Raw genomic sequence first — 57,671 nt, forward strand, 5'->3', positions numbered from 1 at the left:
CAATTTGAAATGCGTACCCCTGTAGGAGTGAGCCTGCTCGCGATAGCGCAATTCAATTGCGCGCAAATCCCGCTGACTCACTTCAGCGCCGAATCCAACCCTATCCGCCCCATATGCCCCGCCTTCAACGAGCCGAAATACAACCACTGCCCGTACTCGCGCACGGTAGTGATCGGCGAGTAATTGCCATCGCTCGCATCCTGCAGATTGGCGATCACCTTGCCGTCCAGATCCAGACCGAGGACAAACCCACGCTTCTCCACAGGCTTGGGCAAGACCGTCAATGCCCGCACGATCATCTTGCGCAAAAACGGATGTTCAGCCGTGCCGTCGAGCAAGGCATTGCGCGGCGCATACAGGGCTACCCAGAAGCGATTGCTGCCATTGAACGAGAGGTTGTCGGGCAGCCCTGGCAAGTTGTCGATGAACACGTCGTGGGTGCCAGCCTTCGGCCCGCTCAGCCAATAGCGGCTGATGCGGTAGGCGCCGGTTTCGTTGACCAGCACATAGGCCTCGTCCGGGCCAAGAGTGACGCCGTTGGCGAATTGCAGTTTGTCGAGCAGCACGCTGGTCTTGCCGGTCTGAAAGTCGTAGCGCAGCAAGCGTCCGTCGGCGCCGTGCTCGATGATGGCCTCGCCGTCCTGGCCGTAGCCCCAACGACTGGAGGCATCACTGAAGTAAGCGTAGTGGCCTGACTTGTCGACCGCTACATCATCAGTGAATCCAAATGGCACACCGTTGGCCTCGGTGGTCAAGGGAATCATTTGTCCCTGCGCATCCAGCGACAGCAAACCCTTGACCGCATCGGCAATCACCAGCATGCCGTTCGGATGCCGGGCCAGGCCCAACGGGCGGCCACCGGTGTCGGCGAGCACCTTGCGCTGCGTGCCGTCGAGGCTGCTGCGAATCAGCCTGCCGTCATGTAATCCGGTGATGAGGAAGTCGTCCTCCAGCAACAAGGCTTCGGGGCCTTCGATGTCGCTTGGCCCGACCTTCGCCACACCTTTGAGGCGCTTGTTGTCCGCGTAGATACCGTCTTTCAGCGAGGGCGCCGGTGGCGGTGTCCAGGCCACCGGTTCGACTTTGGTTGGCAGCAAAAGCAAGAAGGCGATGACGAGAACGATCAGCAGGCCCGGCAGATGACGTAATTTCACGCGCTGGCCCTCGCCGCGCCGATGAACTGTGCGGCCGTGTCGCGCAGGGCGAGCATGGACGCCGCAGACTCGCGTTCGATGCGCCGCTTGAGCAACAGGCGATTGGCGAGGCGCATGAGCAAGCCGTCAAAGCGATATTCCAGCGTACGCACGAAGCGCGTGCCGCCAGCCTCCGCCGAGCACTCGTAAGTCAGCCGCAAGGACAAGCCCTGATCGCTTTGCGCGCGGGCGCACCAGCGCCGTCCCGGCAGATATTCCGTCACTTCCCAGCGCAAATGGCCGGCACGTCCGCCGGCATGAATGTCCTCTTCGAAGCGCGCACCGGCATGCAGCGGACCTTGCGGACCGTCAATCTTCAATGAGGAGGGATGCCAGTCCGGCCAGTGACTGACGCTGGCGGCATAGGCCAGCACGGCGACCGGTTCGCCGGCGATGTCGATCTCGTGCTGCATGCGCGTCATGGGCATTTTCGAATATCTCAAAGGGGCGGGTTCCGGCTCGCGATACAGCGTGCCGAACAGGTAGTCCAGCAAGGGCAGAACGATGTTGAAATTGCGTTCCTGCATGCGCTCGCGGCGATGATGCAATTCATGCAGACGGCGCATCTGGCGGATCCACGGCAAACGGCTCAACGGATTTTGCGGCGGCAGATGTTCGCAGGCATGGAACACTTCGTAGAGCAGATACCCAAGCACCATGCACCCGGCGAACAGCCCGGCGACATTGGCGTTGACCTGCGCGAGCAGCCACCACAGGGGCAGGGTGATGAGCAGCGTATGAATGACGATCAGCCAGGCCGGAAACAGAATCACCCGCCAGTCTCGCGCACTGTCGTAGGTCATATGGCCGGGGGTGAAAAAGCTGTGATGGTCGCCGGCATGCCGGGCGTAGAACATCTTTGCGAACGCTTTTTTCTGATGACCGAGATGGCGATGGACCATGTACACGCCGAAATTGAACAGCAGCAGGGTCAACGGCACGGTCAGCCATTCCAGCCAGCTCACCGAATGCACCGTGCGCCAGAACGCAGCGATAGCGAGAATGCCGAACAGCAGCACGAACATGCCGTGCAGCCATGGGTTGTACAAAGGGTGAATGGCCGCACGGTAGCGGCTGCGAAATGTCTCGGTGGTCTGCCTCAACGCTTTCACCTGCGGGTATTGTCGTTATACCCGGCAGAGTAGCCGATCCGCTGATGTCTGCAGGGCCAACCTTGAGGTCACAAGCGCCATGCTCCGGACTGCGCCTGCGGTGTCAGCTCAAAGGGTTCCAGCGCTGCGACCAGTCGTCATCGGTACGGATCACTTCGCGGAGCAGATCGAAGGCCTGCTGCAGCACCGCCGAGTCGCGATCACGCGAATACACCAGGTAGGTCGGGTAGCCGAATTCCGGCGCTTTGGTGACGGCTTCCAGCGCCCCGGTTTCCAGATACGTGCGCACGACCCGGGTGCGGAAATAGCCGCTGCCGCCATGTTCGAGGATGTATTGCAGGGCCAGCGGGCCGAGGTTGAAGCTCAGCGCCGCTTTGGCTTTTTCCGGCAGCGCGGCGTCATGTTGACGGCGGAAGTCAGGGCCCCAGTCGATGTAGACGTAAGGATCAGGGCGCTCGGGCGCGCGCACCAGAATCAGCTTTTCTTCCAGCACTTGTTCGACCTGTAGCCCGGGCCAGTATTCCGGCTGATAAACCAGCGCGGCATCGAGCACGCCGAGTTCGAGCTGACGCAGCAGGTTTTCGCCATCGCGGATTTCCATGCGCAACGCATGTCCGGGGATTTTCTCGCGCAGCTCCGCCGCCCAGCTAAGCATCAGCGGATTGCACAGGCTGACCTCGCCACCGATGTGCAGAACGTTGTGATAACCCTCGGGCAGCGGCAAGTCGCGGCGCGCGGCTTCCCAGGTCTGCACCAGTTGATTGGCGTAGATCACGAACGCTTCGCCATTGGCCGTCAACTTCGCCCCGGCGCGATTGCGCACGAACAGCGTACTGCCCAACTGGCTTTCGAGTTTCTGCACCCGCGCGGTGATCGCCGTTTGCGTGACGAACAGCTTCTGCGCGGCGGCGGCGAGACTGCCGTGACGAACGATTTCGAGGAAAGTGCGGGCGAGGTCGATGTCCATGGGGCGGGGCCGGTGTCTGGGGTGGGGCGCATTGTAAGTCAAAAGCCCCTCACCCTGGCCCTCACCCTGGGGGAGGGCCAGGGTGAGGGGAAAGCAGACACCACAAGATCAACTGGCCAACTCGGTGCGCTCAAGCAAGCCCACTCGCGCCCAATCCTCTATGAGGCGCGCCGGCGTGCCACACACCCTGCGCTTGTAGACGAAGTGGCTGCACTTTTCGGCAAAGCGATTGCGGTCATGCAGCATGTCCTCCTGCATTTGCTCCAGCTCCGCGTCTCGGCATCGACGGATCAGTGCCTGATCGATCCGCAACTTGCGTTCGCGCACCGCCGCATAAGCGGGATCACTCAATACGCTATTCGCTCGTTGCAGCAGCCACAGGGAAAACTCGTCCGGACAGCGCGGGCCGATCTCCTGAACCATGCCCAGTTGCCAGGCTTGCACCGCACTGATCGGCAGGCAGGCCTGGGTCAATTGCTCGGGGATCGTCGGGCCGACGGCGCGGGGCAGGCTGTAGGTCCAGTATTCCGAGCCATACAGACCCATGCTTTTGTAGTGCGGATTGAGCACGATATCGGCGCGGGCAAACACGATGTCCGCCGCCAGCGCCAGCATCACGCCGCCCGCGCCGGCGCTGCCGGTCACGCCGCTGACCACCAGTTGCCGCGCGCTGAGCAGTTCCGCGCAGACATCGTCGATTGCCTGAATGTTGGCCCAGGCTTCGGCGCCGGGATCCTGCGCGGCTTGAATCACGTTCAGGTGCACGCCGTTGGAAAAACTGCCCCGGCCGCCCCTGATCAGCAGCACTTGCGTATCCCGGGCCTTGGCCCAACGCAGTGCCGCGACCAGGCGCTGGCATTGCTCGGTGCTCATCGCGCCGTTGTAGAACTCGAACGTCAGTTCCCCGACATGCCCGGACTCACGGTAACGAATCGGCTGATACGCTTCGTCGCTGAACGGCTGTGTGGCGATCGACCAGCTCAGCACTGGCACATGGTTGAGTTGTCCGGCCAGCACATGCCGGGCCGGTTGCTTGAAGGTTTCCTCGCTGGGTTGAGGTTTGCGTCGCAGCGCGCCGATCCACAGGCTCTGGTCGCCGGCAGCGATCAACACCGCGTCGTCATGCACCGCAAGAATCTCGCCGGGCGTGCCTCTTCGCGAGTCAAGGTGAGCGTCATACAGGTAATACTGCCCGCCAGCCAGACTTGCCAGCACGCCCGGTTGCCCGTCTGCTGCGTCGATACAGCGCTTGATGAAGCGCGCGCAATCGTGCCAGCTGAAGCTGCGATCAGCCTGTTTCATGTTCGGTTGCAGGCGCCCGCGCACGCTGGGATCGGCGTAATCCAGTTCGACCGGCCGCAACCCTTCGACGAATTTTTCCACCACCTCGCGGATGCACACCAGCGCCGCATCGCTGACGCGGCCGTTGTACAACTCGGATTTGCGCATACCCGCGGGCAGGTTGAATTCGCAGGTGGCCCACACCGGCCCGGCGTCCATTTCTTCGACCGCCTGCAGCGCGGTGACACCCCAGATCGGCAGTTCGTTGCTGATCGCCCAATCCAGTGCGCTGGCGCCGCGGTCGCCAACGATGCCGGGATGAATGATCACCACCGGACGCCGGGCATCGGCCCAAAGTGCCTGTGGCACACGGTCCTTGAGAAACGGGCAGATCACCAGGTCGGCGCCGCTGTGCTCGACCTGTTCACACACCGAAGCCGGGTCGGTAAACAGCACCACGCTGGGCAAGTGCCCAGCGTGACGCAGTTCCAGCCAGGCCCGTTGCGTCAGGCCGTTGAACGCTGACGCCAGCAGAATGATCTTGAGCGATTGCATGGGATTCTTCCTTGAGTGAGTCGGCCGCAGGCTCCCGGTGAGCCTTCCCTGGCTTTCGATGGAGCGGGAAGCGTACGCAGTGCTTGCACGTCCACAGGTGACCGAGGTCAACGTTGTGTCAGGCAAGGCGAGAATTCACGCGCTGAAATTTCCGTTCAGGTCCTACGGAAACAGGAGTGTTTCGATCAGATACGTGGATATTTCTGACGACTTTTTCAGGTTGGTCGTCGGACGCTGGGGCTATAGCATCAGTCCTGACATTGAAGTCATCGAGCGCACAGATCGCTCCGGACCCGGACAAAGGATGGAACATGCGAATCCCACTGATTGAAAGCCATACGCCTGCTTATTCCCCTCGCCATTACTGGCGCGACGATCGCGCCAGATGCCCCTCGGAGGACGTCGCCATGCCGACTGCCAAAGCGCCCCGGCTCACCGGCTTGAAGAAGCTCGAGGGCAAGCCTCTGGAGTTGCTGTTGCGTGGACAGGACTCCGGCGACGACCCGATGCTCGTCCTGCGCTGCACAAGCGAAGGATTCGAGCTGCTCGATGTGGTCAACATGATTGCCTCCTCCGAGCTGTACCAGCAGGGCGAGATGGTCAAACGCATCACCGGCAGATCCGTGAGAACTGTGCGACGTCTGCTCAAGGAAGGCGCGCCGGTGCGTCTGGACACGCCGCAGAGCATCCTCGCCTGGCAATATGCCGCGGCACTGGAACTGGCCACCGAAGTGTTCGGGCGTCAGGCCAAGGCCGAATCCTGGCTGGAGCAACGCGCAACGTACTTCTACGGCTATGTGCCACTCGATCTGGTTGGACATGCGTTGGGGTTCAGGATGGTGGAGGAGTATCTGAACCAGATCAAATACGGGGTTTATCAATGAATCCCTTGCCCTGGGATGATCGCTGGTACGCCTGGCGGCTGGATCGCGCGGTGTACAGCGAAACCTGGGACAGCGGTCTGGGTTCGAAACGGGACGGCGGCCGCTGGAATACGCCTGGACGGCGAGTCGTGTACGCGTCAGTCGATCCATCCAAGGCGATTCTCGAGGTGGCCGCCCATGGCAGTTTCGACGCGCTTGATCAGGAACCCTATGTGTTGACCTGTTTTGAAATCGTTCACCAAGCCAGCGTGAGAATCGTGCAGCCGGAGGATGTGCCCAATCCGCACTGGCTCACCCCGATGAAAACCTCGCCCAACCAGCGAAAGTTTGCCGATGCACTGTTGGCTGAACACCCTTTTGTATTGGTGCCTTCGGTGGCAACGAGGCACTCGTGGAATTTGCTGGTGAGTTGCGATCTGGCGGAGGGTCAGTTCAGGATGGTTTCGCAAGAGCGGTTCGGGCTGGATACGCGGTTGTTGCAGGAGGTTTGATCGTATCTCCGCGAGCGGAGGACGAAGCCGAGCCCTGCGCTGATTCCCCTTGCATGAACGACAAATCCCGCCACAAGGGCGGGATTTGTTTGAACCCAGCAGCTTCTTACGAAGGGAACAGCTCGGACAGTTTCATCGACAGCATCATGTCGCCTTCAACGCGCAGCTTGCCGCCCATGAACGCCTGCATGCCGTCGGTTTCGCCGCTGACGATACCTTTCAGGGTTTCGCTGTCCAGCACCAGCGTGCAGTTGGCGTCCGGGTTTTCACCTTCCTGGATGTCGCAGGTGCCGTCTTTGACGATCAGTGCGTATTGCTTGTCTTCGTCGGTGATGTTGAAACCGAAGACCAGGTCCAGACCGGCAGCGGCTGCTGGGTTGAACTTGGCTTGCATTGCTTTTACGGCATCAGCTACGGAGGTCATGGTTCGATCCTTTCTTGGTCATGGGAGCTGGGTGGTTACAGCCAGGGTCACAGTAAGCCGGACTCAGCGAAAAGTGATGAGTTCCGGGGCCTTCAGCAGTTGCAGGTGTGCGTGACTGTTGAAGGAAGCCAGAGCCACCTCGCGACCGCGAAACTTCAGCTGGTTGAGCGAGGTGTTGACGATTTGCCAGTTCAGTTCAAAGGCCTGTCGGGCAGGCATTTGTGTAATCAGGTGGAGCAGGGCGGTGATGGTGCCGCCGGAAGTGAACACGGCGATTTTCTGGTTTTTTTCCGCCAGATCGAGAATACGGTGCAGACCGGCCTGAACGCGCTCGACGAAACCCAGCCAGCTTTCCAGCCCCGGGGTGTCATGAGTGCCCGCGAGCCAGCGTTCGACGATCAAAGCAAAGATGCGCTGGAACTCACCGCGGTTCTGCGCGGCATTGCGCAGGATGTCGAGCGCTTCCGGCTCTTCCGGCAGCATCGCCGGGAGCAGGGCGCGGATGACCGCATCGGCATCGAATTCGTTGAAGGCGGAATCGGTTTCAAGAACGGGAACCGGCAGGCCTCTGGCACTGAATTGTTCCAGTGCACTGGTGGCGGTGTGCTGTTGACGACGCAGGTCACCGGCAAGGCAGCGGTCGAAGTTGATGCCCAGATCGGCAAGGTGCTGGCCGAGGATTTCTGCCTGACGCACGCCGGTCGGTGACAGGACGTCGTAATCGTCTGCACCAAAGGAGGCCTGGCCATGTCGTATCAAGTAGATGCTGCCCACGTCCGCGTCATCCCGGTACGTTGAAGGTCAGGCGAGGTTATGAGGATGGCGGAGAGCTGTCAATGAAAAAACATACGCTTGTTTGAAATGCCCGTTACAGGCGTGTTGCCAGAGGTTTCACGGCTGGCCGACGAGCCGGCGCATGGGTATGCTGGAGCCATTCCGCGTGTGTTTCACTTTCACGCATTGCATTGAGGAGTCTCTGTGGATTTTTTCACCGAATACGCCAGCTTCCTGGCCAAGACTGTCACCCTGGTGGTCGCCATTCTGGTGGTGCTCGCCAGTTTCGCCGCGTTGCGCAGCAAGGGACGGCGCAAATCGGCGGGCCAGTTGCAAGTCAGCAAACTCAACGATTTCTACAAAGGTCTGCGTGAGCGCCTGGAGCAGACCCTGCTCGACAAGGATCAGCTCAAGGCATTGCGCAAGGGCCAAGCGAAAACCGAAAAAACCGCGAAGAAGCAGAAGACCCAGCCAGAGCCGAAGTCCCGGGTATTCGTGCTCGACTTCGACGGCGATATCAAGGCTTCGGCCACCGAGAGCCTGCGTCACGAGATCACCGCGCTGTTGACGCTGGCCACGCCGAAGGACGAAGTGGTTCTGCGCCTGGAAAGCGGCGGCGGCATGGTGCACAGCTACGGTCTGGCGTCGTCACAACTGGCCCGAATCCGCGATGCGGGTGTGCCATTGACCGTTTGCATCGACAAGGTCGCGGCCAGCGGCGGCTACATGATGGCGTGCATCGGCGACAAGATCATCAGCGCTCCGTTCGCGATACTCGGTTCCATCGGTGTGGTCGCGCAGTTGCCTAACGTCAACCGCCTGCTGAAGAAGCATGACATCGATTTCGAAGTGCTGACTGCCGGTGAATACAAGCGCACCCTGACGGTGTTTGGCGAAAACACCGAAAAGGGCCGTGAGAAATTTCAGGAAGACCTCGACATTACCCATCAGCTGTTCAAGAACTTCGTCGCCCGCTATCGCCCGCAACTGGCAATCGATGAAGTGGCCACCGGCGAAATCTGGCTAGGGATCGCTGCCCTGGAAAACCAGCTGGTGGACGAACTGAAGACCAGCGATGAATATCTGGCGCAGAAAGCCAGACAGGCCGAGGTTTACCATCTGCACTACGCCGAGCGCAAAAGCCTGCAGGAACGCATCGGCATGGCTGCCAGCGGTTCGGTGGATCGTGTGCTGTTGAGCTGGTGGAGCCGCCTCACCCAGCAACGCTTCTGGTAAACAAGCAGGCATAAAAAAACGCCGGTCAATGACCGGCGTTTTTGTGTCCGCAGTAAACCCGCAGGCTTAGCGCCGACGAAACAACGGCAGCGGCTCGTCACTGGCGGCCTGGTAGGTCACCGAGAAGTCCTTGAGACCTTCCAGCGCTTCGTACGGATCTTTGTCCGCACGAATGGCAAAGGCATCAAAGCCGCAGCGGTGCATGTAAAACAGCTGGTCGCGCAGCACGTCACCAATTGCCCGCAGTTCGCCTTTGAAACCGTAACGGTCGCGCAGCAGACGGGCATTGGAGTAACTGCGGCCATCGGTGAACGCCGGGAAATTCAGCGCGATCACTTGAAACTCACTGACGTCTTCACCGATTTCTTCGGCTTCCTCGTCGGCATCCAGCCACACGCCCAGACCGCCATCACGGGCCTTGAGCATGCGGCTGTGTTCGCGCCACAACTGCAGAGGAACGATCAGATCGTCGCAGTTGCTGATCTCGTCGATGTTGAAATCCTTGGGCAGCAAGTGCCAGGTTTCGTCGACGACTTCGTTGTTCTTAATGATTCGCTGCATAGACGCGTTCCTTGAAGAGGTCGATGCCAATACGCTGGTAGGTGTCGATGAAGCGCTCGTCTTCGGTGCGTTGCTCAACGTACACGTCGATCAGCTTGGAGATCACGTCCGGCATGGCTTCCTGAGCGAAGGACGGGCCGAGGATCTTGCCCAGGCTCGCATCCCGGCTGGCGCTGCCGCCGAGGGAGACCTGATAGAACTCTTCGCCTTTCTTGTCCACGCCGAGGATGCCGATGTGGCCCACGTGGTGGTGACCGCAGGCGTTCATGCAGCCGGAGATGTTCAGGTCCAGCTCACCGATATCGAACAGGTAGTCCAGATCGTCGAAGCGACGCTGGATCGATTCGGCAATCGGGATCGACTTGGCGTTGGCCAGCGAGCAGAAGTCACCGCCCGGGCAGCAGATGATGTCGGTCAGCAGGCCGATGTTCGGCGTGGCGAAACCGCCTTCACGCAACTCGCCCCACAGGGTGAACAACTGACTCTGCTCGACGTCGGCAAGAATGATGTTCTGCTCGTGGGAGGTGCGCAGCTGACCGAAGCTGTAGCGGTCGGCCAGATCGGCGACGGCGTCGAGCTGTTTGTCGGTGATGTCGCCCGGGGCAACACCGGTCGGCTTCAGCGACAGCGTCACAGCGACATAGCCAGGCTTCTTGTGCGCCAGGGTGTTGCGGCTGCGCCAGCGGGCGAAACCCGGCTCTTTGTCCAGATCGGCCAGTTGCGCGGTCTGGTTATCGAGGGTCTTGTAGTCCGGATCGACGAAGTGCTTCGCAACGCGATGCAGTTCGGCTTCGGTCAGCGTGGTCTGGCCACCGCGCAGGTGCTCCATTTCCGCATCGACTTTCTGCGCGAACACTTCTGGAGTCAGCGCTTTGACGAGGATCTTGATCCGCGCCTTGTATTTGTTGTCACGACGGCCATAGCGGTTGTACACACGCAGAATGGCGTCGAGGTAGCTCAACAGGTCCTGCCATGGCAGGAATTCGTTGATGAATGCGCCTACCACCGGCGTACGACCGAGGCCACCGCCAACCAGCACGCGGAAGCCCAACTCGCCAGCAGCGTTATGGACAGGTTCCAGACCGATATCGTGGACTTCAATGGCAGCACGGTCACTGGTCGAACCGTTGACGGCGATCTTGAACTTGCGCGGCAGGTAGGCGAATTCCGGGTGGAACGTGGTCCACTGACGAACGATCTCGCACCATGGGCGTGGATCGATCACTTCATCGGCGGCGACGCCGGCAAACTGATCGGTGGTGACGTTGCGCAGGCAGTTGCCGCTGGTCTGAATAGCGTGCATCTGCACAGTCGCGAGTTCGGCGAGAATGTCCGGGATGTCTTCCACGGCCGGCCAGTTGAACTGCACGTTCTGCCGCGTACTGATGTGGGCGTAGCCCTTGTCGTAGTCGCGGGCAATCCTGGCCATCATGCGCACCTGGCGCGAAGTCAGTTGGCCGTAAGGCACCGCCACCCGCAACATCGGAGCGAAGCGCTGGATGTACAGGCCATTCTGCAGGCGCAGGGGGCGGAATTCTTCTTCGCTCAGCTCACCTGCCAGATAGCGTCGGGTCTGATCACGGAACTGCTTGACGCGGTCCTCGATGATCCGCTGATCGTACTCGTCGTATACGTACATATAAGTCCTGTTCTCAGGCTTGGGCTACTCGGAAAACGCTGCGTTTTCGCTTGCTGGAGTCCGATGATGCCTCTGCAATTCTGCGCGCACGGCCGCGCACTCCTGACGGAGCCGGGGCAATATACCCGTTTGCAGTTATGCGCAAAAGTGATGTTTGAGTATATGGAAAGAACCAAATCGCCTAACACGCATCACTGTCAACTAATCCACATTTGTCGTGCGGACAATCATCGTCTTAACTGTGATCGAGTCTTTGTGCAATCACCGATAAAACCGACAAGAGGCGATGCAATGAGCAACCCGATCAAAGCCAGAAAAAGCGACAGCAGTGTCGACGCATGGGCCATTCTGTTCCTGATCATTCTCGTAGTAGGGACAGCGGTCTTCTGGGTCAGCCACCAGTAAGCCAGGTTCCGGGCCTTTTCCTGGGCCCGGCCCCCTGCGCATCCGCATGAAGCCATGTAGCCAACGCCTCAGCGTGCCGGTTCACACGCCGGCCAGATGCAGCACCAGTTTGACGATGGCAAACAGCGTCAACCCGAACAGCGCCGTGAACAGAATGCCCAACATCACGAAATGACTGGGTTTGCCATGGGTAAAGTCTCGTTCCCTGTTTTTGCCGCTTTGTACGCCGAACGCCGCTGCCATGACGCTTTGCAACATTTGCCAAAAGGTCGGCGGTTTGTTGTCGACTGGATCGTCCATAAATCCCTCCGCTGAAAGTTGTGCCTCTCAAGCATAGTCAAATAGCGCTCGGCTGTTCGCAGACACGTCGTTACAACTGCCGCCTCTGCCTATATCCCTGTACCGCTGAAGCCACCCATACAAGTGATGTGCTGTCGCTCCATTTACAGGAGCGATGTATGTTTCCCGATTTTCTTATTCCTCAAGCCACGGACAAGCCCGCACCACCGCCTGCTACCGAGAGCCTGCACGGGCCTTTTCTGGAGGCTGCGGTGCCGCCATGGCTGATCGATGCTTCTGCTCTGAGAAAGGCCGAGTTCAAACAGGCCAGGACCGTCCTGCCGAACTGGTACAGCACCATGGAACCGGCACACCGTCGTGTTTTGCATGAAAGCTACGGCCACAGTTTCAGCACGCAGACGCGATTGGACCAGACCATGGCAGCGTTCAAGGACATTGATGCGTTCGCCCGGCCCATCCTGATGCAGGCGCTGAAAAGCCGTTTTCAGGTCGAGGTTGATGTCGACAAAACCCTGTTATGCCTCCGGCGCCCCATACGCGCCGGTCTCCTCGGCGAGGAAATCGGAACTTACGAATCCTTGACGCTCCCTTTGCTGCAGGCGGCGCTGCACAACTTCGAAAGTGACGAATGTCGGTACGGGGCGTTTCACCGCAGCTCCGGGTTCGCAATCCAGAACCCTGCCACGGAGGTCTACACGGCTGTGCCAGTAAATGTGTCGGTCAGAAACTTTCTCGGCCTGTGCCGTGAACTGGATATCGGTGCGAAGTATCAGGCCTATCTCGATTCTTTTTTCCATCCCGAAAACCCCAAGGCCGAGGCGAGGTTGCGCCGGCGGTTCATTGCCAGCCAGAAAACAGCCATGCGTGCGGCGGCTGATCGGGCTTTGTTGACCAGGGACATTCTGCCGGAAGACCACGCGATGATCATTTCGGTCATCAGAGGCGAGCGACATCCCAGAATCGGTCGCAATCAGGTCTGGTTTCAGGACCTGAGCCTGATGAGGCACAGGTTGGTGGGGTGTGTTGCGTTCAAGATCGCCGAAAGGAATCGCCCCACCGAGGCAGTGATTCTTTATGTGCCGAATGATCCGGTACATCCGCTGAAGCGCTATACCGGCACGCAAATGCAGAGCACCTTCAAGCGGCTGCTGACCGCTCGTGTTCCAGGGCAGTCGGCAGACATCGAACCGACGCCTTACCAGCGGTTTCTGAGCCAGTTCTTGCCCTACGAAAAACGTCCTTACTACTTCAGCCAGTTCGTGAAGGTTGCCGACTCTGCGTCCGACTGGCTGACGTCGCCCTGGCGCAAAATACTGGAAGCCACACTGACCGCAATCGAGATATGGAAAACCTCGCCCAAATACGCGAAGAGAGTGCCGGAGCCCGATCCCTACATTGCCGCCGCGTTGATGCCCCACGTGCAGGCTTTTCCCTGGGCAGCCAATTCTGACCTGTGGACTTACCTCTATGAAAAGCACCGCGAGAAGGTCTTCGCTGATGCCCGCTGCCACGCGGTTCCAACCGCCGACGTGGACGCCAGTGCACGAAACGCCAAACTGTCAGGCCTGCTGCAATTCGGCCTGCTGGCGCTGAATGTGGCGTCGATGTTTGTGCCGGTGCTGGGCGAGATCATGCTGGTGGTGATGGCCGGCCAGTTGTTGTTCGAAACCATCGAGGGCGTGGTCGAATGGAGCGAGGGTGACAGGCACGCCGCCAAGGCGCACTTCGTGGATGTAGCGGAGAACCTCGCGCAGATTGCAGTCATGGCGGCAGTCGGCGCGGGTTTCAAACGGCTGACGGCGGTAAAGGCGGAGCCGCTGATCGAGCAACTGCATCCCGTGACTCTGCCCACTGGCGAAACCCGTCTGTGGAAGCCCGGCTTCAGTGGCTATGAACAGCACCTCACGTTGAGTGGATCAGTGCGGCCGAATGCACAGGGGCAGTACCGGATCGACGGCAAAATCTGTTTCCGCCATGGCGGCAGGTTCTACGAACAGACACTCGATGAGTCAACCGCTCAATGGCGTCTCAAACATCCCAGCGATGCCGACGCTTATCAGCCAGTCCTGAGTCATAACGGTCAGGGCGCCTGGCGGCTGGCGCTGGAGCAGCCGATGGACTGGGAGCGACTGACCCTGCTGCGGCGCATGGGGCATATCACCGACGACTTCAGCGATGAATCCCTGTTGATGCTCGCCGATATCAGCGCCGTCAGTGACAACGCCTTGCGCAAAATGCACATGGATCATCTACCGCCACCTCCTGAATTGCACGACGCGATGCGCCTGTTTCGCGCCGATAGGGGAGCCAGGCAAACGATCGAGCAACTGCGCGGAGCGAGGCCCATTGATGAGGGGTATCTGTACGCACTGCCTCTGGTCACCGAAATGCCGCAGTGGCCGGCCGATCGGATACTGGAGTTTTTCCTCGGTGCCGAGGGCGAAGGATCGTCGATTCGGTACGGTGCGCAGACGTCACTGCCCGGGTTTGATCGCAAACCGGTCATCCGTATCAGCCGTGCGCAGGTACTGAACGGAGAAATGCCTGCACGAATTCTGGCAGCGCTGCAGGAAAAAGAAGTACGCCAGCTCCTGGGCCCGGCCGACGCGCAGTTTCGTCCAGCGAGGCCAGACGCATTCAGTCGCAGGCTCGCCGATTATGCCCATACACGACAGTCGGCCATTTTCGACAGCCTTTACCGAGGCAGCGAACCGCTGGGCATACGTGGGCGCATGCTGCAGCGTGAATGTCCCGGACTCAGCGATGCGGCCGCAGAGGATGTGCTCGATCATGCAACGGCGGCGGAACTGGCTCGAATGGACGCTGCCGGACGCTCCCCGTTGAAAATGCTCGAAGAGGCTCGCTGGCATGCTCGCCAGGGACGCCAGGTTCGCGCATTCGCCGGTTTGCACAGCGAGAACCTGGCTTCGGCAGACAGCCGAAGGCTGGCACTGTTTGCGCTGGAACAGTTGCCAGGATGGCCGCAGACATTACGCCTGGAAATTCGCGAGGGCAGCACAACCGGCGCGCTGCTCGACAGCATCGGTGGGCCTGCGGCACCGGTGAAACGCTATCTGGTGAAGAACGGGCCTGCTTATCAGGCCTTCGGTGATCACGCAGAAGCGCTCAACAGGTTATCGAATGCAGAGGACAGCTTCTATCATTCGCTCCTGCACGCGCTGCCCGATGACATACGCTTGGCCATTGACTTGCCGGAAGGAAGCCCTGGCAGCGAACTGCAACATAAAATCATCGGCTCGGCCCATGCGCATCGACGCCAAGCTGCGCACGTTCTGGCGCCGCAAGCCAAAGCGTTCAAACCACCGGTGCGGGTGAGCGCGAGGCTCAAGGGCTATTACGCCAGTGGCCGTGGACCAAACCTTTCGCCATCCCTGGAGTCACGGGTGGCGCATCTCTATCCGCAGGCGCGGCAGGCCGAGGCGTTCCTCACCCAGCAACGCGGCAGAAGTAATGCGCAGATCTTCAGCGAACTGGAGTCCCGGCGGGAAGACTGGGAAAGACTCGATACCACCCTGGAGCAATGGCAGGCTGGCCCGACCGGGAGCCAGGCCGCGCTGCACCGGGCGCAAGTTGCTCAGGCACTCAGGAATGCCTGGCGCAATGGCCCGCTGGCCGGGCAAGAAGTCGAAGCCGGGCGTCTCTCGCTGGTGTGCGATACGCCGTTGCCTGCGCTCTCCACACACTTTGCCCATATCAATGAACTGTCCCTGACGGGACTGGGCATAACGGATGCCAATGCGGACAGTTTTCTGTCGGCCTTCCCGAATGTCACGGATTTGTCGATCGGCGAACTGGGGCAACCTGCCGTTGGCCCCATGTCTGGGACCGGCGCGCTGACGACCCTGCCGGAGGCGGTCGGCCGAATGCCCGGACTGACCCGTCTGCGTTTTTCCACCGATGCGGCGTTACTGGCGCCAAGCTTTTCTCAACGGCTCAGCTCGCTTGCCAGGCTGGAAGCGCTGCGCATCGATTACTCAGGAGTCGATTCAACCACTCTGCATGAACTTGACCTGACGCCATTGACCCGCCTGCGCAGCCTGCGCATTGACGCGCCCCGTGCCTTGTGGCGATGGCCCGCGTACGTTGAGCGCCTTGCGCATCTTGAGCGTCTGGATCTGACGCATACGTTGATAGAGACGCTGCCCGAATCGCTGTATCACGATCAAGAGCAGCTTTGGGCCGGGCTGGCGCTCGACTGGTCGAGGGTGACCCCGGCGACCTTCCGGCGCGCTTACGAATACGTCAGCCAATATTCCGGCCCACTGGGCCACCTGCTCGATCTGCATCAGATGGTCGGCGAGTTCTGCCGCGCCGAACTCGACACGATGGCGCCAATGCCGAATTTCACTGACCCGTTATCCGCAGCGTTCAACGCGGCCTGGGGGACACCGCAGGCCAGAGTTACCGCCATCGAACAGCTTCGGGCGGAGCATGAAGCCATTTTCGCGGCGTTCTACACACCCTCCCTGCGGCATGGAACACGTTATGCGACCCTCCGGCGCCAGTGGTCCACGGGGCCTAACGCCGACGTCGTCAGTGCGCTCAAAACCAACTGGTATGGCACGGTTCGCCAACGGTACGGCCTGACCGCCAACGTGGCGACATTTGAATTGCCGGTGACCCGATCAGGCCACGCCATATCGCCGGCTACAGACTTGATCACCGAGTTGCCGCCACTGCCGGCAGGCAGTTTCTCCCACGTGCGTACGGTGCGCCTGGGAAGGCTGGACGTCCCCATCGAACAGGCTCGGCACTTTCTCCGCGCGTTCAGTCATGTCGAATCACTTGAATTCAGCGGTAATACCTTCACCGAGCTGCCCTTTGCGCCGGATGAGCTGTCAGCGCTGATGCATCTGGATGCAGCGGGCAACAGGATCGAGGTTACGCCTGTCGTGCAGCGGCAGATCGACGGATTGCAGCGTCTCAGAAGGTTGAATTTGAGTAACAACCCGCTGGGCAACATCGATGTCAGCCTGTTGAGCCGATTGCGTGCCCTGAGCCTGAGATCGACGCAGTTGCGAACCTGGCCCGCCGGTGCCGAAAACCTGCCTCGGTTGACCTGGCTCGACCTGCGAGACAACCGGGTCTCGTCACTGCCCCCGTCGGTGTTGACCCATCCCGACGCGCTGATGAGAGCCAACCTGACCGGTAACGTATTCAGTCCTGAGGGTGAAGCAAGCCTGCACGCGGCGCTGCGGCGTATCGAGCAGGAACGGTGGCTGGGGCAGGGCACACTGGCGCGATTCGGCGCAGAACCGGTACCGGAGGCTTTCCCTCCTGCGGAAACAGGCTGGTCGTTTATCGAGCTGATGCTCTCGCTTCCGGAAGCTGCGACGGTGCTTCAAGGGCAAACGGGGCCGTCGACGCAGTTGCAACGACTGACTCGCCTCATGCCGGTCGAGCAAGCGCGGCTTCACTTGCAGAATCTGCGGGCGTCGGGGGCGAGCGATGCGCAGGTCGAAGCACGGATCACCGAATGGCAGCACCTTGGCGAGGCATTGGTCCGTCGGGCGAATGATTGGCTGTACACCCGCGAAGTGCGCACGGACACCTACAGGACCAATGCGCGAGACCGATCGGTCGCGGCGAGGCGCCTCTTCGAAGCCTGGCTGGACGGGCTCACAGAGCCTGTCGACAGGGCCCGGCTGGATCTGGATTTCCAAGGCCTGCAAACCGGTGATTTGCCGGAACTGGCAGTGCCGATTCCTGCAGTCAGAACGCTGGATCTGAGCCGCGTGGGCATGACCACGCGGGGCTCGGACGGGTTTCTCGCGGCTTTTCCCCATGTCGAAACCTTGTACATCAGTGGCAATCCCTTGGGGTCGGTGCCTGCGCCGGTACTGCGAATGCAGCATCTGCAACATCTGGAGATGCAGTATTGCGATCTCGCGGACGCGACGGACCTTTACCCGTTGCTGGCCCGTGCGCCTCTTCGCAGGCTGGATGTCGGCTACAACGAACTTCGTGTCTTCAACCCGCCCGACTTTGGCGCTGTCCAGACCCTGGACTTGCGTTACAACCACCTGACTGCATGGCCTGGCCGTGTATTCGACGCGCCGCAGTTGCATAGCTTGAACCTGAGCGGCAATGAGCTCACACGCATTCCCGGGGAATTGTTCAGCGGCGAGCACGAGCGTCTGATCCGGGGGACTGATCTCTCCGAAAATCGACGCTTGTCCCTTTCTGCTTTGCAGGACATGCGCCGCTATGCGCGTGAGCAGTCGGCGTCGCACGTGCTGGGAATGTCACGCCGAAACATTGAAACGATGATCGACACACACCTTTTCGGCGATCTGTTCGGTGGCGCAGAACCGGTCGGCATTCCCGAAGACGACGTCGGCAATGTGGACCTGGACGATCCTGAGGCCGCTGTCCTCCCTATCGAAGAGGTCCTGGATCCGCTCAACGATGTGGCCCCGAGATCAAGAGATCCGTGGCTCCAGCGCAGCGACGTGACGCTCGCGGCTCGCAGGGCGGACATCTGGGAGCAACTGGCGCAAGAGCCCGATCACCAGCGTTTTTTTCAGTTGCTGCGTTTGTTGCGCGACACGGAGGACTTCCGGCTGGTACCGGCCGACCTGACGCGCAGAATGTGGGATGTCATGCAAGCAGCCACCGAGAGCAGCGAACTGCGCCAGTTGCTGTTTCTCGGCGCTGAAAGCCATGGCACGTGCCCGGACGGGCGGATTCTGACATTCAGCGACATGGAAGTGCGGGTGTCGGTGTATCGGGCACTGCACGACATCCCGGTGCATCGGATGGCGCTAAAGGGCCGGGCGTTATTGCGTCTGTCCCGGCAATTGTTTCGTCTGGACAGGATCGAGACGCTGGCTGACGCCGCAGGGCGGGGCAGGGATCGTGCCGAGGTGCGCCTGAAATATCGTATCGGTCTGACCGGTGGCTGGGGCGATGGGGTGGATCTGCCCGGGCAGCCGGCCTACATGCTCTATGACGAACCCCTCAGCGGTGAACTGCTGACTCAGACCCGGGCCTCGATCCTCGAGGCGGAGCGGACCGATGCACTGCCACTGAGCATGATCGCCCGCGATTACTGGATCACCTATCTGGAGGAACGCCTCCCGCTGGAGATGCAGGCGATTGACTCCGCAGTTGATCAGCAACGCCAGGAACGCTGGAGTGCGTTGGATGATCGGCTCTCCCGGGGTGAAATCGATGCGCGAGAGTACGATCGGGAACTGGTCGATCTGGGCAAGGCCATGGAACGGCTGCTCACCCAGAAACGTCTCGAGCTGACACGTCGGGAGATCGTCGATCTGCAGAGCTTTGCCGATGAGGCCGAAGAGGGTGATCGAGTCACGCCGACACCGGGACCTTCGAGCCGCCCTTGACGGGCGCGGCCTGGCGTTGAAGATTGCGCCGTGAGTGATATACATCAGGTTACTCACGGCCGCACCGGCAATACCCGGATACCGCAGATCCGCTGACGGGACATGTTCTGCTGATCGCTCCATCAAACCAGGAGTGATCATGGTCACTATCCCATCCAGCCCAGAGACGCCGCACGCTGCGCCGCTCGCACGAGTTGTCGCTGGCAGCCAGCCGACAAAGCTCAATACAACGCAAAGCCTGCACCGGGATTTTCTCGAAAAGTCCATCCCGCCGTGGCTGTCCAGTGCTTCGTCGCAACGGCGCGAAGCGCTCAAAAACCTTCCGACTGCGCTGCCAGCGTGGTACCTCGACGCGACGCCGGAACAACGCAAGACGCTGGCCGACAGCATGAAGGCCAGTGTTGTCGCCCAGAACGATCTAGATAGAACCATGGCGACCCTTCAGGACGTCGAGACATTTGCCAGGCCATTGCTGCTCAAAGCGCTCAAGGATCGGCATCAATTACAAACCGATGTCGACAAGACGTTCCTGTGCCTGCGGCGTCCCGTCGAACTGGGCATTGAAAAGATCGAGCTGGCGTCCTTCGAGGTCCTCAAGCTGTCGATGCTGGAAGCCGCGCTGCACAACTTCGAAGCTGACGAATGCAAGCAGGGCGCTTATCACCCGACATCGGGTTTCGTGGTAGCCACCTCCACCCCAGATACATTCGAGCACGTGAGCATCGGCCTGACGGTGACGCAGTTCCTGACGCTTTGCCGAGAGCTGGATGTCGGCAAGCAGTATCAGAGCTATTTGACGACATTCTTCCACCCGGCCGATGCGGTGGCAGAGGCGGTGCTCAGCGAGCGCTTCATTGCCAGCCAAAAGGCGACGATGCGCGCCGCAGCCGATCAGGCGCTGTTGCAAAAAGACATTGAGCCGGCGGATCACGCAATGATTGTGTCGGTGATCAACGGCAACATGCACCCGTGGATGGGCGATAAACAGGTCTGGTTCAGTGACCTGGGCGTGATGAAAAAAAGGCTCACCGGGTGCGTGGTGTTTGTCATTTGCCAGAAGTACCGCTACGGCGACGAGCTGATTCTTTACATCCCTCACGATCCGGAGCACCCGCTCAAGCGCTACACCGTCCAGCAGATGCGCGATGAGTTCAAGCGCTTGCTCACCGCCCGCGATCCCGTCCAAGAGCCCGGCGCAGAACCGACCGCGTACCAGCGCTTTCTCAGCGAGTTTCTGCCGTATGACCAGCGTGCCTATTATTTCAGCCAGTTCAGACAAAAGGCGGCCGGTTCCCCGAGCGATGCCTGGGCAATATGGCGCTCGCCATGGCTGGCTGTGGCGCAGGTGCTGGCGGGCGGTTCGGTGTTCACCCGGATCCGTGAACTGCCACCCGAGCGTGAGATCAGGTGGGATCCTGTGCCTGATCCCTACATTGCGCCATCGATGTTCGGTCGCAGCGGACGGGGGATTTGGGCGCCCAATGAGGATCTCTGGCAATACCTTTACACCCAGAGCCGCGCCAAGGTATTGGCCGACGCACGCAGCCATGCCGTGCCATCGGCGGATGTCGATGCGAAGGCCCGGGACGCCAAGCTCGCTCATCTGCTGCAGATCGGCATGCTCGGCCTGAACCTGGTCTCGATGTTCGTGCCGGTGCTGGGCGAGGTCATGATGGTGGTGATGGCCGGGCAATTGCTGAATGAAACCCTGGAAGGCGCGATTGAATGGAGTGAGGGCGATCGTCGGGCGGCGAAGGATCACCTGATCGATGTCGCGGAGAATCTGGCGCAGATTGCGTTGATGGCGGGGGTGGGGGCCGGGGTGCAGAAAATCTCCAGTGCCAGAGCCGTGCCGGTCATCGAGCGGCTGCAGCCTGTAACACTGCCCGACGGCGAAGCTCGTCTGTGGAGAGCCGACCTGAGAGCCTACGAGTCCGCTGTCACGCTGCCAGACAGCCCCGGCCCGAATCCTGCCGGCCAGCATGTGCTGGAAGGTCAGACCTTCATCCGCCAGGGCGGTAAGGTCTACGAGCAGTTTTACGATGAGTCGATCAGCAAATGGCGCATCAAGCACCCGACCGATGCCCGCGCCTGGCAGCCAGTGCTCGAGAGCAACGGACGCGGTGCCTGGCGGCATACGCTGGAGAGGCCGCGGGACTGGGATCGTCTGACCCTGCTGCGGCGCATCGGCCACGAAACCGAAGCCTTCACCGACGCGCAGTTGATCAAGGCTGCCGATATCAGCGGTGTCAGCGACGCCGCTCTGCGCAAGATGCACGTCGATTCTGCGCTGCCTCCACCGGAACTGACCCAGGCCATGCGCGTGATGCAGGCGGATAGCAACGCGGCACTGGTAGTCGAACAGTTGCGCGGGACAAAACCGATCGACGAACTGTATCTCTATGCGTTGCCGCTGATCACCGAAATGCCGCGCTGGCCGGCGAACCGGGTGCTGGAAGTATTCGACGGCGAGCAACTGTCCGGCAAGTCGGTCAGGTACGGTTTCGCACGGCGCTTTCGCGACGTCGGCGTCAAGGCACCGATTCAGATATCGCGGGCCGATATTCTCAGCGGTGGCCTGCCAGCACATATCCTCGCGGCGCTGGACGAGTCGGAAGTCACCCGGCTCCTGGGCGAGCAAGGCGCACGCGTGCGCGATGCGCGGCCGGCAGAGTTCGGCAAGCAGATCGCCGACTACGCCGACACTCGTCAGCCGGCAATCTACGACAGCCTCTACAAGGGAACCGACTCCATCGATTCGCGGATTGCGCGTTTGCAGAAGGCCTGCCCTGGACTCAGCGAACCCGCGGCACAAACGGTGCTGGCCCATGGACGCCCCGATGATCTCGAGCGACTGGACTCAGGCCATCGAGTGCCGCTACGCCTGCTGGAAGAGGCACGCTGGTACGCCCGCCAAAGCCGACAAGTTGCGGCCTATGCCGGCCTGCGCAGTGAAAACGTCGCTTCGGCGGACAGCCGGCGCTTGGCATTGCACACGCTGGAGCAGCTGCCGGGTTGGACGGACAGCGTTCGCATTGAAGTTCGCGAGGGCCATGACGCCGGCCTGCTGCTGGACAGCATCGGCAGTGAAACAGCCAGCGAGAAGAAATACCTGATCAAGAAAGGCGCTCAGTTTCAGGCGTTCGACGAACTCGGTCTTGCACTCAACAGCCTGCCGCGCAACGGCGACAACTTTTACTCATCGATCATGCATGCCTTGCCTGATGAAGTGCGCCGCAGCCTCGGTGTGCCCGAGGTGGGGCAGTCGGCCCGGTTACAGCAAAAGATCATCGATCATGCCGATCGGCATCAGGCAGATGCGCCTGCGCTGCTCGCGCCTCAGGTCAAATGGATCAAGCCGCCCGTGCGTGTGAACACTACGTTGATCGGTTACCCCGCGAGCGGACGCGGCGCCGGGTTGCAAATGAACCTGACCGATCATGTGTGCGATGTCTATCCGCAGCTTACCTACGAACAGGCTAACGGTTTCATTCTCGAGCAGTACCGGACGGGTAAAGACGACAACGCGATTTTCCAGCTGTTGCAATCACGCCGCGAAGAATGGCAGCAGTTGAACAGGACGCTGGATGAATGGGCAGGCACATCCACGGCGGCGCCTTGGGAACGTTCTGCAACGGATCACAAGTTTCGCGCCGCGCAAGCGTTGAAAACCTGCTGGCGCAACGCCTTGTCCACCGGAGTTTCAGGTGCCGATGAACTTTCGATACTCACTTATGACCCGCTGCCAGAGCTGACGGCAGACTTCGCCCATGTGCGTAAACTTTCGATTGGCGGCAATGGCATCACCGACGCCAATGCGGACGCCTTTCTGGCGCGATTTGCCAACGTGCAAAAGCTGTCGCTGGGGGAGCGTGGCAGTCTGTTTGGCGCCTACATGGCGCATGAGCAGGCACTGACAACCTTGCCTCTAACTGTGACCCGGATGTCTGCACTGAGGAAACTCAAGTTCAGGACGGCAGCCACGGTGATGGCCTCCGACCTGTCGAGCAGACTGAGTACGCTGACCGCCCTTGAGGAGCTTCATCTTGCTTTCCTCGACGGCGGGAGCCATGCCGCTGGCCTGGATCTGACGCCCCTCAAACGCCTGAAGAAACTCCGGATCGAAGCGTCGGGCCTGACGCAATGGCCGGCCTATGTGCAGCAACTGCCTGAACTGGAACGACTGGACCTGACGCAGACCGCCATCGCTTCCATTCCCCAATCGCTCTATGTCGGACACGAAAGACTCTGGGCAGGTTTGTCGCTGGACTGGTCCATGTTCTCCCATGAAGCGTTCAAACCCGCTTACGACTATGTGAAAAACTACATGGGGCAGTGGCGACATCTGGTTGATCTGGACTTGATGGTTCGCCGCTATTGCGCCGGAGAACTGCAGTTCCTCACGGGCGAAGCCGGCCGCCTCAACCCGTTGCCTCAGCGCATCATGACCCTCTGGAACACCCCGGAAACCCGGCTCAAGGCTGTGGAGATTCTGCGTGTGGAGCACACCGCGATTTTCCGCCAGTTCTACGAGGCCAGCGCATCCGATGGATTGCGCACTGCAATTCCCGCCGCCCGCTGGCAAGTGCAGCCCAATGCACGGGTGGTACGTGCTCTGGAAAAGAACTGGCGTGCAGCCATCCGCCGGCGCTATCGCTTGAACGACGACGTTCGTCCTTTCAATGGGACGAACTGGGCAGCCAGTATCGATCTCGACGATGCCGGTGTGTTTGAACTGGTGGACACTGCATGGGTACAGGGCGAGGAGTCGGTCAGTGAGCTGCCGCGATTGCCCGCCGGTGCGTTTGCTCACGTACAGAGCGTTCGGCTGGACCGGTTGAATGTGCCGATCGACCAGATTCGCGATTTTCTCCAGGCATTCAGTGGCACCACCAGCCTGGAAGTCACCGCATGCGGATTGACGGAACTGCCGGTCCGGCCCGCCGATGCAAGCCACCTGACGCAACTGGACGTGTCTCTCAACCTTATCGGCGTTACCCCTGAGGTGCAGAGCCAGTTCAATGCCCTGAACAAACTGGAGCATCTCAATGCGCGGCTCAATCGCCTGGACACACTGGACGTTTCTCGGCTGACCGGGCTCAAGACGTTGAACCTCAGCTCCAATGGCTTCAATCAATGGCCGACCGGGGCGGAAAGCCTGCCGCACTTGCGGACATTGGATTTACGACATAACACCATTGGGTCGCTCCCCGATCAGGTGCTTGCCAACGACGCTGTGCTGCTGAAGACCCGTCTGCAGAACAACCGCTTCAGTACTGAAGGCGAGGCGGACATGCGGGCGGCGCAGCGCCGGATTGAAATGTCCGTTGGTTTGCCGGAAGGCGCCTTGCAACGGTTCGACGCGCAAACGGCGTCATTGCCGGCCAATCCAAGCGCGACCCCGCCGGAAAGTGCGCTGGAGCGCGCCGGTCAGCTGTTAGCGCTTGCGCCCGTTGCTGCAACTGGCGCCAGTTCGGACATGAATGCCCGTGTGCTGGAGATATTTCCCTCGCTGACCCTTGAACAAGCGCAAGCCAGCGTTGCCCGATTGCGCGTTGAAGGCCTGTCCCCGGAGCAAATGGCGGACAGGCTGACCCAGTGGCGAGCAAGTGACGAGACGCTGACGCGTGAGTTGAACGGCTGGATTTTCGGCGCGGCGCCAGGACCTGGTGAAAGCGTGTCATCGTCCACAAGGTTCTTCAACGCGACGAGGATCCGCAATTGCTGGCGGGACGGTCTGACAGGGCTTTCCGAGTCTGCCGGACCAACGCTGAGCCTTTCAGCGGGGGTCATGAGCGATCTGCCCGCGCTGTCAAATGTGTTTGCCCATGTGCGGACACTGGATCTGACCGGGGTCAAGTTTTCAGTCGATAGCTTCAACCTCTTTTGCCCGGCGTTCCCTGAGTTGACCACCCTGAAACTCAACGGCAATGCACTGGAGCGGCTGCCCGAAGCTGTCGGTCGTCTGACCCGCCTGGAACGTCTGGAGTTGAGCGGTAATCGGCTGGCCGTGGCACAAACCGTGTATCAGCACGCGGGTGGGTCGCAGTTGCGCTGGCTCGACCTCAGCCACAATCAGCTGGAGGAGTTCAGCGCCACCAACTTCCCCCGTCTGGAGACCCTCGATCTCAGCCAGAACGGGCTGGGATTCTGGCCTGATGGCGTGCTCGATCTGGCGCATTTGCAACGCCTGGACCTGTCGGGCAACAACATCATGGTCTTTCCGGATCGGCTGTTGGATGGCAACCATGAAGCGCTGGTGGACGGCACCGACCTGTCCGAAAACTCGCTGTCGCTCAATGGCCTGCAGCAACTGCGCGAATACAGTGCGGCCAACGCAGACCGTGATGTCATGGGTTATTCCCAGGATTTTCTGCAGGGTGAAATTGCCGAACGCGAATTGGAGACCGATAGCGATTCGGATTCTGGCTCCGGTCAGGGATCGGATTCGGATTCCGACAGCGATGGCCCAAGTGGGGGTGGCGGTGCCAGGCCCGTTGATACCCGCGCCGTCGTGCAGGCAGCGGAGTTCATTGCCTATCCGGCGCGAGATACGGCAGCGCCAGCGATGGCCGCCTGGATGACGTACACCCATGCAGATGCGCAAGCCGCGCGGCAGGCGTTATGGCTGCAATTGGCTGATCAGGACAACCATGAGCCGTTCTTTCATTTGCTCTCGACCTTGCCCGATACCCTCGAATTCAGTTTGTCAGGTGCCGATCTGACCCATCGGGTCTGGCAAGTCATCGAGGCGGCCACGGAAAATGCCCAACTGCGCGACCTGTTGTTTCTCAACGCCGAAACCCACGGCACCTGCCCTGATGGGCGAATCCTGTCGTTCAGCGAGCTGGAAACCCGCGTCTATGAATACATCGCCCTGCGCGATATTCCACGGCACCGTCCAGAACAGCGTGGCAGGGCCTTGCTTGATCTGAGTCGACGTCTGTTCCGCCTGGAAAGGGTTGACCGACTGGCCGAAGCTGCCGCCAGGTACAAGGACCGCGCGGAAGTCCGCCTGCAATACCGCATCGGCATGACTCGCGGCTGGCCGGACGGCCTGGAATTGCCGGCTCAACCAGAGCACATGCTGTACGCCACACCGATTCGCGGGCAGCGGTTGATTGATGCGCGTGCAGCCGTTCTCGCCGATGAAGCGTCGGACATGTTTCTGGAGGATCTGATCGGTCGCGATTACTGGATCCGCTATTTGCGCGAGCGCAACCCCGAGGTATTCGAGACACTCGAAAGCAACGCGAGCCGGCGTCAGGAGGAGGTCGAGGACCTCTACCCGGACAAAGACGATAGCGAGGCGACTCGTAACCGCTACCTGGAGGCGATGGCCGCACTGGAGATCGAACTGGCGGAAGCGCGCATTGAAAAGTTGAAAGAACTGTCTCGCGCGCAAATGCAGAGTCTGGCGCTGGTGGGCGAAGGCACGGCACAACCTGATCCTTCTTCACCGCAGCCCGGCCCATCATGGCGCCCGTGAGCGGATGAATGATGAGGCCCGGGAGCAAGGTGCTGTCGGGCCTCATGCATCTCAGCTGTCGTAACCCAGATTCGGCGCAAGCCAGCGCTCGGTCACGCTCAGGTCCTGGCCTTTGCGCGCGGTATAGCTCTGCACCTGGTCCTTGTCGATCTTGCCCACGGCAAAGTACTGCGCCTGCGGATGGGCAAAGTACCAGCCACTGACTGCAGCAGCGGGGAACATCGCGTAGTGCTCGGTGAGGAACACGCCGCTGCGCCCGGCACGCATTTCGGCCGCTTCCGGGTCCAGCAGGGTGAACAGCGCGGCTTTCTCGGTGTGATCCGGGCAGGCCGGGTAGCCGGGAGCGGGGCGGATGCCACGGTATTGCTCTTTGATCAGCGCATCGTTATCGAGGGTTTCGTCCTTGGCATAACCCCAGTGCTCTTTGCGCACCTGCTGGTGCAGCCATTCCGCGCAGGCCTCGGCCAAGCGGTCGGCGAGGGCCTTGACCATGATCGAGTTGTAGTCGTCGCCAGCGTCCTGATAGGCCTTGGCCACTTCTTCGGCGCCGATGCCGGCGGTGGTGATGAAACCGCCGACGTAATCGGTGACTTCGCTGTCCTTTGGCGCAACGAAGTCGGCGAGGCAGAAGTTCGGTTTGCCGTCGGTCTTGATGATCTGCTGACGCAGGTGATGCAGCCTGGCCAACGGCTTGCCGTTATCGTCGTACAGTTCGATATCGTCTTCGTTGACCTGATTGGCCGGCCAGAAACCGAATACCGCGCGGGCGCTGATCAGCTTTTCATCGATCAGCTTGGCGAGCATTTCCCGGGCGTCCTTGTACAGCGCGGTGGCGGCTTCACCGACCACTTCGTCCTCGAGGATGCGCGGGAATTTGCCGGCCAGGTCCCAGGAGATGAAAAACGGCGTCCAGTCGATGTATTCGGTCAGCACCTTCAAATCGATATTGTCGAGCACCTTGCTGCCGGTGAAGGTCGGTTGCACTGGCTGATAGCTGGCCCAGTCAAATTGTGGCTTCTTGGCGATCGCGGCGGCATAGCTCAGGCGTTCGGTGCGGGCGCTGCGATTGGACGTGCGCTCGCGCACGTCGATGTATTCCAGACGGGTTTTCTCGACGAAACCGGCTTTCAATTCCTTGGACAGCAACTGCGTCGCCACACCCACGGCGCGCGAGGCGTCGGTCACATAGACCACGGCATCGTTGCTGTACTTCGGCTCGATCTTCACCGCCGTGTGCGCCTTGGAGGTGGTCGCGCCGCCGATCATCAGCGGCAGATGGAAGTCCTGGCGCTGCATTTCGCGGGCAACGTGAACCATTTCATCCAGCGACGGGGTGATCAGGCCGGAGAGGCCGATGATGTCGCATTTCTGTTCTTTGGCGACCTGCAGGATCTTCTCGGCCGGGACCATCACGCCGAGGTCGACGATGTCATAGCCGTTGCAGCCGAGCACCACGCCAACGATGTTCTTGCCGATGTCGTGCACATCGCCTTTCACCGTGGCCATGAGGATCTTGCCCTTGGCTTCCGGTTTGTCGCCTTTTTCCAGTTCGATGAACGGAATCAAGTGGGCCACGGCCTGCTTCATGACGCGGGCGGATTTGACCACTTGCGGGAGGAACATTTTGCCGGCGCCGAACAGGTCGCCGACGATGTTCATGCCGGACATCAACGGGCCTTCGATCACTTCGATCGGCCGCGCAAACGACTGTCGGGACTCTTCGGTGTCTTCGACGATGTGCGTGGTGATGCCCTTGACCAGCGCGTGTTCCAGACGCTTGTTGACGTCCCAGTTGCGCCACTCTTCGGTCTCGGCTTCCTTGACGCTGCCGTCGCCCTTGTACTTGTCGGCGATGGCGAGGAGAGCGTCGGTGCCGTCCGGGGTGCGGTTGAGGATCACATCTTCAACGGCGTCGCGCAGCTCCACCGGGATCTGGTCGTAGATCTCCAGCTGACCGGCGTTGACGATGCCCATGGTCAGGCCGGCGCGGATCGCGTAGAGCAGGAACACCGAGTGAATCGCCTCACGCACCGGGTTGTTGCCACGGAACGAGAACGACACGTTGGACACGCCGCCGGAGCTCAGCGCATACGGCAGCTCGTCGCGGATGTAGGCGCAGGCATTGATGAAGTCGACGGCGTAATTGTTGTGCTCTTCGATGCCGGTGGCGACGGCGAAGATGTTCGGGTCGAAGATGATGTCTTCCGGCGGGAAGCCGACTTCATTGACCAGAATGTCGTAGGAGCGTTTGCAGATCTCTTTCTTGCGCGCTTCGGTGTCGGCCTGACCGGCTTCGTCGAAGGCCATCACCACCACTGCAGCACCGTAGCGCTTGCACAGTCGGGCGTGATGGATGAACTGCTCGACGCCTTCTTTCATGCTGATCGAGTTGACGATGCCCTTGCCCTGAATGCACTTGAGGCCGGCTTCGATGACTTCCCATTTCGACGAGTCGATCATGATCGGCACACGCGAGATGTCCGGTTCGCCGGCGATCAGATTGAGGAAGGTGACCATGGCCTTCTTCGAATCGAGCATGCCCTCGTCCATGTTGATGTCGATGATCTGCGCGCCGGCCTCGACCTGCTGCAGAGCGACTTCGAGGGCTTCGGTGTAGTTGTCTTCACGAATCAGCCGGGCGAACTTTGCCGAACCGGTGATGTTGGTGCGCTCGCCGACGTTGACGAACAGCGAACTGCGATCGATGGTGAACGGCTCCAGGCCAGAGAGGCGGCAGGCTTTGGGGATGTCCGGAATCTGTCGCGGTGCATAACCGGCCACGGCGTTCGCGATGGCTTCGATGTGCCCCGGCGTGGTGCCGCAGCAGCCGCCGACGATGTTGAGGAAACCGCTCTGGGCGAACTCTTCGATGACTTTGGCGGTTTGCGATGGCAGTTCGTCGTACTCGCCGAATTCATTCGGCAGGCCGGCGTTCGGGTGCGCGGAAACGTGGGTGCTGGCCTTGTTCGACAGCTCTTCCAGGTACGGGCGCAGTTCGCTGGCACCAAGGGCGCAGTTCAGCCCCACGGAAATCGGTTTGGCGTGGGCCACCGAGTTCCAGAACGCTTCGGTGGTCTGGCCGGACAGGGTGCGGCCGGAGGCGTCGGTGATCGTGCCGGAAATCATGATCGGCAGTTCGATATGCAGTTCTTCGAACACACCTTGCACGGCGAAGATCGCCGCTTTGGCGTTGAGGGTGTCGAAGATCGTCTCGATCAGGATCAGGTCGGCGCCGCCCTCGATCAGGCCCTTGGTGGCTTCGGTGTAGTTTTCTACCAGCTCGTCGAAGGTCACGTTGCGGTAGCCGGGGTTGTTGACGTCGGGCGACAGCGAGCAGGTGCGGCTGGTCGGGCCGAGCACACCGGCGACGAAGCGCGGCCTGGCCGGATTTTCGGCGGTCTTGGCGTCGGCAATCTTGCGCGCCAGACGTGCGCCTTCTACGTTTAACTCGTATGCCAGCTCTTCCATGCCGTAATCGGCCATGGAAATGCGCGTGGCGTTGAAGGTGTTGGTTTCGAGAATGTCGGCGCCGGCGTCCAGATAGGCTTTTTCGATGCCGCCGATCACGTCCGGACGAGTGATCACCAGCAAGTCGTTGTTGCCCTTGACGTCACTCGGCCAGTCGGCGAAGCGCTTGCCGCGATAATCCTGCTCTTCGAGCTTGTAGCTCTGGATCATCGTGCCCATCCCGCCGTCGAGAATCAGGATGCGCTCTTTGAGGGCTTGCTTGAGAGCTTGAAGGCGGACGCTGCGATCGGACATGTGGACTACTCGAAAAGACCATTACGAAGGAGCGGGATCATAGCAAACCTGTGCGCTTTTAGAGCACGTGCGGGTTTTGCATGAATATCGCTCATGTTGGTACGAGCGTCATAAGGGTAGAATCGCAGCCTTTTTTTACCATCGGGATCAGCAGCATGCCGTACCGCGTCATCAGTTTATTGTTGCTGGTCCTGAGCGGGAGCGTCGCGGCGCAAGATCCCGCGATCCCGCCTTCGATTTCCTACAGCAGGGACATCCAACCGATCTTCACCGAGAAGTGCGTGGCCTGCCATGCCTGTTACGACTCGGCGTGCCAGCTCAATCTGGGCAGTGGCGAAGGCGCCGCCCGTGGCGCGAGCAAGATGCCGGTGTACGACGGCGAACGCACCCAGGCCGCACCGACAACGCGACTGTTCTATGACGCCTTCGGCAAGCGCGCCTGGCAGCAGAAAGACTTCTATTCGGTGCTCGACGCCCAGGGCAGCCAGGCCGCGCTGATGGCGCGCATGCTCGAACTCGGCCATAAGACCCCGCTGACGCCGAACGCCAGGCTGCCCGAGGACATCGTCCTGGGGCTGAACCGCAACAATCTCTGCGCGATGCCTGGCGAATTTGACGCTTATGCCGGGGCGCACCCGAAAGAGGGCATGCCGCTGGCCGTCACTGGCCTGACCGATCAGCAGTACCAGACCTTGCAGCGCTGGCTGGCGTCTGGCGCACCGATCGACGAGCAGAGCCTGGCGCCGAGCGCGAAAGAAGCGATGCAGATCGCCCAATGGGAAAACCTGCTTAACGCCCCCGGTGCCCGGCAAAGTCTGGTCGGCCGCTGGCTGTTCGAGCACTGGTACCTGGCGCACATCTATTTCAAGGATGGCGAGCCGGGGCATTATTTCCAGTGGGTGCGTTCGCGCACGCCGAGTGGGCAGCCGATCGACCTGATCGCCACTCGCCGCCCCAACGACGACCCGGGCACGCGGGTGTATTACCGCTTGTGGCCTGTGCAGGGGGTGATCGTGCACAAGACGCACATCACCTACCCGCTGAGCGCGGCGAAAATGGCCCGGATCAAAAGCCTGTTCTACAACGGTAACTGGCAGGTCAACGCGCTGCCGGGCTACGGGCCACAGAGCCGCGCCAATCCGTTTGCCACGTTCGAAGCGATTCCAGCCCAGGCGCGCTATCAGTTCATGCTCGATAACGCCGAATACTTCGTCCGTACTTTCATTCGCGGGCCGGTGTGCCGCGGGCAGATCGCGACCGATGTGATCCGCGACAACTTCTGGGCGCTGTTCCAGGCGCCGGAACATGACCTCTATATCACTGACCCGAACTACCGTGGCCAGGCCACGCCGCTGCTGGCGATGCCGGGGCAGAACGACGACGTCGGCAGCGTGCTGAGCCTGTGGCGCGACTACCGCGACAAGCGCAACGAATACGAAGCCCTGCGCCGCGACAGCTACGCCGATCTGCCGGCGCCGAGCTGGTCGACGCTGTGGGCCGGCAACGACAACGCCCTGTTGAGCATCTTCCGCCACTTTGACAGCGCCTCGGTAACCAAGGGTTTGATCGGCGAGGTGCCGCAGACGATGTGGCTGTTCGACTATCCGCTGCTGGAGCGCACCTATTACCAGCTCGCGGTCAATTTCGACGTGTTCGGCAACGTCTCCCATCAAGCGCAGACCCGCCTGTATTTCGACCTGATCCGCAACGGTGCCGAACAGAATTTTCTGCGCCTGATGCCCGCCGATTCTCGCGAGGACTACCTCAATGATTGGTACCAGGATGGCGGCCAGTTCAAGATGTGGCTCGATTATGAGGCGATCGACGACGACAAACCGACTGCGCTGAAACTCGACGAAAAAGATCCGAAACGTGATTTCGCCTTGCAGTTGCTGACGCGCTACGGCGATCTGAATGCGCGGCCGGATCCGATCAACCGCTGCGACGGTGCTTATTGCTCACGGCCAAATATCGATCCGGCGTTGCAGAACGCCGAGCAGGCCTTGAGCCGTCTGGCCTCGCGCCCGGCAGCCGGGCTGAAAGTCATCGATCAGTTGCCCGAAGCGACCATGCTGCGTGTTGAGACGGCCAGCGGCAAGCGCGAGGTCTACAGCCTGCTGCGCAACCGGGCGCACAGCAACGTGGCGTTTTTGCTCGGTGAGTCGCGGCGCTATCAGCCAGGGCTCGACACCCTGACGATCTATCCCGGCGTACTCACCAGTTACCCGAACTTCATGTTCAATGTGCCGGCCGCTCAGGTTCCGGCGTTTGTCGATGCGATGGTAAACGCCAGGGACGCGAACCGGTTCGAGAAAATCGTCGAGCGCTGGGGCATTCGCCGCAGTCATCCGCAGTTCTGGGAGTATTTCCACGATTTGAGCCAGTACATCCACGAAACCGACCCGGTGGAAGAGGGTGTACTGGACATGAACCGCTACGAAAATCTTTGATCGGCCGTGGGCAGATGCTGTGTGAGCAGCGTTCATCTGTCTTCTGTCGGTGGTGCACGTATTCTTTCGTGCACCACCGAAGCGGCTGAAAACCCGATAAGGCGGGGCGGTCAAGGTTTCAGATGTTTCCAGTAACTGGCGCCGTAATCGAGAAACAACTCGCCACCCGCCGGGATTTTTTCCCACGCGACAAAGAACACCATGTACTTGCCGACGCAGATCGAACCGACGTTCTCCACGCCGATATTGGTCTGGCCGGGTACGTTGATGGCGTTGATCAGGCTCAGCACGTTGCTGTTGCCGTGCCCGCTCAGGGTGGCGTTCTTGGTTGCCGTTTCGTACAGATAGGTACTGACTTTCTCTGTGGATTTTTCAAGTATCTCCGCGCGCAGGGATTTGCCGGTGCGGTGCAGTTTGCCGATGTAAGGGCCAAGCACTTCATAAGGTTCGATATCGACCTTGGCGAACACCGATAAACCCCGCTCGGGACCTTCGGTCGGCCTCCTGATCTCGAAAAGTTGAGTCAGCCTCGCATGGTGCCGACCTTCGTCGGCGATCCACTCGTGGATGTCCTCGGTGATGCGCCGGGTCATCTCCTTGAGTCTGGCGCCCTGGAAGTGCGCAAAGAGCCGGTTGGCCTCAGTGATCGCGATATGTTCGGTATCGCCTTCCAGCTTGCGCGTCAGGCTTGTTCGCACATCCGTCGGATCCTGCAGAATGGGCGCGTTGTTGTTGATCTGGTGCCCGAGCGAAGGTGTCAGGTCCTGTGGCAGGGTGGCGGCAACGTCCAGTCGAGCACGCTTGGAAGGGCCAGCCGTGGGTGGCGAGGATGGCCCGTCGCTGTGCGCAGTCGAGGGTTCGGGTGAATGCCTGACAGCCGATTTTCTCGCGGTGCCCGGGGGCAGTGATTTACGCGCGAGCAAGACCTCCGAATCCGTCGCTGCGAGCCTTTGCAAGGTTTCCGCTACGGCACTTCTCAGTTGCCCGGCGTCGTTGACGAAGGTTGCCCAGAGCACGGGGTTCAAATTGTTCTCAGCGACAAACGCGTTCATCGTGCTGGCCGACCGTGTCACGTCGTAGCGTGCCCGCCATTGCTGAAGATGCTCTGGGGTCAGCGGGGTGAAGGCCTGGTGGTTTGCATAGGTTGCCAACACGGTGCCCGGCGCCCTGAAGCTGCCATCCATGTTGACATGGGCGAGGAAATCCTGAGGGTCCAGGTTGTGCTCGGCAGCGAATCCTTCGCGGGTCAGGCGGTTGCGACTGTCCTGCGACAGCGTCCGCCATTGCTCAAGATTGTCGAAGGAAATGGCCGTGCGAGCCGTGCCGGCCTGGTCCAGCAGTTGTTGGCCAAGGGGTTTCAACTGGCCCTGGGTGTGGACGAACTGCTGAAACGCCGCCCGATCCAGACCGTGCTTCTTCGCAAAAGCTTTTATGGCGATGTCCAGCATCACTTCGCTGAACTGCGACCACTTTTCCAGGTGCAAGGCTGTTACCGCGTTCGGCTGATCGGGCGCGCCACCAGCCACCCTGATTTCCTTTGTGTACCAATGCCCGGGTTTCACCGACGACAGGTTGATCGACAGGTCGCGGTTGGTTTTCGGGTTGACCAACACCACAGAAAAGCTGTTTTCCCCGGTCTGCGCTGTTTCTGCGATAAAACCGTAGGAGTTGTCCCTGACCTGGTAGACGGCAATGGTGCCGCGCTCGTCGACGTTGCAGATGAACTTCTGGTTATAGTCCGCACGAAAGAATATGCCGCGCGAATCCGCTTTCAGCCCTTGAATCCAGTGCGGTTCTACCGCGTATCGACGTATCAGGGGGCTGCTGTTGCTGATCACTGTGACGGGCGGCCGGTAGCGCGGGCCGAACGCTTGATGGGAGACAGGGTCGATCAGGCGAAAGTCGGGCGCTGCGGCGGTGCCGACATTGCGCATGGGAATATCGGCGATGCCTTCCACGGTGCACAATTGGTCGCCGGCTCGATGCGGCACCCAGGTCGCAGGATCGACCGGACTGAGATGGCGCGCAGCAATGGTGCCGTCGCGCAGGTGTGCGATGCCCATCCGCACGTGTCGCAAGGTCGCGCTACTCAGTTTGCCGAGAGCAAAGCGACCCAGCCTGAGCAGGGCAATAACGCTCTCCAGAGGATTGAGCTCCCGCAGCGTAGAAACAAGCAGCGTTCGTGTCAGGGTGGAGAGCCTTGGCAGCGCAAGGCGCAGACCGATTCTGCCAGCGCCGCTCAACAGACGGGTACAGCCCGCAATGTACTTGCCGACGGGCAAACCGAAAGACACCACATCGGTAAACAGGCCCAGGCCGCCAGACTCGATGCGTCGAGGATCACCCGATGTCAGGTCGTCGATGGAACCCCAGAACGGCACGAACATTTTTCCCCAGAAGGTCATGTCCTCGATAAAGTCCCGACCGATGTCCATGCTGCGCGTCGCTTTACGGGTCTGTTCCAGTAACGCTGACTCATCCTTGAAGAACAGTTCTCTGGCGATCATCGCGGCCAGTTTTTCAGCTCGCACCGACGTCAGGTTGTTCGCGGCAAAGGGCAGCGTCCGCGCCGCAACGTCCGGGGTTCGCTGTTCGATTGCAACAGCCTCGAACGTCTCGCCGAACTGTTCCACGATCAATACCGCTTGCTGGTTTTCCCTGGGTTTCGAGCCATCGCGGTAGGCTTCCCAGTCGAAGGGCAATTCAGTGCCTTTTCTGAAGGCGCCTCGGCTGGTCCGGCTGCTTGACCCGACCTTCTCGACGACAATCTCACCGCCCACTTGCAGCGACTTCATCTCTTTGCGCAGGCGCACAACGCCTGCGAACGGGAAAACTTCAATGTAACGTGGGTCGGTCGGGTAGGCAGGGTTGAGCGTGCGCAAAATAAACCCCGAGCGCGCACGAACGGCGTCGGTGTTCGTCCGGTTCTCATGCTCCACCTGGGTGTCATGCAATGGCAGCCTTAACGAGTAAACGACCACTTCGTCGCGCTCAATATCGGTGCCGCACGCCGGCAGGTACTGGCTCAGCAATGTTCTGATGAGCGTCGCGTAGGCGGCTCGCGGAGTATCCAGCCAGTTGCGGAAGGCCTCGTCGAATGCCGCGTCGGTGTCGTAACGAAAGCGGCTCGGGGGTCTGGACGCGAGGTTTTGCATTGCACTGACCATGTCGCGTTCGTGCTGCTCGAGTGTCTGCACTGCCAGCTCGACTTCACTCAGCGAGTACGGCGCATGACGAATTCCCAGCAGTCCCGTTTCCACTGCCCAATCCAGCGCAGAACGCGCTTTGGCTGCCGTTACCAGCCGCTGCTGCTCAACATCATCGGCATGCGCCTGATAATGCTCGGCTGGCAGGTTGAGCAGTTGTTCGAACGTCATATGCCGGGATGACCCGGGGGCAATGGTTTCGGCCAGAATAAAGCCGCTTTTGAAATTGGCCCAGGTGCTGGAAGTGCCGTAAGGAAGCTCCTCGGGAATGTCCTCGACCCAGGCTTCGCTGGCGATATTGCTTCTGAAAATCGCGACTGCCAGTAAGGCGGTGGTTTGATTGACGCCAAGCGTTCGTTGGAAATGCTCGACCAGCGATTGCCGTATGCAAGCGTAGCGGCTGCCGGTTTCGATAAGGATCTGCAACTCGTTTCGATGATTACTGTTGGCGTCGGGTTTTACCGTTAACCAGAGCGCTCGCCACAACAGTTTTTTCAACACGCCAGGGGGGCACTGCTGGTTGTCGCCTGCACCGTACCAGTCCAGTTCGTTGGCAATGCGTTGAGCCAGTTGCAGGTTCTTTGCAGAACCCAGAGCGGTTTCCAGGAGAGCGACGGGGGTGGTGTTAGCCAACTTCTCCAATTTGTCATTGAGTTTTTCCGGCAGCAGGTTTGCCAACAGCGAACGGGATGTTTGCACTTCAATCTGGCGAACAATGCGCAAGATCGCTTGATCGCCCGCAGCGCCCAACAGGTGCTCAATGTCACTGACGTGCCCGTCATGTCCAAGCAGCCACAGTGCGCGATGGTCAACCAGATTGTGCAGAAGGCGCTGCCAGTCGGCGCTGGTCGCGGGCCGCTGCGGTTGCAGCGAGTAGTAGGCAAGCACCAGATCGAGCCGGACCGAGCCGTCACTTTTGACGCCGTTGCCGACTTTACGGTGAATATCCAGCAAGACATCGACGTCGATAGACCAGTAGACCGGGACCTGTCTGAGAATCACTGAGTGACCGGCTATGCTGAAAACTTCCGGGGGGGAGGGCGCTGGCGTCTTGGCGGAGCTCAAGTGGAACGATACGAGGTCGTATAGGAAGTCATTGCCTAGAGGCGATTTATCGACGCCGACCGGCGTTGAAATATGCCTGATAAAGTCTTCATCCTTTTCCAGCTTGTTCAAAACCCGAAATGCTTCCCGGCATTCGCGCCCCAGCGCAGAACTGGCAGGAGGGTGATAGTAAAGGTCGCGTGGGTCACTGTTGAAATGCTCACCAACGAGGGTGTGCAGGTAGCTGATCAGGTGGTTGAGATCCTGCAGTCTGCGCGGCGGCGTTCGGCTATAGAACCCTGATAACGATGTATTCATTGAGCGCCTTTGAAATAAGTGCAATGGAACTTGCAAGTAAACGAAGGCGGTGAATATATCGGCCGAAAAAATCCCCGAGGCATACATATATATGCCTTGTGCCTGTTTCAGTATCCATTTGTTTACGTGGCCGCCCGCGCGCGCAAGCGGGCCTGACGATGCCACGAGGCGCTGGGCGGAACGACGAATCCGGCGTTTTCCGACAAAAATACTAGGACTTTGTCAGCCGCGTCATTTGGCGTAAACTGCGCCCAAGCCTGCGAGGAGTTTTTATGACCGCTATTACCATTACCGACGCCGCCCATGATTATCTGGCCGATCTGCTCTCCAAGCAGAACACCCCGGGCATCGGCATCCGCGTTTTCATCACCCAGCCTGGCACTCAGTACGCCGAAACCTGCATTGCCTACTGCAAGCCGGGCGAAGAGAAGCCTGAAGATACGGCGCTGGGGCTGAAAAGCTTCACCGCGTACATCGATTCCTTCAGCGAAGCGTTTCTTGACGACGCGGTCGTCGATTACGCGACCGACCGCATGGGCGGCCAGCTGACCATCAAGGCGCCGAACGCCAAAGTACCGATGGTCAACGCCGACAGCCCGGTCAACGAGCGCATCAACTATTACCTGCAAACCGAGATCAACCCGGGGCTGGCCAGCCACGGCGGTCAGGTCAGCCTGATCGATGTGGTCGAGGACGGCATCGCCGTGTTGCAGTTCGGTGGCGGCTGCCAGGGCTGCGGCCAGGCTGACGTGACCCTGAAGGAAGGCATCGAGCGCACTTTGCTCGAGCGCATCCCGGAACTCAAAGGTGTACGTGACGTGACCGACCATACGCAGAAAGAAAACGCCTACTACTAAGGCGTTCGCTGTGTACTGAAACGGCACTGTGGCGAGGGAGCTTGCTCCCGCTTGACTGCGTAGCAGTCACAACTCAGGCGACGCATTTACCCGTGATGAGTGGGTTGTCTGAGGTTGGGGTCGCTCCGCGATCCAGCGGGAGCAAGCGCCCTCGCCACACTTGTTTTCAGGGTCTGTACAGATGCGCATGCCCGGCGCGATACAACGAAGACTCGCTGAACACCTCACTGCCCAACACTCGCCCGACCAGAATCAGCGCCGTACGCCGAAACCCCTTGGCCTCGACCTTCCCGGCAATGTCCGCCAGCGTGCCAACCACCCAGTCCTGATCCGGCCACGTCGCCCGATGAATCACTGCAATCGGACAATCCGCGCCGTAATGCGGCCGCAGTTCGACCAGTATCTTCTCCAGATGATTGACCCCCAGATGAATCGCCATGGTCGCACCATGCTGCGCCAGGCTCGCCAGTTCTTCGCCGGCCGGCATCGCCGTCTTGTCGGCATAGCGAGTGAGGATCACGCTTTGCGAGATGTCCGGCAGGGTCAGCTCGGCGCCCAGCAGCGCTGCGCAGGCCGCTGTGGCCGTCACGCCGGGAATGATCTCGAAAGGAATGCCCAGCTCACGCAAATAGCGAATCTGCTCGCCAATCGCCCCATACAGACTCGGATCTCCCGAATGCACACGCGCGACATCCTGACCTTTGGCATGGGCGGCCCTGATCAAATCAATGATCTGTTCCAGATGCAGTTCTGCGCTGTTGACCACGGTTTCGGCCTGGTGACCTTCCAGCACTGCCGTCGGCACCAGAGAACCGGCGTAGATGATCACCGGGCAATTGCGAATCAGGCGTTGGCCTTTGACGGTGATGAGTTCCGGGTCGCCGGGGCCGGCGCCGATGAAGTAGACGGTCATCGTTGAATCCTTGATGAGAAGCGCAGCCGCACTTCAAATGAAGTGTGCTCATGATCGATGGCGGGAATTATCCGGATTTTACCCCGCACCGGCCAATGCCAGCGTGGCCTGGGCATATTTCTGCCGGGAGATCAGCAGTTTTGCCGGCGCCTGAATCAGCTGCTCGGCCAGGGCCAGCGCAGCGCTTTCGGCGACGCCGTAGCAACCGGTGCGCTCGAAAGCGATCTGCGAATGATGGCTGAGACGCGGCTGGTAAAGGGCCAGTTCGGCACTGCTGAAGTACTGCAGCGGCAGATTCAACTGGGTGGCCAGCTCCAGCAGACCCGGTTCGTCGCGCTTCAGATCGATACTGGCCAACGCCCTGATGGCTCGCAGTTCAATGCGATGCGCCTGCAACGCCTGATCGAGCAGCGCGCGCAGCGTACTGGCCGGGCAGCCGCGCTGGCAGCCAAAACCGACAACCAGCGGCTGCGCGGCGCGGTCATCGGTCATGCCTGATAATGGCCTGCGCTTTTGCGGCGGAACAACCACGCACTGATCAGGCCCAGGGCCAGCCAGAACGCTATGTTGGTCAGCTGCGAAGCGATTTTGAACTGGGTTTCCAGTGCTTCGGGCGCGAGCATGGCATGCACTTGCGGTTGCGGTGCGCCGATCACATGGGGCACGGCAAGAATCGCCACACCGAGGATCTTCATCAGCCAATGGCGGCTGAAGGCGAGCAGAGCCAGACCGACCGCGGTCGAAGCGGCAGTGCCGATCCACCAGATCTGCCGCGAAGCCAGATCGGCAGCTGCGGTACCCGGCAACTCCGGTGGCAGGCCCAGGGTCGGTGCGAGTACGAACGTGGCGTAACCGGCCAGACCCCAGAGCAGACCTTGCGAAGTCCTGGTCGGCGCGCGCAGGGTGTACAGGCCGGCGAGCATCAGGGCGAAACCCACCGCCACCACCAGATTACCGCCAGTGGTCGAGACCACGCGTTGCCAGCCGTTTTCCGGTTCCCAGGCTTCGGCATCATGGCTGTGGGCAGCGGTGCCGGCGGCGTGCTCGTGGACTTCGGCGACCGGTTCGGATTTCTCGAAGGTTTCGGCCTGAAGAATCAATGGCGATACCCAGAAACTCTGCAGCAGGGTCAGCAGCAGGGCGGCCAGCAAGCCGGTGAAGCCTGCGGTTTGCGCGATACGCTTGATCATCTCGGCAGGCCTCAGTGGCACGGGAACGCGGCGCTGTGGCGGGTATCGTGAGCGGCGTTGTGCACCGCTTCGATGTGCGAGAAACCGGCGAACCAGACCAGGCTGGCACCGAGGATCGAGGCGAAGAGGGCGGCAGCCACGCGTTGGCCCAAAGTGGCTGTACTGGAGATGTGGTCAGTTTGGCTGGCGGTATTGCTGATGATCGACATAGCGCTTCCCTCTGAAATGTCAGCGGGTGAATCGAGCGCATGAAAATCCCTGCGAGCCGGGCACGCGGGGATTTCGAACAGCGCCCGCCCACCGCGGGTTTGTTTGTGGTCAGCGGCACTGGTGCGCGCTGGGTGTTGCGGGCCGGTCTCCGGGCTCACGAGGGGTTGGCACCAGGCCGACCTGCAAGCATCACCTTCCCATGCCGGGGCACAGTGGATCTGACGCTTCGCTCGCTTACCGTTGCGGGGGCAGCACCGGACTGACATGGGCTTTGAGTAAAGCACATGATTCACCGGTTTCCCGTTTCACCCTGTGAAGGGCACCCGTAACAAGGTGTGTAGGAGAGCATGGGCGGCGATGGCCGTCAATCGACCGCTAGCGCATTGCGAGCAGCACGTATAACGCCAAAGCGATCAGAAACGCATAGTAGGACTTGATTCGCGTCAGGCTCAGCAACCAGGCCAGCGCCACTGGCGCCACCCACGGCATGTTCTCCGCGTGCTGTCTGACCAGGGGATAAAGCGATCCGGCCAGCAGACTCACCAGCATCGCCACCGAAGTGTATTTGCCCAATCGATCGATAAAGGTGCGGGCGCCGCCCGACAGTCGTTCGACATTGACTGCCAGGGGCAGCAAGCGGCAGATCGCCGACACCAGTGCGCAGATCGCCACGTACAGCCAGAACGTACTAGGGTCGGTCATAGGCATAACTCGTCAGGACCGTCACCGCGAGCACCAGCAACAGGCTGATCTCGCCCAGCCACAACAGGCTCGCGGCGCTGGCCAGGCCGGCAATCCATTGCCCGTGGAAGCTCTGACGGTCGCGGGCCATCTTGCCCAGCGAGGCACTGAGGAAGATCGCGATCACCACGCTGGCGTGATCCATCAAGGCATTGTCGGCCAGGCTGGCGAAGCAATAGCCGGCCACGGTGCCAAGCAGAGCGGCGGCATACAGTAAAAAACACACGGTGTTGGCGTAGCGGCGGCTGAGCGGTTGCTGCTCCTTGCGAATCGACATCAGCGTAAAGGCTGCATTGGCCATCACCGCCAGCGCCGGGATGAACGCTTTGACCGGGCCATCAAGGCTGGATTTCAAGCTCAAGGTGAATACCAGAAAACGCAAATTGATACTCAGTGCCGAGACCAGCACGCCAAAGGCATTGAGCAGATGCGCGGGCGTCTCCAGCAGCGTCAGTTGCAATGGCGAGGCCATCACCGTGCCGCTGAACACCACCATGGCCGGCAACTCCAGGCCATGACGACGCCCGAGCATGCCGATCAGGGTGAAGGTCAGCAAGAGCGAGAACACGAAAGGCAGCGCGTCGCGGATGCCGGTCGCTATCTCGCTGTGTACCGCAGGTTTCGCCAGACTCGATTCAGCCGGCATGGGTGTTCTGTCGCGCGTCGGCAAGTAGGGTCTCTACGCCCTGTTTGTAGGCCAGGGCCTTCTCCAGGTAATACTCGGTGGAAAAGCGCGGGATGAATTCCTCCACCACCGCTACGCCCCGATAACCATTGACCGCGAAACGATTGAGCACGTCGCTCAGACGCAGATCGCCTTCGCCGATCGGCAGGTGCTGATGATGCGTGCCATTGAGGTCAGCGATGTGCAGGTGGCGGGTAACCGGCGCCAGTGCGGCGATGGCTGCGAACAAATCGTCGCCGTAGGGCATCAGCGAACAGAGGTGCGTTACGTCGATGGTCACGAAGCAACCCGTCTCGCGATGGAACCGCAGGTGTTCCTCGACCGTGAATACCGGGAACTTCGGACGCTGGCCACCCATGTTTTCCAGGCACAGAGCGATGCCGGTGGTATTGCAACGGGCCTTGATCTGATTGATCGCGGCGATCAGGTTGTCCAGCAGTTCACCATTGTCCAGTTGGTCCTTGTAGCCAGGATGGAACGTCACGCTGGTGGCACCGGCGGTACGGGAGAACTCCACGGCTGCGCTGAGACAGTCCACGGCTTGTGCACGCTCGGCGTGATCCGCAGAACACAGGTTGTACTGACGCCCCCACCACCCGGCATGCACCGTGAGCGTGATGCCGTGTCGATGGGTAAAGTCGCGGATCTGGCCTGCCAGCTCGGTACGTTGACCGGTGTCCAGAGACCAGAATACCTGTTCGGCATCCTCGCCGATTTCGAACTCCACCGCCTTGAAGTACCGGGCCAGATCGGTGATCGAACCAAGAATGTCGGCCGGGTTGTCGTATACGTTGGTGGAAAACGAGATCAGCGGAAAGTCGCGGCTGATCGGTCCATCGATGTAGTACAGCGTCTGGTCTTGGGTCATTGCACCTGTCCTTGGGTAGTGAAGGGAGGATTGGAAATCGCGGCATTGAAAAGCGCCGGGTCATCCGCGTCACTGCAGGCCAGCAACACGTAACCGTGGCGATCGGCGGAGCGGCGGATCGGACGGCCGAACCTGTCCTGATTGAGACTCGCGCGCAGTGCGAACGGCTGTTGCAGGAGACGGGCCTTGAGTGGCTGCGGATCGGTTGCAGGGTCTGCTTCGATGTAGCGGATGGCCATTTTCACGAACTGTTTTGCAGGCGCCGGCAGCGCAATGCCGGTCATGCCGGCGATGGTGCTGGCGGCGAGGTGCACGCCTGTGGTTTTCCAGACCATTTCCCAGATCTGGTCACCGCCGAAGCGGGTCTGGGTTTCGATGAAATGCAGGTGTGAACCGTCGAGTTTGATCTCGGTATGCGCCGGCCCCCAACGATTGCCCATGCGTTCGAGCAGCCACAGCACTGCGTCTTCGATCCGGGCGCGACTGGCGCTGTCGAGTGCGGCGGGAAAATCATGCCCGGTTTCGACGTAACCCGGCGCGCCACTGGTGTGTTTGCGGGTGATGCCGAGAATCTGATGGCGTCCGTCCAGGCTCAGGGACTCGACGCTGTATTCGTCACCCCGGGCGAACGCTTCGATCAGATTACGACCTGCGAGCGCCAGACCTTCGGCATCTTCCGCCGTGTCGATGGCGTAGACGCCCAGGCTGCCTGAGCCATCGACGGGTTTGACAATGGCCGGGCCGTGGCGAAGCACGAAGGCGCGAACGTCCTCGACACTGTTGACCGCGCCAGCCGGCAACTCGTAGCGGCTGCCCTGGAGCAACTGGCGGAAGCGCAACTTGTCGCGGCTGACTTCGACGCTGCGCAGGCTGTTGTGGCTGATACCCAGTTGTTCACCCAGCTGCGAGGCGGGCAACAGACCCAGTTCCGAGAACGATACAACGGCGTCGAAGGGGCGTTGCTGGTGCAGCCGCTCGATCGTTTCGCGGTAGGCCGACAGGTCGGCGATATCCGCCGTCAGCACCAGCGTTGCCTGCTGACGCTGGTAATCCGTCACATCGGCTGGCTGTTGCACAAGGGTAAAGCGCAGCTGTCGCGCCGTGTCCCAATCCAGTCCCGAATCGCGCCCGCCGATCACCAGAACATGTCTGGTATCCGCTGCCGTGGCGTTTTCGCCATACACATCGATGTCCGCGACCGCCAGCAGTGACTGGCGCAGGCTTGCGGTGTCGGGCTGCCTGAATTCGAGGTAGAGATAGTTTTGAAACCCGTTGCTGACCGGGCCGATGGCCTCTCCCGGATTCACGTAGGCGTACCAGCGCTGAAAACCCGGCACAGCGCTAATGCGTTCGGCGTGGTGCAGGCCGTCAAAGAGACGGTCGGAACGGGAAAAGGGTGTGGCGATGCCGAACGGTGTTGGCGTCTGACTGGCCGAAGGCAGCGGTTGTGCGCTGAGCGCCCGGTGGTAGCAGACATCCAGTGCCAGGTCCCAGGCTTGACGGATGACGTGAATCCGGCTGCCGCCCGGGCGTGCGCCGACTTCGAGGATTCGCGGGCCGTCGGCAGTGAGAATGAATTCGACATGGGCAAAGGTGCCCTTGAGCTCAAGGGCTTTGACCGCATCGTGGGCCAGGCGCTGGCAGCGCTCGTGCAGATGCGCATCGGCTTCCAGAGTCGAAGGCGTGTAACGGGCGAAGTGGTGGAAATCACCGCGACCGATATCGATACCGGCGATGACATCGACAATGGCAAAGCTGTGGATCGTGCCGTCCGGTTCAATCGCGCAGTCAATGGAGTGGTTGGACCCCTGAAGGAATTCCTCCAGCAGCAATTGATCGCTCTCGCGGGTTTTGCCGGCGACATACCGCTGCAGCATTGGCCATTCATGGGTCGCGTAATCGAGCAGCTCCTGCCGGTCATGGATGCAGCGCACGAACAGACTGCTGTAAAGGCTGGCCGGTTTGAGAATGAACGGGTAAGGCAGTTCAGCAGGGCGTGCCAGCAGATCGTCGATGCGCACTTCACGTGACACTACGTGCAGATCAGGGTTTTCCGATCGCAGGAAACGTTGCCGCTGCAGCACCTTGTCGAGGGTGTTCTCGACGTTGCGGTGCAGATGAGCCAGTGCCGGAATTGCCGCGCACAGCTGCGCCGAGATGGCGACGTAGCTCTCACGGAAGTTCAGCACGCTGGTGAAGCGGTGCTGGTTGAGCAACTGTTGCGTCAGTTCGATCAGTTCGGCCGTCAGTCCCTTGGAAAAGTCGTACAGCGCGACCGGCGAAATCCGCTTCGCGTCGGCGATCTTGCTGGTTTTGCGGCTGTCGGCAATCAGCAGGGGCGTGATGCCCTCGGCCAGCAGGCCCTCGTATTCGCCATCGCGGACGTTGCCAAGAATCAGGCAGGCTGGCGCGCTCATTGGCATGTCTCCTGATCGAAGCTGTAGTGAACCTGGTTCAGGCGCTGGCAAATATGCGCCAAACGGATCCGGTCGACGCCGTTTGCACCGCCATTGAGGACGTTACGGATAATCTGCGCCAACGCCTCGAGATCCTCTGGGGTGATGCCCAGGCGGGTGATTTCCTGAAGTCCGAAGCGCAGGCAATCCCGACCGTTCACTTGTTTGTTGTTGACCCGGATGCCCAGCTCGTTGAGCTGCTGCGCCGCGCGCCTCGCCTGTTCGCCTTCCAGCAGCAGCAAGTGCGTGTCGGTGGGGTGCAGTTTCCAGCCTGGAATACCGACCAGCGCGTCGTGCAATTGCTGGCTATTGGCGCACATGCGCCGAGCGTAGGCCTGGCCGAAACACTCGGTTTCCATGAGGGTGACGAACAGTTGCAGCAAACCGGGCAGATTGGGCGACGACACCAGGCCGCCGCTGAGCGTCTGCTCGATCGACCGGGCCAGGTCGGCGCGGCGCGTGACAATCAGCGCCCGGTGCGGACCGGCCATGGACTTGTGAGTGTTGCCTTGCAGGATGTCGGCACCGTCGTCGAGCGGATTCGGGAATGCCTGACCTGCGATCAGTCCCAAGGTATGCGAGGCGTCATAGAGAATCAGGGTTCGCTCGAGTCCGCAGCGGTCGAGCAATGCGCGCAACGGTCTGATGGCGATGGCGCGGATGGTCAGGCCATGATCGATCAGCACCGCCGAGGGAGGCGCAGCGAGTGACTGAACGACCTGCTGGAAATGCTCGAGATCGATTTGTCCGTCTGTTGTCAGCCTGCAATAAACGCTGTGTCTGCCGATTCGTCGTACCAGTGGTCCAGTGGCAAAATGGCCGCCGCTCTCGGGCGCCAGCGACACAATGGTATTCCCCGGTTCGGTCAGGGCGGCCAATACGCTCAGGGTGCAATGGACGCCGGAGAGTACGCGATATTCAACAAATGGCGCGTTGAACATCGCCTGCACAGCTTGCGTCGCCAACGCCTTCAATGTCTCGACTTCAGGAAAGTGTTCGATCTGCATACCGTTGAATTCGGCGGCGTAGCGCTGCCCGTCAATGGCCTTGGCGTTGAACAGATAGCGCTCGTAGTGCCGGTTTTGCCCGAGCGTCCGCGCAGTGTCTGACAGGATGTTTTCATTGGCGGTCAACGACAGTGTGGAAGTTCGCCGCGAACAGGCTTGCTGGAACTGCTTCAGAATAAAATCATGGGTGCCAGGCAGGGCGATGGGAAGTGCATGATTTGAATGATTCATTAGAAGTCCGCCAGGTCGAAGTCAATGATCAACATGTCGCGGCTGCCGCGATCGGAATTAATGCCTGATGTTTGCAAGGGAGAAACTTCGTGCATAAGTATCCGGTCATTCAACACGATAGTTTCCAGATAATCCGTAAGCGTGGCGTTGAACACACAGCCGCTATCGTCATGGAATATCCGGCTCTCGCCGCCAATGACATGCTGGCGATTGATCAGGTGTTGAAAAACAAAATCATGCCCGTCACGATGCCGGCCCTCGGGCGTGGCGTGCCCGCTATGGCCTGGATCGCAGAGGATGCGGAACTGATGGCAGGTCACTAGCCAGTCACGCCGGCCGACCGTCAACTCCATCAGCGCCAGGTCGGCGGCCAGCAACGAGCGCAATACTGCGGACTCGATAAACGTCGCTTCGCTGCGCTGATAAGTACGCTGGACGCCGCCCAGCAGCGGATTGTGCGCTTCGGTCTGAAAAAAGTGGCAGTCGGGCAACGGCGTCCACTGGCCTTCGCGGTGGCGATATTCGAACTTACAGATGCGCCGCTCGCGGGTACCGTTCTCCGCGCTCAAGTACGCATCGGCGCACAAACGCTCCCAGGTCGCATTGAAGTCGCGGAACGCGTCCTGACCGAGCGATGCAAGTTCTGCCAATGGATAATCGTAACTGTGCGCGTAGTGGCAATTACCCAGTAATTCGGAAAGTTGTTTTAATACGGCTTGGTCTGATTGCCGTAATGCATTGCCAGCGCTCACGGTGCTGACTCGCTTACAGTCTGGTTATGAAAAAACAGGATTGAACGCTGACGAAAATCAGGCATGCAGAAAATCCTTTTAGGTGTGATTCATAGTCCGTATGAATATTTATAGTTCATATCCTGTTTCAAATTATCAAATTGGTTTTTGTAAAGAAATGTAATGCGGTTGTTTAATGGCTCTAATTCACGCTCTAGCGCGAGTTGGGTTTTAATGCGTGCATCCATATATGTAGGAAATAACTTACAGGCAAATTTTTAAATGAGAACTGATCGCGGCTTATATATGAAAGATTCATGTTCATATAGCGGCGACGTTGCAGCTGTTGACCCGCCTCCCGGGCATGCGTAGCCTTGCGCTTTCGAGGTTCTTCGGCACTTGCCGAAGCTAAGAAGGGAACGCGGTCGAAGCCGCGGCTGCCCCCGCAACTGTGAACGGTGATGTTCGTTGCCACGCCACTGCAGGCTCAAGCCAGCGGGAAGGCGCAACGAATGCCAGGCCCGGCGCCTGAAAACCGTCAGCCAGGAGACCTGCCTCGTCACAGATTCTCACTACAACCGGGCGGGGTGATCCGGTGGCGAATGCTTCCGACGCGCACGCGCGCTGCCGGTTCTCGTCCCGTATGCCCGCCGCTTGCCAAAGGGCATACCGATGAAAACACTGGCCAAACTTCCCGTCACCATCGTCACCGGTTTCCTCGGTTCGGGCAAAACCACGCTGCTGCGCCATATGCTCGACAACGCTCAGGGCCGGCGCATCGCGGTGATCGTCAATGAGTTTGGCGAGCTGGGCATCGACGGGGAAATCCTCAAGCAATGCACCATCGGCTGCACCGAAGAAGAGGCCAGCGGCCGGGTGTACGAATTGGCCAATGGCTGCCTGTGCTGCACGGTGCAGGAAGAGTTCTTCCCGGTAATGCGTGAACTGGTTGCCCGCCGGGGTGACCTCGATCACATCCTTATCGAAACCTCCGGCCTGGCCCTGCCCAAGCCGTTGGTGCAAGCCTTCCAGTGGCCGGAAATCCGCAGCGCCTGCACCGTCGACGCGGTGATCACCGTGGTCGACAGCCCGGCCGTGGCCGCTGGCACCTTTGCCGCGTTCCCGGATCAGGTCGACGCCCAGCGCAAGCTCGATCCGAATCTCGACCATGAATCGCCGCTGCACGAGCTGTTCGCCGATCAACTGGCCAGCGCCGATCTGGTCATCCTCAACAAGGCCGATCAGACCAGCCCGGAAGATCTGGCTCGGGTCCGCGCTGAAGTCGCCGAAGAACTGCCGCCAGCAGTAAAAATCATCGAAGCCAGCAACGGTCGCCTGCCACTCGACGTGCTGATCGGCCTCGGTGCCGGTTCCGAGGAGCACATCGACAGCCGCCACAGCCACCACGATCACCACCACGACGGTGATGACGACGACCACGATCACGACGCCTTCGATTCGATCTCCATCGAACTGCCGCAAGCTGATGAGAGCCTGCTGCTCGATGCGTTGACGCAACTGGTGGTGCAACACGGCATCCTGCGCGTGAAAGGTTTCGCGGCAATTCCGAACAAGCCGATGCGCCTGTTGATCCAGGGCGTAGGCACGCGTTTCGACAAGCATTTCGACCGCCAGTGGGGCGCCGAAGAAGCCCGCGTCACGCGTCTGGTGCTGATCGGTCAGGAACTCGATGCTGCGCAGCTCGAAGCGCAATTGCGCGCTGCGCTCAGCGTTTAACTCATGCACCTGCTCAGGACCCAGCCCGGCGGATTCGTCTCGGATGACAACATTGCCGACCTCGGACAAACCCCGGCCGAGCTGGTAATCCTGTGCAGCGGCGATTCCAGCCTGGCGCTGCTCGCCGAAGCTGCGCAGCAATTGCCGGAGGATTATCCGAGCCTGCGTCTGGCCAACCCGATGCAGGTGCAGAATCACGCGTCGGTCGATCTGTACGTGGACCAAGTGCTGCGCCACGCCAAGGTCATTCTGATCTCGCTGCACGGCGGCATCGCCTATTGGCGCTATGGTGTCGAGCGGCTGATCGAACTGTCCGAACGCGGCGTGCAACTGATTCTGGTGCCCGGCGACGACCGCCCGGACCCCGAGCTCAGCGACTTGAGCACGGTCAGCGCCGAAGCACGGGATCGCCTCTGGCAATTCCTGCGTCAGGGCGGCATGGGCAATGCGCTGGATTTCTTCCGGTGCCTGGGCAACCAATGGTTCGCCCGCGATTACCCGTGGAGCGAACCGCAGACCCTGCCGCGTACGGCGATTTATCACCCACAGAAAAACAGCGCTGCCCTGAGCGACTGGCAAGCCGAGTGGCTGCCTGCTCAACCAGTGGCGGCGCTGTTGTTTTATCGCTCGCACTTGCAAGCGGCGAACACCGCGTTCATCGATGTGTTCTGCCACCGTTTACAGGCGGCCGGGCTCAATCCGCTGCCGATTGCGGTGGCCAGTCTGAAAGAACCGGGCTGCCTGTCGGTGGTCGAGGATTGGCTGGATGAGGTCGAGGCCGGGGTGATTCTCAACACCACCGGTTTTGCCCAATCGAGCCCCGAGGCGCCGCATCTGCGCCCGTTTCGCCGCAACATTCCGGTGATCCAGGCGATCTGCGCCCAGGACAACGAGCCCGGCTGGCGCGACAGCGAACAGGGCCTCGGGCCGCGGGATCTGGCGATGCACATTGCCTTGCCGGAGCTCGACGGGCGCATCATCAGTCGGCCGATCAGCTTCAAGGATCTGGCCTGGCGCAGCGAGCGCAGTCAGTCCGATGTGGTCTGCTACCGCGCCCAGCCCGAGCGCATGGATTTCGTCGCCGAACTGGCGCGGCGCTGGATCGATCTGGCGCGCGTGCCCAACGGCGAGAAACGCATCGCGCTGATCCTCGCCAACTACCCGACCCGCGACGGCCGCATCGGCAACGGTGTCGGCCTCGATACGCCGGCAGCGGCGCTGAACATCCTGCGCGCACTGCGCGAACACGGTTATCCGGTCACTGCCGAGTTGCCCGACAGCGGCACCGAGCTGATTCAGCAACTGCTCGGCGGGGTCAGCAATGACCTCGACAGCCTTGACGTGCGCCCATGCCAGCAAAGCCTGGCGATGGACGATTACCTGGCGATGTTCAACGCGCTGCCGGAAGCGAATCGCGCTGCGGTGCTCGAGCGGTGGGGATCGCCACACAACGATCCGATGTGCCGCGACGGGCGCCTGATGATCGCCGGCCTGCGGTTCGCTCTGACCTTCGTCGGCATTCAACCGGCGCGCGGGTATCAGGTCGATCCGAGCGCGGTGTATCACGACCCGGACCTGGTGCCGCCGCACGGCTATCTGGCGTTCTATTTCTGGTTGCGCAACACCTACGGCGCTCACGGCGTAATCCATGTCGGCAAGCACGGCAACCTTGAATGGCTGCCGGGCAAAGGCGTCGGTCTATCAGAGAATTGCTGGCCGGACGCACTGCTCGGGCCGTTGCCGAATATCTATCCGTTTATCGTCAACGACCCGGGCGAGGGCGCCCAGGCCAAACGGCGCACGCAAGCGGTGATCATCGACCATTTGATGCCGCCGCTGACCCGCGCCGAAACCTATGGGCCGCTGCGCAATCTGGAGTTGCTCGCCGACGAATATTACGAGGCGCAACTGCTCGATCCGCGCCGCGCCCGTGAGCTTCAGCGCGACATTCTGCAACTGGTGCGTGACACGCAAATCGACCGGGAATTGCAGCTGGATGTTGCGCTCGACAGCGATGCCGATGCGGCGATCTGGCTGCCACGTCTGGACACTTATCTGTGCGATTTGAAGGAATCGCAGATTCGCGATGGCTTGCACATCTTCGGTGAGTCGCCGAGCGGGCGCTTGCGCATTGACACGTTACTGGCGTTGCTGCGGATTCCGCGCGGTGACGGCAAGGGCGCGCAGTCGAGCCTGTTGCGGGCCTTGGCCAAGGCGTTTGAATTGGCCTTCGATCCGCTGGATTGCACATTGGCCGATCCGTGGAACGGCCCGCGACCGAGCGAGTTGCAGGCCGTCAGCGATGAACTGTGGCGCACCGCAGGCGACACCCGCGAACGCCTCGAACTGTTTGCCACCGACCTGATCTCCCAGACACTGCAATCCCCCTGTAGGAGTGAGCCTGCTCGCGATGGCGGCGGATCAGGCAATTCAGTGTTGAATGACACACCGCTATCGCGAGCAGGCTCGCTCCTACAGGGATCGGGGTGGTCTGATGTAAATGTAATCATCCAGTCCCTGCGCGAAGTCGTCGCCCCGCGCCTCGACGCTTGCGGCCCGGCGGAAATGCGCGGTCTGCTCGACGCCCTCAGCGGTCGTTTCGTCCCGGCCGGCCCCAGCGGCGCACCCAGCCGTGGCCGCCTCGACGTGCTGCCCACCGGGCGCAACTTCTACTCGGTGGACGTGCGAAATCTGCCGACGACCACCGCGTGGCGCATCGGCTTCCAGTCCGCCACGCTGATTCTCGAACGGCATCTGCAGGATCACGGCGATCATTTGCGCCAGCTCGGCCTGTCCGTCTGGGGCACCGCGACCATGCGCACCGGCGGCGATGACATTGCTCAGGCCATGGCGCTGATGGGCGTGCGTCCGGTCTGGGCCACGGGCAGCCAGCGCGTGGATGATTTCGAGATTCTGCCGCTGAGTCTGCTTGATCGTCCGCGAGTCGACGTGACGCTGCGGGTCTCGGGCTTTTTCCGTGATGCGTTCGCCAATCTGATCCGCCTGTTCGACGCCGCCGTGCAAGCGGTGGCCGCGCTAGACGAACCGGACGACTTGAATCCACTGGCCGCCAAAGTGCGTGCCGAGCGCCAGGTTCTGTTGGAATCGGGCGTCGATGAAGATACCGCGCGGCGTCAGGCCGGCTGGCGGATCTTCGGCGCCAAGCCGGGGGCTTATGGCGCCGGTGTGCAAGGCGCGATCGACGGGCGTCTGTGGCAGACCCGCGAAGACCTCGCCGAGGTTTACCTGAACTGGGGCGCCTATGCTTACGGCAGCGCTGACGAGGGTACGGCGGCACGTGAGCAATTCAGCCAGCGCCTCAGCCAGGTGCAGGCAGTCCTGCAAAACCAGGACAACCGCGAGCATGACCTGCTCGATTCCAACGATTATTACCAGTTTCAGGGCGGCATGCTCGCTGCGGTGGAAAGCCTGCGCGGCGAGGCGGCGGCCAGCTATCACGGCGATCACAGTCAGCCGGATCTGCCGAAGATCCGTACCTTGAAGGAAGAGCTGAACCGCGTAGTGCGCTCGCGGGCAGCGAATCCGAAGTGGATCGACGGGGTCAAGCGTCACGGCTACAAAGGCGCGTTCGAACTCGCTGCGACCGTTGATAATCTGTTCGCCTTCGATGCGACCACGCAGTTGATCGATGATCATCAATACGCGTTGCTGGCGGATGCGTATTTGCTCGATCCGGCGACGCGGGATTTTGTCCGTGAGCATAATCCCCACGCGCTGCGCGACATGACCGAGCGCATGCTCGAGGCGCAGCAGCGGGGGATGTGGCAGGAGCCGGGGGCTTATAAAGAAGCGTTAGAGAATTTGCTCTTGGATATAGAGGAAGACATGTAACCGCTCAGAGCTACCCTCACCCCAGCCCTCTCCCGGAGGGAGAGGGAGCCGATCTTTAGCGCTGTCGAAATGTGTGTCGCACCGATGCATCAGGTCGACGGAACTCGAAAGACCAACACGGTCAGTTCCCTCTCCCTCTGGGAGAGGGCTAGGGTGAGGGCAACAACTGCCACACCTCAATTTCAAGACCACTCACGACCACGAAAGAGAAAACCTGATGACCGACACCCCGCATTTCCCGCTCTCCGCCGTGGTCGGCGCCGATGACCTGAAACTCGCCCTGTGCCTGACGGCCATCGACCCGAAAATCGGTGGCGTGCTGATCGAAGGTCCGCGTGGCATGGCCAAGTCGACACTGGCCCGGGGCTTGGCGGATCTGCTCGCCAGCGGCCAATTCGTCACCTTGCCGCTGGGTGCTACCGAGGAGCGTCTGGTCGGCACGCTCGATCTTGACGCCGCCCTGAGCGACGGTCGCGCGAAGTTTTCCCCGGGGCTGCTGGCCAAGGCCGACGGTGGCGTGCTGTACGTCGATGAAGTCAATCTGCTGCCCGACCACCTGGTGGACCTGCTGCTCGATGTCGCCGCCAGTGGCACCAACCTGATCGAGCGCGACGGCATTTCCCATCGACATTCGGCGAAATTCGTCCTGATCGGCACCATGAACCCGGAAGAGGGCGAGTTGCGCCCGCAGTTGCTCGATCGGTTCGGCTTGAACGTCGCTTTCAGCGGCCATACCGCGCCGACCGAGCGCGGACAGATCATTCGCCGACGGCTGGATTTCGACAGCGATCCGCAGGCGTTCTGCGCGCAGTGGGAAACCGAGCAACACGCCTTGCGTTCGCGCTGTGAAAGCGCCCGGAAGCTGTTGGTGGAAATCCCTCTGGACGATGCAGCATTGGCGCTGATTACCGAGCGTTGTTTCGCTGCAGGCGTCGATGGCTTGCGCGCCGATCTGGTGTGGTTGCGCGCGGCCCGCGCCCATGCCGCTTGGCGTGGCGCGGATGCGATTGCCGAGCAGGACATCGATGCCGTGGCCGAATTTGCCTTGCGCCATCGCCGTCGCGAACAACCTTCGGCGAACGCTGAGTCGCCTGCGCCACCGCCGTCAGGTGCAGAGAGCAAACCCGGCGAAGGGCAGGGCCAATGGGGCGAAATGCCGGCCACCGCGCAACTTGCCGGCGCCCGTCGCGAAGTCCCGAGCTGGCCGCCGCAGGCAAAAAAGCCCTAGGCATTCGCCCCCGATCCGACGCGGGGGCGAATGCCAGACCCCGCGCCGGACGACTCGCCAATGGTCGCCAGGGCCCACGGCAGAGCGCCAGCAGCGGTTCGGTGAACTGGCCGGGGACGCTGCTCAACGGTCGCCCTTGGAACCGCGCTGATCTGCTGTTTCAGCAGCGCACCCGTTCACCCCACGAAGTCTGGTTGGTGATCGTCGATGCGTCGGCCTCGACCCGTCGCCATCAGGCCTTGAGCGACGCCAAAGGCCTGCTCGCGCAATTGTTCGACGATGCCTACCGCCAGCGGGCGCGGCTGGCCTTGCTGACGGCCAGTGGTGCCGCGCCGAAGTGGCAGGTGCAAGGTTTGAAGGCATCCAGTGGCCTGCGTCTCTGGCTCGACGGTTTGGGCGCCGGTGGCGGCACGCCGTTGCTCGCGGCGCTGGAGCAGGCGCAGCAATGGCTGACGGTGCGGCGCAAACACTTTCCCACTGAAATGCAGCGCTGTCTGATCCTGACCGATGGTCGGGTGAAAGACCTGTCGGCGCTGCCAGCGTTGGCGTGCCCGGCACTGCTGATCGACATCGAGCGCGGGCCGATTCGACTGGGCCGGGCGAAGGAACTGGCGACAGCGCTGCAAGCGCAGTATCGGCATATCGATGAGCCGATTGCCCTCTGATACTTTCTGTGTTTGCTCGGGCCTCATCGCGAGCAGGCTCACTCCTACATTTGGAATGCGTTCCCCTGTAGGCGTGAGCCGGCTCGCGATGGGGCCAACACAGTCAACCCATCTCTCCAGGCTGTACAGATTTTGAAATGATTTGCCGCTGTGGAGCGGACCCTTCGACCCTGTACGCTCCAAGGCCATTTTTCATTCAGGATTTACATGAACACCCTCTCGGAGCCTCCCAGTCAGCACTCTCCAACGCGCCTTCGTGCGACCTTGATCCATTCGCAGCATCCCGTCTTCCGACTCCCGACTATGGTTGTTAACGCGGCTCTTGAGCCTTCGCGTTGCACTTCGCCGTGTCCGGCAGCCTGAATTCACTGAAGAGAGATCGAGACGTTTTATGGAATGGTTAGCGGATCCCACGGCCTGGTTAGGCCTGTTGACTCTGATCGTGCTGGAACTGGTGCTGGGTATCGACAACCTGGTGTTCATTGCAATCCTGGCCGACAAACTGCCGCCGCATCAGCGTGATCGCGCGCGCATCATCGGCCTGTCGCTGGCGTTGATCATGCGCCTGGGCCTGTTGGCGAGTATTTCCTGGCTGGTCACGCTGACGCAGCCGTTGTTCGAGGTGTTCGACAAGAGCTTCTCCGGGCGTGACCTGATCATGCTGTTCGGTGGGGTGTTCCTGTTGTTCAAGGCCACCATGGAATTGCACGAACGCCTCGAAGGCCACGTCGGCGAGCGCTCGACCAACACCGCCTATGCGCTGTTCTGGCCGATCGTGGCGCAAATCGTGGTGCTCGACGCGGTGTTCTCGCTCGACGCGGTGATAACCGCCGTGGGCATGGTCGATGAACTGGCAGTGATGATGATCGCGGTGATCATCTCCATCGGCCTGATGATCGTCGCCAGCAAACCGCTGACCCGTTTCGTCAACGCGCACCCGACCGTGATCATGCTGTGTCTGGGCTTCCTGATGATGATCGGTTTTGCCCTGACTGCAGAAGGTCTGGGTTTCCACATCCCGAAAGGTTATCTGTATGCGGCGATCGGGTTCTCGATCCTCATCGAAGTGTTCAACCAGATCGCCCGGGCACGCCGCAAACGCTCAATGCAGGGCTTGCGTCCGCTGCGCGAGCGCACTGCGCATGCGGTAATGCGCTTGCTCGGCGGGCGCAAACTCGCAGTGGAGGAGGTCGGTGAGGAGATTTCCGATTTGCTCGACAACGGTGAAGCGCCGGTTGCCGAGCTGTTCGACCGCCGTGAGCGGGTGATGATCAGCGGCGTGCTGCAACTGGCGGAACGGCCGATTCGCCAGCTGATGACGGTGCGCGCCGATGTCGATCTGATCGACCTGGCCGATGATGCCGAGACCATTCGTACGAAGTTGATGCATTCGTCCTACTCGCGCTTGCCGTTGATTCGCGATGGCGCGGTGGATGAGCCGTTGGGCTTCGTACACAAGAAGGAACTGCTCAAGGAGTATCTGGCCGGCAACGAGCCGAACCTTGAGCATCTGGCCCGCAAGACCCTCAATCTGCTCGAAAGTTATTCGATCCTCAATGCGCTGGAGCAAATGCGCGCGGCCTCGACGCACATTGCTTTCGTGGTCAACGAGTTCGGTGATTTTGTCGGCGTGCTGACCATGACAGATATCCTCGAGTCGATCGCCGGCGAGTTACCCGATGCCAGCGAAATCGAAGGCCCGGACGTGGTCGAAGAGCGTGGTGGATTCCTCGTCAGTGGTGCGCTGCCCTTGGCACGAGTGCGCCAGCGCACCGGCTTCGGCGCTGAGCCCACCGAGGACTATCAGACCATGGCCGGGTTGGTCATGAGTCTTCTGGATCGCTTGCCGATGATGGGCGACCGACTGGAATACGAAGGCTGGCAACTGACCGTCAAAGCCGTTGAAGAACGACGCGTCACGCGGGTGCTGCTGGAGCGTGCTGCCGCGTAATACTCGCGCTTTTTTTACCAGCTGTGCCGGCCTTTTCGCGAGCAGGCTCGCTCCCACATTAGGAATTTGCGTGTCATTCGGGGAATCAGTGGCCTTCCAGCAGATTGTGCAGTTCAACAAACTGCTGCGTCAGTTTGTGCCGTGGATCGAGGTGGATCAGCGGCATGCTGGCCTGGTGCGACTCGCGCATGCGCACCGAACTGCTCAGATACACCGGCAGCACCGGCAAGCCCTCAGCGATCAGCTCATCGAGCATCTGCTGTGGCAGGCTGGCCCGCGCCTGGAACTGATTGACCACAATGCCTTCGACTTCCAGGCCTTCGTTGTGGTCGTCCTTCAATTCCTCGATTTCGGCGATCAGCCCGTACAGCGCCTGACGCGAGAAACTGTCGCAGTCGAAAGGAATCAACACCCGATCCGCTGCAATCAGCGCCGATACCGCATAGAAATTCAACGCAGGCGGGGTGTCGAGATAGATCCGGTCGTAATCCTCGGCCAGCTCATCGAGCAACTTGCGCAGCTTGTTGATCTTGTGTTTCGCCTCGAGCTTGGGCTGCAGATCGGCCAGCTCGGCAGTGGCGGTAATGATGTGCAGGTTGTCGAACGGCGTTTCGTAGATGTCCGCCTGATTCTTTTTCGAGAACGGCCCGGAGGACAGCGTCTGTTTGAAGAAATCGGCGATGCCCATGGGGATGTCGTCGCCAGTGAGCCCGGTCAGATACTGAGTGGAATTGGCCTGGGCATCGAGGTCGACCAACAACGTGCGATAACCCTCGCTGGCGCTGACCGCCGCCAAGTTGCAGGCGATGCTGGATTTGCCTACGCCACCTTTCTGATTGAACACCACGCGCCGCATGACCAAACCTCCGTGTATCAAAGAATGACCGA

At 60.7% G+C, this 57,671-nt stretch carries 34 protein-coding genes and 2 riboswitches; of the genes, 12 read left to right on the forward strand and 22 right to left on the reverse strand.

What is annotated here, in order from left to right; translation table 11 throughout:
• Nucleotides 1-77: 77 nt before the first annotated feature.
• The 4 genes from DCO47_RS04940 to DCO47_RS04955 form a co-directional block, all read right to left on the reverse strand.
• Nucleotides 78-1,154, reverse strand: coding sequence for an SMP-30/gluconolactonase/LRE family protein (locus DCO47_RS04940; RefSeq protein ID WP_083352937.1), 1,077 nt, complete (start codon nucleotides 1,152-1,154; stop codon nucleotides 78-80).
• Complete coding sequence (locus DCO47_RS04945) at nucleotides 1,151-2,296, reverse strand: SRPBCC family protein (RefSeq protein WP_116657612.1); 1,146 nt, start codon at nucleotides 2,294-2,296, stop codon at nucleotides 1,151-1,153. Before DCO47_RS04945 ends, DCO47_RS04940 begins: the two co-directional genes overlap by 4 nt.
• A gap of 112 nt (nucleotides 2,297-2,408) precedes the next feature.
• Complete coding sequence (locus tag DCO47_RS04950; protein ID WP_042610327.1) at nucleotides 2,409-3,272, reverse strand: LysR family transcriptional regulator; 864 nt, start codon at nucleotides 3,270-3,272, stop codon at nucleotides 2,409-2,411.
• Between the two features lie 108 nt (nucleotides 3,273-3,380).
• Nucleotides 3,381-5,108, reverse strand: a complete 1,728-nt coding sequence (locus DCO47_RS04955) for a hydrogenase maturation protein (RefSeq protein WP_116657613.1) — start codon at nucleotides 5,106-5,108, stop codon at nucleotides 3,381-3,383.
• A 407-nt stretch (nucleotides 5,109-5,515) separates the two neighbouring features.
• Between DCO47_RS04955 and DCO47_RS04960 the strand changes: the two genes are divergently transcribed.
• The gene (locus DCO47_RS04960) at nucleotides 5,516-5,992 is read left to right on the forward strand and encodes an antitoxin Xre/MbcA/ParS toxin-binding domain-containing protein (protein WP_116657614.1); all 477 of its coding nucleotides are present in this window, start codon (nucleotides 5,516-5,518) and stop codon (nucleotides 5,990-5,992) included.
• Complete coding sequence (locus tag DCO47_RS04965; protein WP_116657615.1) at nucleotides 5,989-6,483, forward strand: RES family NAD+ phosphorylase; 495 nt, start codon at nucleotides 5,989-5,991, stop codon at nucleotides 6,481-6,483. The genes DCO47_RS04960 and DCO47_RS04965 overlap by 4 nt, the downstream gene beginning before the upstream one ends.
• A 106-nt stretch (nucleotides 6,484-6,589) precedes the next feature.
• Here the strand turns inward: DCO47_RS04965 and DCO47_RS04970 are convergent, their stop codons facing one another.
• Nucleotides 6,590-6,907: an SCP2 sterol-binding domain-containing protein gene (locus tag DCO47_RS04970; protein ID WP_042610331.1), complete on the reverse strand. Its 318-nt coding sequence runs from the start codon at nucleotides 6,905-6,907 to the stop codon at nucleotides 6,590-6,592.
• A gap of 63 nt (nucleotides 6,908-6,970) precedes the next feature.
• Complete coding sequence (locus DCO47_RS04975) at nucleotides 6,971-7,681, reverse strand: histidine phosphatase family protein (RefSeq protein WP_116657616.1); 711 nt, start codon at nucleotides 7,679-7,681, stop codon at nucleotides 6,971-6,973.
• A gap of 204 nt (nucleotides 7,682-7,885) precedes the next feature.
• Between DCO47_RS04975 and sohB the strand changes: the two genes are divergently transcribed.
• Nucleotides 7,886-8,917 carry a protease SohB gene (gene sohB / locus DCO47_RS04980; protein ID WP_065617188.1) on the forward strand — a complete coding sequence of 344 codons (1,032 nt, stop codon included), beginning with the start codon at nucleotides 7,886-7,888 and terminating at the stop codon, nucleotides 8,915-8,917.
• Nucleotides 8,918-8,983: 66 nt separating this feature from the next.
• On the opposite strand, the gene DCO47_RS04985 is transcribed toward sohB, so the two are convergent.
• The 3 genes from DCO47_RS04985 to DCO47_RS04995 all read right to left on the reverse strand — a co-directional run bounded on the left by DCO47_RS04985 (nucleotide 8,984) and on the right by DCO47_RS04995 (nucleotide 11,822).
• Nucleotides 8,984-9,478, reverse strand: a complete 495-nt coding sequence (locus DCO47_RS04985) for a DUF934 domain-containing protein (RefSeq protein ID WP_039758643.1) — start codon at nucleotides 9,476-9,478, stop codon at nucleotides 8,984-8,986.
• On the reverse strand, nucleotides 9,462-11,117 hold the full coding sequence (locus DCO47_RS04990; RefSeq protein ID WP_116657617.1) for a nitrite/sulfite reductase: 1,656 nt from the start codon (nucleotides 11,115-11,117) through the stop codon (nucleotides 9,462-9,464). The genes DCO47_RS04985 and DCO47_RS04990 overlap by 17 nt, the downstream gene beginning before the upstream one ends.
• A 486-nt stretch (nucleotides 11,118-11,603) precedes the next feature.
• A complete protein-coding gene (locus DCO47_RS04995; RefSeq protein ID WP_042610335.1) occupies nucleotides 11,604-11,822 on the reverse strand; it encodes a DUF2970 domain-containing protein in 219 nt (72 codons plus the stop codon).
• A 158-nt stretch (nucleotides 11,823-11,980) separates the two neighbouring features.
• Here DCO47_RS04995 and DCO47_RS05000 point away from each other — a divergent pair, with 158 nt between their 5' ends.
• Nucleotides 11,981-19,192 (forward strand): NEL-type E3 ubiquitin ligase domain-containing protein, encoded by a 7,212-nt coding sequence (locus DCO47_RS05000; RefSeq protein ID WP_116657618.1) that lies wholly within the window; start codon nucleotides 11,981-11,983, stop codon nucleotides 19,190-19,192.
• Nucleotides 19,193-19,331: 139 nt separating this feature from the next.
• Complete coding sequence (locus DCO47_RS05005; RefSeq protein ID WP_116657619.1) at nucleotides 19,332-26,681, forward strand: NEL-type E3 ubiquitin ligase domain-containing protein; 7,350 nt, start codon at nucleotides 19,332-19,334, stop codon at nucleotides 26,679-26,681.
• A gap of 51 nt (nucleotides 26,682-26,732) precedes the next feature.
• Here DCO47_RS05005 and metH read toward each other — a convergent pair whose 3' ends face one another.
• Entirely contained in the window at nucleotides 26,733-30,443 is a 3,711-nt protein-coding gene (metH, locus tag DCO47_RS05010) for a methionine synthase (RefSeq protein WP_116657620.1), read from the reverse strand.
• A gap of 155 nt (nucleotides 30,444-30,598) precedes the next feature.
• Here metH and DCO47_RS05015 point away from each other — a divergent pair, with 155 nt between their 5' ends.
• Nucleotides 30,599-32,893 carry a fatty acid cis/trans isomerase gene (locus DCO47_RS05015; RefSeq protein ID WP_116657621.1) on the forward strand — a complete coding sequence of 765 codons (2,295 nt, stop codon included), beginning with the start codon at nucleotides 30,599-30,601 and terminating at the stop codon, nucleotides 32,891-32,893.
• 110 nt (nucleotides 32,894-33,003) lie between these two features.
• Here DCO47_RS05015 and DCO47_RS05020 read toward each other — a convergent pair whose 3' ends face one another.
• Nucleotides 33,004-37,461 carry an SET domain-containing protein gene (locus DCO47_RS05020; RefSeq protein WP_116657622.1) on the reverse strand — a complete coding sequence of 1,486 codons (4,458 nt, stop codon included), beginning with the start codon at nucleotides 37,459-37,461 and terminating at the stop codon, nucleotides 33,004-33,006.
• 272 nt (nucleotides 37,462-37,733) lie between these two features.
• Here DCO47_RS05020 and nfuA point away from each other — a divergent pair, with 272 nt between their 5' ends.
• On the forward strand, nucleotides 37,734-38,318 hold the full coding sequence (gene nfuA / locus DCO47_RS05025) for a Fe-S biogenesis protein NfuA (protein ID WP_003225494.1): 585 nt from the start codon (nucleotides 37,734-37,736) through the stop codon (nucleotides 38,316-38,318).
• 166 nt (nucleotides 38,319-38,484) lie between these two features.
• Here nfuA and cobM read toward each other — a convergent pair whose 3' ends face one another.
• The 10 genes from cobM to DCO47_RS05075 all read right to left on the reverse strand — a co-directional run bounded on the left by cobM (nucleotide 38,485) and on the right by DCO47_RS05075 (nucleotide 47,371).
• Nucleotides 38,485-39,231, reverse strand: coding sequence for a precorrin-4 C(11)-methyltransferase (gene cobM, locus DCO47_RS05030; RefSeq protein WP_116657623.1), 747 nt, complete (start codon nucleotides 39,229-39,231; stop codon nucleotides 38,485-38,487).
• 78 nt (nucleotides 39,232-39,309) lie between these two features.
• Entirely contained in the window at nucleotides 39,310-39,723 is a 414-nt protein-coding gene (locus DCO47_RS05035; protein ID WP_116657624.1) for a cobalamin biosynthesis protein, read from the reverse strand.
• Nucleotides 39,720-40,421 (reverse strand): CbtA family protein, encoded by a 702-nt coding sequence (locus DCO47_RS05040; RefSeq protein WP_064361782.1) that lies wholly within the window; start codon nucleotides 40,419-40,421, stop codon nucleotides 39,720-39,722. The genes DCO47_RS05035 and DCO47_RS05040 overlap by 4 nt, the downstream gene beginning before the upstream one ends.
• Before the next feature lie 11 nt (nucleotides 40,422-40,432).
• A complete protein-coding gene (locus DCO47_RS05045; protein WP_042610342.1) occupies nucleotides 40,433-40,630 on the reverse strand; it encodes a CbtB domain-containing protein in 198 nt (65 codons plus the stop codon).
• A gap of 122 nt (nucleotides 40,631-40,752) precedes the next feature.
• Nucleotides 40,753-40,973: riboswitch (cobalamin riboswitch) on the reverse strand.
• A 33-nt stretch (nucleotides 40,974-41,006) separates the two neighbouring features.
• On the reverse strand, nucleotides 41,007-41,333 hold the full coding sequence (locus tag DCO47_RS05050) for an AzlD domain-containing protein (RefSeq protein ID WP_042610343.1): 327 nt from the start codon (nucleotides 41,331-41,333) through the stop codon (nucleotides 41,007-41,009).
• A complete protein-coding gene (locus tag DCO47_RS05055) occupies nucleotides 41,320-42,018 on the reverse strand; it encodes an AzlC family ABC transporter permease (protein WP_042610344.1) in 699 nt (232 codons plus the stop codon). Before DCO47_RS05055 ends, DCO47_RS05050 begins: the two co-directional genes overlap by 14 nt.
• A complete protein-coding gene (locus tag DCO47_RS05060; protein WP_116657626.1) occupies nucleotides 42,008-42,925 on the reverse strand; it encodes a sugar phosphate isomerase/epimerase family protein in 918 nt (305 codons plus the stop codon). The genes DCO47_RS05055 and DCO47_RS05060 overlap by 11 nt, the downstream gene beginning before the upstream one ends.
• On the reverse strand, nucleotides 42,922-45,342 hold the full coding sequence (locus DCO47_RS05065) for an acetyl-CoA carboxylase biotin carboxylase subunit family protein (RefSeq protein WP_165839186.1): 2,421 nt from the start codon (nucleotides 45,340-45,342) through the stop codon (nucleotides 42,922-42,924). The genes DCO47_RS05060 and DCO47_RS05065 overlap by 4 nt, the downstream gene beginning before the upstream one ends.
• Nucleotides 45,339-46,619, reverse strand: coding sequence for a hypothetical protein (locus DCO47_RS05070; RefSeq protein WP_116657628.1), 1,281 nt, complete (start codon nucleotides 46,617-46,619; stop codon nucleotides 45,339-45,341). The genes DCO47_RS05065 and DCO47_RS05070 overlap by 4 nt, the downstream gene beginning before the upstream one ends.
• Nucleotides 46,619-47,371 (reverse strand): 2OG-Fe dioxygenase family protein, encoded by a 753-nt coding sequence (locus DCO47_RS05075; protein ID WP_116657629.1) that lies wholly within the window; start codon nucleotides 47,369-47,371, stop codon nucleotides 46,619-46,621. Before DCO47_RS05075 ends, DCO47_RS05070 begins: the two co-directional genes overlap by 1 nt.
• A gap of 347 nt (nucleotides 47,372-47,718) precedes the next feature.
• Nucleotides 47,719-47,924: riboswitch (cobalamin riboswitch) on the forward strand.
• A 98-nt stretch (nucleotides 47,925-48,022) separates the two neighbouring features.
• Between DCO47_RS05075 and cobW the strand changes: the two genes are divergently transcribed.
• The 5 genes from cobW (at nucleotide 48,023) to DCO47_RS05100 (ending at nucleotide 56,783) form a co-directional block, all read left to right on the forward strand.
• Entirely contained in the window at nucleotides 48,023-49,087 is a 1,065-nt protein-coding gene (gene cobW / locus DCO47_RS05080; protein WP_042610347.1) for a cobalamin biosynthesis protein CobW, read from the forward strand.
• Between the two features lie 3 nt (nucleotides 49,088-49,090).
• On the forward strand, nucleotides 49,091-52,939 hold the full coding sequence (gene cobN / locus DCO47_RS05085) for a cobaltochelatase subunit CobN (protein ID WP_116657630.1): 3,849 nt from the start codon (nucleotides 49,091-49,093) through the stop codon (nucleotides 52,937-52,939).
• A 217-nt stretch (nucleotides 52,940-53,156) separates the two neighbouring features.
• Nucleotides 53,157-54,167, forward strand: a complete 1,011-nt coding sequence (locus tag DCO47_RS05090) for an ATP-binding protein (protein ID WP_116657631.1) — start codon at nucleotides 53,157-53,159, stop codon at nucleotides 54,165-54,167.
• Complete coding sequence (locus tag DCO47_RS05095) at nucleotides 54,083-54,832, forward strand: VWA domain-containing protein (RefSeq protein ID WP_116657632.1); 750 nt, start codon at nucleotides 54,083-54,085, stop codon at nucleotides 54,830-54,832. Before DCO47_RS05090 ends, DCO47_RS05095 begins: the two co-directional genes overlap by 85 nt.
• 391 nt (nucleotides 54,833-55,223) lie before the next feature.
• Nucleotides 55,224-56,783 (forward strand): TerC family protein, encoded by a 1,560-nt coding sequence (locus tag DCO47_RS05100; protein ID WP_064361773.1) that lies wholly within the window; start codon nucleotides 55,224-55,226, stop codon nucleotides 56,781-56,783.
• Between the two features lie 85 nt (nucleotides 56,784-56,868).
• Here DCO47_RS05100 and DCO47_RS05105 read toward each other — a convergent pair whose 3' ends face one another.
• The gene (locus DCO47_RS05105) at nucleotides 56,869-57,639 is read right to left on the reverse strand and encodes a ParA family protein (RefSeq protein ID WP_064363225.1); all 771 of its coding nucleotides are present in this window, start codon (nucleotides 57,637-57,639) and stop codon (nucleotides 56,869-56,871) included.
• Between the last annotated feature and the right edge of the window lie 32 nt (nucleotides 57,640-57,671).

Source organism: Pseudomonas sp. NDM (genome assembly GCF_003105095.1).
GTDB classification, from domain to species: domain Bacteria; phylum Pseudomonadota; class Gammaproteobacteria; order Pseudomonadales; family Pseudomonadaceae; genus Aquipseudomonas; species Aquipseudomonas moraviensis_A.

Bases quoted from the DNA above. Each gene is read 5' to 3' on its own strand.
- DCO47_RS04950 (WP_042610327.1), bottom strand. From the start codon at position 3,272: ATGGACATCGACCTCGCCCGCACTTTCCTCGAAATCGTTCGTCACGGC.
- DCO47_RS04955 (WP_116657613.1), bottom strand. From the start codon at position 5,108: ATGCAATCGCTCAAGATCATTCTGCTGGCGTCAGCGTTCAACGGCCTG.
- DCO47_RS04960 (WP_116657614.1), top strand. From the start codon at position 5,516: ATGCCGACTGCCAAAGCGCCCCGGCTCACCGGCTTGAAGAAGCTCGAG.
- DCO47_RS04965 (WP_116657615.1), top strand. From the start codon at position 5,989: ATGAATCCCTTGCCCTGGGATGATCGCTGGTACGCCTGGCGGCTGGAT.
- DCO47_RS04970 (WP_042610331.1), bottom strand. From the start codon at position 6,907: ATGACCTCCGTAGCTGATGCCGTAAAAGCAATGCAAGCCAAGTTCAAC.
- DCO47_RS04985 (WP_039758643.1), bottom strand. From the start codon at position 9,478: ATGCAGCGAATCATTAAGAACAACGAAGTCGTCGACGAAACCTGGCAC.
- DCO47_RS04990 (WP_116657617.1), bottom strand. From the start codon at position 11,117: ATGTACGTATACGACGAGTACGATCAGCGGATCATCGAGGACCGCGTC.
- DCO47_RS04995 (WP_042610335.1), bottom strand. From the start codon at position 11,822: ATGGACGATCCAGTCGACAACAAACCGCCGACCTTTTGGCAAATGTTG.
- DCO47_RS05000 (WP_116657618.1), top strand. From the start codon at position 11,981: ATGTTTCCCGATTTTCTTATTCCTCAAGCCACGGACAAGCCCGCACCA.
- DCO47_RS05005 (WP_116657619.1), top strand. From the start codon at position 19,332: ATGGTCACTATCCCATCCAGCCCAGAGACGCCGCACGCTGCGCCGCTC.
- metH (WP_116657620.1), bottom strand. From the start codon at position 30,443: ATGTCCGATCGCAGCGTCCGCCTTCAAGCTCTCAAGCAAGCCCTCAAA.
- DCO47_RS05015 (WP_116657621.1), top strand. From the start codon at position 30,599: ATGCCGTACCGCGTCATCAGTTTATTGTTGCTGGTCCTGAGCGGGAGC.
- DCO47_RS05020 (WP_116657622.1), bottom strand. From the start codon at position 37,461: ATGAATACATCGTTATCAGGGTTCTATAGCCGAACGCCGCCGCGCAGA.
- nfuA (WP_003225494.1), top strand. From the start codon at position 37,734: ATGACCGCTATTACCATTACCGACGCCGCCCATGATTATCTGGCCGAT.
- cobM (WP_116657623.1), bottom strand. From the start codon at position 39,231: ATGACCGTCTACTTCATCGGCGCCGGCCCCGGCGACCCGGAACTCATC.
- DCO47_RS05035 (WP_116657624.1), bottom strand. From the start codon at position 39,723: ATGACCGATGACCGCGCCGCGCAGCCGCTGGTTGTCGGTTTTGGCTGC.
- DCO47_RS05040 (WP_064361782.1), bottom strand. From the start codon at position 40,421: ATGATCAAGCGTATCGCGCAAACCGCAGGCTTCACCGGCTTGCTGGCC.
- DCO47_RS05045 (WP_042610342.1), bottom strand. From the start codon at position 40,630: ATGTCGATCATCAGCAATACCGCCAGCCAAACTGACCACATCTCCAGT.
- DCO47_RS05050 (WP_042610343.1), bottom strand. From the start codon at position 41,333: ATGACCGACCCTAGTACGTTCTGGCTGTACGTGGCGATCTGCGCACTG.
- DCO47_RS05055 (WP_042610344.1), bottom strand. From the start codon at position 42,018: ATGCCGGCTGAATCGAGTCTGGCGAAACCTGCGGTACACAGCGAGATA.
- DCO47_RS05060 (WP_116657626.1), bottom strand. From the start codon at position 42,925: ATGACCCAAGACCAGACGCTGTACTACATCGATGGACCGATCAGCCGC.
- DCO47_RS05065 (WP_165839186.1), bottom strand. From the start codon at position 45,342: ATGAGCGCGCCAGCCTGCCTGATTCTTGGCAACGTCCGCGATGGCGAA.
- DCO47_RS05070 (WP_116657628.1), bottom strand. From the start codon at position 46,619: ATGAATCATTCAAATCATGCACTTCCCATCGCCCTGCCTGGCACCCAT.
- cobW (WP_042610347.1), top strand. From the start codon at position 48,023: ATGAAAACACTGGCCAAACTTCCCGTCACCATCGTCACCGGTTTCCTC.
- cobN (WP_116657630.1), top strand. From the start codon at position 49,091: ATGCACCTGCTCAGGACCCAGCCCGGCGGATTCGTCTCGGATGACAAC.
- DCO47_RS05090 (WP_116657631.1), top strand. From the start codon at position 53,157: ATGACCGACACCCCGCATTTCCCGCTCTCCGCCGTGGTCGGCGCCGAT.
- DCO47_RS05095 (WP_116657632.1), top strand. From the start codon at position 54,083: ATGGGGCGAAATGCCGGCCACCGCGCAACTTGCCGGCGCCCGTCGCGA.
- DCO47_RS05100 (WP_064361773.1), top strand. From the start codon at position 55,224: ATGGAATGGTTAGCGGATCCCACGGCCTGGTTAGGCCTGTTGACTCTG.
- DCO47_RS05105 (WP_064363225.1), bottom strand. From the start codon at position 57,639: ATGCGGCGCGTGGTGTTCAATCAGAAAGGTGGCGTAGGCAAATCCAGC.